The sequence below is a fragment of the Kitasatospora sp. NPDC096204 genome, from assembly GCF_044763205.1.
Lineage (GTDB): Bacteria > Actinomycetota > Actinomycetes > Streptomycetales > Streptomycetaceae > Kitasatospora.
Genome location: NZ_JBIWFT010000056.1, coordinates 1 through 49,904 on the forward strand (window position 1 = coordinate 1; position 49,904 = coordinate 49,904).

The window sequence follows — 49,904 nt, forward strand, 5'->3', positions numbered from 1 at the left end:
GGTCACTCCGCTTCGCTCCACTCCCTCCAGTGGCTGAGCTCCCATTATATTGCTGAGCTGGGATTTTGGCTGACCTCACAACAGGCTGACTAGGGGGAGGTGCGCACTGGGGGCGCGTGCGGGTCGGCTTCACTCCCCTCGGATTGGTCTAGTCCACGGTCTAGACCGGATGCCCCGGGTAGGGTGGTCGGGTGGCCGAGGCTCAGGCGTGTATCAGAGTAGCATCGTCAGGAGATCCTGCCGCAGCACGGGTGTGGGCCCGGGATAGTCGGAAATCTCAACGCTTCGGTGAATGGGTCGGAATCTGCGTTCTGATTCTATCAGTTGGACTGGCCGCGTGGCGATGGATTCGGACTTCCGGTGAAAGTGACGAGTGTTTCAGAATTGGCCTGTCCGGAATTCCTGCCGCAAGTGCGGTGCGGTCTGGGCTGTGGCGGGGCCGGGGTCGGCACCGGCGGTCGAGGGCTGACGGGCGGCCGGCTCCGGGGCGCTGACCCCGCACCACCACGCGCGGCCGGCACCAGCCGGACGCAGGAAGGAGCGGCACAGCGCAGCGCTCTGCCCGGCCTGCCAGCGCCCACCCACCATCAGGCAGGGCGCAGGTCAGGTAAGTCGGGCGGCGGGCGGCGCCCGACTTCCCGGACGGCCACCGGCCGCCCGGCCCGGCCGCCAGGCCCCAGAAGAAGAGGGCACAGCGCAGCGTCGTCGGGGCCGACGTGCGCACCCGCTCCCCACCCCACACCACCGCTTCCATCGGCAGGGTAGGGGGCGCACAGAGGTAAGTCGGCATCGGGTGGAGTGAACTAACCGGGTCTGAGCTGCGGGAATGCCACTCAGGGGGCAACAGGGGGGTGCCTCTAAACGAAACCAGAAACGAAACCAGAGAGGAAACCAGATACGCAACCAGAGACGAAACTAGATACGAAAGTGCGGCGACTGCTGGCCGTGGGAATCAACGTGCTCGCAGTCGCCGCATTTTCTGGTGTTTCTCAGCGTTTCTTTTCCTGGGCTTCTTTCGGCTTGCGTGGGCCGAATACCGTGCGGAGGAAGGATGCGTTCTCGGCGATCTGGACGCGCTCGCTGTGTTCCTTGGCGGCCTCGGTGATCTGCTGGGCCGCTTCGGCCTGCGCGGCCTGGTCGGCCTTCTGCTGGCAGAAGTGGCAGAGCTTCTCGCCGTCGGAGGAGTATCGGGGGTTCTTGTACTTGTCGGCGGTGCGGTGGCATCCGGGGCAGGCGGTGGCGAGGAGCTCGCGTTCCTGGCGGCGGCGTTCGGCGGCTTCCTGGTCGGCCTGCTGCTGGGCGCGCTGGGCTTCTTGGTGCTTGGCGTACGCCTCGGGTCCGTCGTGGTCGTCGAGGGCGGCGTGCAGGGGCTGGAGGGGGCCTCCCCGGCCGGCGCGGCGCCAGACGGCTGCGAGCGGGCCGCGTTCGATGAGCAGCTCCAGGCTGGTGAACAGGATCGGGATCGCTTCGCTGCGGTCGTAGTAGCCGTCGCCGAGGTGCCGGCCCTGCCAGTGGCGGCGGGTCATCTCGGTGAGGGCGTTCACGCGCTGGCGCAGGGCGCGCTCGCCGAGGTTGCCGAGGACGATGGCCACCGGCGGGTAGCCGGGGCGGCCGGTGTCGGGGTAGGTGCGGCGCCAGTGCGGCTCGGTCTTCTTCCACTCCAGGTAGCCGATGGTGCCGCGGGAGTGGGGGTTGGGCAGCGGGTGGCGGTGGTCGAAGAAGCCGCGGTAGTCGTCGAGCTTCTTGGCGACGATCGGGTTGGACTCGTTGTCGAGGTCGACTTCGACCAGGAGCACCGGGAGGCCGTGGTCGGGGGCGCGCAGAACGGCGTCGGCGCGGACGGTGGGCTTGTGCGGGGTGAGGTGCTGGATCTCGGTGGCCCACTGCTCGATGCGGCCGAAGCCGGGCCCGACGCCGGGGGCGGTGCGGTCGCCGTGGATGCCCTTGGGGTCGACGTTCGGGCCGGTGCCGCCGACCACGAAGCTGATGATGGTCTCGGTGACGGCCAGGGCGTGCCCGGCGGCGGAGCTGGTGCCAGCCTTGCGGGCGATGCCGCCCATGTCCCGGCCGTCGGGGAACAGCGCCTTGGCCGCCTCGCGGCCGGCGGTGGTCATGCCCCAGATGTCCCGGCCGTCCTTGCCGGTGCCGTGCTTGACGGTGATCCGCTTCTTCTCCAGATCGTTCAGCGCGGCCCTGGCGAACTTGTTCTCCAGCGCGTGGGGGCGCAGCAGTCGCCAGAGCTGGTGAGGGGTGGCGATCTTGACGACGGCGAGGGCGCGCAGGACGTCGGCGCGCAGGTCGTTGCTGGAGCCGCCGGGGTTGGCCTTGGACGCTCTGCGGGTGCGCCCTCGCGGCGTGGCGGCGGCGTCCTGGCCGTCGGGTTGGTCGGGTGTGCCCGGGGCGGGCTGACGGTCGCTCACGGCGCTCCCCCTCGCTGTCTGCGGTGCGGTGGCTGGCTGCTTTGCATACCGCACGCCGCCGACAAGTCGATCACGCCCGCATCGGCCGCCACCGACCGGCCCCGCCCGCCGCACCGGCCAGCCGCCCCCGCCCGCCGCCCCCGCCCGCAGCCCGGCCGCGGCGCGAGCACCGGGCTACGCCCCTGGGGGCCGGGGGACAGCCCGGGGGTTGGGCGAAGGGCCTGAGTGGCCCGAGCGAGACCCTGATGGAGCCGCGCCAGGCGACAGAAGGGTTGTCGGCGTTTCTGGACGGCCTGGACAAGGGGCCTGACCTATGTTGACGCCCCATCAAGGGGTGGGGTGACCGGAAGCGGTATCGGAAGCGGCACCGGAAGCGTGCTGCCGGAGTCGTCGGGGGCGGGACGGTGCGCAGCCGGGCGGGCGGGGGCGTGGGTGCGGTGCGGGCGGCGGGGAGGTACTGCGGGATGACGGCGGCCAGGCCCTCGGCGGCCTCCAGGAGGAGCGGGTCTTCGCCGGGCCGGGCGAGGAGGGCTTGGGCGAGGTGGAGCGCGGACTCGAGGACGGCGGCTGGGGTGCGGACGTGGCGCAGCGCGGCGATGGCGTCGGCGGCTTGCTCGGCGGGCCGTGGGGCGGGCTGCGGGGCGTCCGGGCGGGCTGGTGGGTCCGGGACGGCGGCCGGGGCTGCCCAGGACGGCTGTGGGCGGCCTGGGGGGCGTTGGGGGCCGAGGGCGCGGGCGGCGCCGGGGCCGAGGGCGCGCCGGGTGGACGACGGGTTGCTCACGGCGGTTCAACGAGTCCGGGGGGCGGCCCGGTGTCGGGCAGCTGCTCGCCGGGCGGTGCGTCCGGCACCGCCGGACGCACCAACACCCAACAGCCCCCGGCAGGGCGGAAGCCCCGCCGTCCGGACCGTCACCCAAACCGCACCCACCACACCACCAGCAACCGGGGAGAGGGACAGACAGAGGGGGTTGTCTGATTTTCCGGCGCGCCTGAAACCGGCTCTGAGCTGCGGAAACGCTCGTCAGTGCGCGAAGACGGCGGGGTACCTGCGGTGGTAGCTGCGGTGCTGCCTGCGGTGGTACGTGCGGTGGTAGCTGCGGTGGTACCTACGTGGCACCCGGCGCGGGGCTGGTCGACGGCCGTTGCCCGGCCCCGCAGGCCGCGGCCGGCACCGCCGGACGCGAAAAGACCAACAGCCCGCCGCAGGCACGAACCCCGAACCGACCAACCGACCACACCCACCAAGACCAGGAAGGAGAAGGGGTTGTCGGCATTTCCGGACCGCCCCACACAGGTTCTGACCTGGAGCTATACCGTGCCGGGGCGAATCGTCAGGTGCTCACAAGACACCCGGGTAGGCGCTCCACAAGGCGCCTGACAAGGTGTCCGCGAAGACGCCTCACAAGATGCATTGGCCGGTCAGCCAAGGACCGGGGCGGTGTCGGCGTCGATCAGCCCCTCCTCCAGTGCCTGGCGCGCCAGCAGGGCGGCCAGCTCGGCGGTGCCGGCGACCAGCGGGCGGCTCCGGTCGGCGGGGCCGGCGACGAAGCGGCCGTCGATCACCAGGGCCCAGCCGTCCAGGCGGGCCGCGCCGTGCTCGATCCAGGCGAGCGCCCGGCCGGCCTTGCGGACGTAGAACAGGCCCGGGGCCCGGGTCCACCCGGCCAGGTCCCAGCCCGGCTGCTGCATCAGCGTGCTGATGTTCTGGATCAGGTCGAACCGCCCGAGGCCGCGCAGGTACGGCTCCGGCGGGACGCTCGGCGGGTTGTCCGTCTGCTGGCGGGGCAGGGCAACCGGCGCGGCGGGCGGGGCAGGGGCGGCTGCGGCCGGCGCCGCGGCCGCAGGCTGCTCCTGGTCGTCGGTGTCGGTCGGGGTTTCGCCTCGCGGGGCGGAACTGTCGGGCTGGTCGTCGTCGGCCGGGGCGGTGTCGTTGTCCCAGATGTCGATCCGCTCGCGCATGCGGCGGTTGACTCGTTCGCGCTCGGTGAGGTCGGGCCAGCGGGTCTTGTCCCGGATCTCCTGGGCAGCGGAGTAGACGCGGTGGCTGTAGCCGGGCAGCCGCAGGGCCAGTTCCTTGAAGGCGGCGACCGGGTCGCCGGTCTCGGTCTCCTCCAGGAACCAGGTGAGCTTGCGGCGCAGCGCGTCGGCGAGGCCAAGGAGGTGTTGGCCGTCCTCGCCCCAGCGGTCGTCCCCGGCCGGGACGGCGGCCGCGGGTGCAGCAGGTGCAGCGCCTGCTGGTGCAGCAGGTGCAGCGTGGTCCGGTGCAGCAGCGGGGACGGGTGCAGCGGCCGGAGCGGGCAGCGGTGCAGCGGTCTCGGCTGCTGCTTCGCGGGCCTTGGCCTTGGCCCGGTCGACCTTGCTGCGGCAGGAGCGGGAGCAGTAGGTGCGTGGCCGGCCGGTGGGGCCCTTGGGCGCCGGGTTCGAGCAGCCGGGGCGGGCGCACTGCCGGGCCGGTGCCGCGCTGTCGGCCGGTTGGTCGGTGGCGGCGGTCGGCGGGGCGCTGTCCATGTCCGGGATGGTAGCCGCCGAGGTCAGCGCCCGGGTCGGGTTTCGCCCCGGCGGTCGGCGCCGGGGCGAAACCCCCCGGGCCTGGCGGGCGGGACAAGGGGGGTTCTGCAGCGCGCTCGGCCAGGTTGTCCCGGGGCGTGCTGCACTCCGGGCGGAGAGTGCAGCGGGTGCAGCACGACCTGGTGCTGCTCCCTGTCGGCGGCTCTGTCTGGGGCGCTGCACGGTGCGGCGCGGGACTGGCCGGTGCAGCACGGCGCCGGCCTTCGCCGCGGACCGCCCCGCAAGGCCAGGCTCGCCTTGGGTCTGCGCGTCCCGCAAGGACTGCTTGCGGTGCGGGTGGGCACCGTCGCGCATGCGCAACGCGGGTGCGGGACAGCTGCGCTTGCGGTGCGGGCGGTCGCCTGGCGCGGGGTGCCGGGTCCTTGGCCCTCCGGCCGGGCGATACGCGGGAGCGGGCCGGATTGCGGGTGGCTTCGCACATGCTCTGACCTGCGGTGGGGAGTTTGGGCGGGGCGAAACTCACCGCCTTGCGGGGTGCGGCGCAGCGTCGTACGAACGGCGGCCGGCGCCATGCGCAGGGTGCGGGATGCGCGTGGCGCAATGCGCAGCCGCGTACGGGCTGACCTGCGGTGGAAAGGTTGGCGGGGCGGAACTCACCGCCTTGCGGGGCGAAACCCACCGGCCTTGCGTGACCTTGACGGTGCTGGTGAGTTCTCCGGTCATGACGAACATGACCGTCCTGCCGGTGACCGCCGAGGACGAGGACCAGGAGCAGCGGGAGCAGCAGGCGGTGAACGAGGTGCTCGCCGAAGCGTCGGAGGCGGGGCGCAGGGCGGCCGAGTGGGTGCGGGAGCTCGCGGCCCGGCAGCCGGTGGCCGGGCACCGCGCGGTACTGGGGCGCGCGGCCGACGCTGTGGAGCGGGCGTCCGGGCGGGAGGTCGTTCCGGGTGGCGAGGGACAGCTGGACGAGGAGCTGGCGTACGACCTCGGCGCCGACGTCGTCGCTGGCAGCGTGGTCGCCGACGGTCTGCCCGTCTTGGTGATGGGTGAGCGGATCGCGCTGGTCGCCGTGTGCTCGGTGGCCGCGGCGATGCCCTCCTCGGTGCTGGGCGACTTCGAGAGCGAGCTGCCGGTGCTGGCCGCCGTGATGGAGGCCGCCCGCGTGCTCGGTCTGGAGGCGGCCAGCCGCGGCCCGCGCTGACTCCGTGTTCATTGGCGATCACCAGCGGGTAGGGCTGTGCCTGTCCAACGACCGGGAGGGAACGCAGTGAGCGAGAACGAGCGGCTCAAGTCGCTGATCATCAGCGCGGCGCAGGAGCTGTGGGACGACAAGGAGGCGCTGGGGAAGTTCCTCGGGGTGGTGCGGCGCGGTGACGGGTGGACGCAGCTGGCCGACGAGCTGGAGAAGAACCGGCCGGCGAACGCCACGTTCTACGGCGTGAAGAGCGCTGAGTTCCAGGCGTAGCCGTGCGGCCCGGTGGCCCGTCGCTCCCTGCCTGGGGGCGGCGGGCCACTGCTGTGACCTGCGGTGGGGAGGTTCGACGGGCGAAACTCACCGGCCCGACTGCGGCGGACTAACCGGCCGCGGTGAAGGTGAGCCCGCCGGGACCGAGCGGCCTGCGCGCACCGGCAGCGCTCTGGCGGGGGAGATCGGGCTCCGAGGACGGCGGCTCCTGGAACAGCGAGCGCTCCACCGGGAGCAGCCGTTCGCGTTCCTCGCTCGGCGGCTGGTCGGTGGAAGGCTCGGAGAAGGGCTGCCACAGGGGGCGCCGGTCGGCGGTCATGATCACCAGTCTTCCAGCTTCGTGTGCCCCCGACCATGCCGAACCCGGAGCACCGAAGGCCGCCGGCCCGGCACGATGGATACAGGCACGCGTGAGGAGACGGCGATGCGCACCGGGGACGTCGTGGTCGGCGAGACCTACATCGCGAGCATCCCCCAGCGACTCCCGGCGCCGGCGGCGGGCGCGGGCGCCGAGCAGTGGCTGGCGGACATGCAGCTGCACCTCGTCCGCGGCAAGCGCGTCACGGTGACGGTGACCGGCTTCGGCGAGGAGCCCGGCACGGTGCAGGTCAGCCGGAACGTCCCGGCCGGCAGGGTCGCGCTGCGCCTGACCGCCGAACAGGCCACCGGTCTCGACCTCGCCGAGGGCCAGGAGTACGAGATCACCGGCGTCGTCAGGGACGCGGACGGGAAGGCCATCGCGTTCCCCGGCCAGGTCGTCCACACCATCCCCGCCCGCTGGCTGCGCCCGCAGGATGAGCGGCTGGAGCTGCACCCGGACACGGCCCGCGATCTGCCGGCCGAGGCACGGGAGCGGATCGAGGCCGCCGCCGCCCAGGTCCGCAAGAGCCCGAGCGCGCAGGCTGTTCGCGCTGGAGCGCGCCCTCGCCGAGCACCTGGGCGCCAAGAAGAAGACGTTGCAGCAGCTCATCGAGCAGGCCGCCGCCACCGGCGTCATCACGGCCGACCTCGCCGACCGGCTCGACTCCGGCCGCCAGCTGCGCAACAAGCTCGCCCACGGCGAGCTGACCGGCTCCGCTCTGCCCCCGAAGTGGGCTGTGAACATGGTGCGCGCCGCCTTCGACACCGCCGAGCTGCTGTACCCGACGCCCGCCGCCGCGGCGTCCGACGCCGGAGTGGGCGAGTGATGGTCCTGTGGCTCCATACGTGAGTTGAGTTGCGACAGCACCTGTCGCCGAGCGGCGAGAGCGCTCGATGCCACGTGAGAGTGATGTCGTCGAGATTTGGTTCTGGTCCAACTTCTGTGGCGAGGTGACGGTGAGTGTTGTCGGCTGCATGTGGTTGGGTGCGCGGAGAGTTCTGCAGCCATCACCTTCGGGGGGATCGTCCATGTCGCAGTACCCTTCGCTGACCCGCGCCCTGGCGGAGGCGCTGGTGGACCTCGTCTGGTTCGTCGAGAGCGCGGACGATGATCACATGGATCAGGACGATGCGGTTAAGGCACTGGAGGGTGTCGCCGCGGTGGTGGATCGCCTGTCGGACTCCCAGCGTGGAGAGTTCCAGCAGGTGATCGAGGCAATGACCGAGGCCGAGACCGATCCCGGCCGCCGTGAATTCCTGGAAGCGTTCCCGGACGGCTTCGGACTCGTGGAGTAGCTGCCAACCGGCTCAGGTTCAGGACGCGAGGAGAACTCGCTTCCTCAGGAGCGCGAAGCCGGCGCGTCCATACATCTGCCGCTTCAGCATCTTGATCCGGTTGACGTGGCCCTCGACGACGCCCGAACTCCAGGGCAGTGTCAGGCCGGCGGTGACTGCGGCAAGGTCTCGTTCCAGGCCGTTGACGAAGGCGTGGAGACTCGGCAGGTCGTCGGCGCGGACCGCTTCGATCCACTGCGGGAGCCGGTCGCCTTGGAGCTCAGTGATCATCTTCCCGAACGCGCGGACGTGACCGGTGAGCGCGTCCAGTTCAGGGCAGTGCGCGAGCACTGATTTCAGCTTGAGTCGATCGTTCTCCGGCAGGGTGTCGGGGTGGGTCAGGATCCACCCGGCGACGGTCCGCGGCGACGGTGGTCGGGCCGCCGGTGTGGTCGGGGTGGTGCGAAAAGGCTGCAGGTAGGCACGGACGGCTCCGTAGCCGCCACGGTAGCCGTGCGTCTTGATCTCTTCCCAGAGGGTCCAGGCGTTCGTGCAGCCCTCGGCCCACCGCTCGTTCAGGTACGGCTTGAAGTCGTCAAGCTTGGTCCTGCGGTTCTGCCACTGCCCCTGGAACAGGTCTTCCGGCCTCGCGGCGTCCGCTAGGCGTTGGACGGTGCGGTAGGTCATGCCGAGCTGGCGCTGGATCGAGCGCCGGCTGTGGCCGGCGGCCAGCAGCGCGTGGACGGTGGCGTGCTTGGCGTGGGTGCGGTCGGCGAAGCGGTGCCCGGTGGGCCATGGCGAGCCGCCGGCCGCTGGCGCCGGGGCCTCTGCCTTCTCCGGGACAGAATCAGCGGTGGTCGCGCGCAGGCAGGAGCGATGACGGGAGATGCACCGCTCCGCGGCTTCGCCGAGGTTGCGCCAGAGATGGAAGCGGTCGGCGACCTGGACGGCGGTGGGTGCCCCGATACTGGCGCCCTCGGCGAAGAACGGAGCACGGTCACGGCAGACGACCTCGATCCCCGGGCGTTCGGCCAGCCAGGCCGCGACCGTACCCGCCTCGCGATCTGGCAGCAGGTCAACCGGTCGGTGGGTCTCGACGTCGACCAGGACGGTCCCGTAGACACGTCCCTTGCGCATCGCGTACTCGTCGACGCCGACCACCCGCGGGGTCCGCGGTTGGGGTTCTGGGAGCGCGTCGACCAGTCGCAGGACTGTGTTCCGGCTGACCCTCGCCCCGAAGACGTCGGCCAGGCGGGCGCCGGCGCGGCCAGCCACCGCAAGGCCGACCTCGGCCAGCGCCGACCGCATTCGCTCGGTCCGCTGGCTGTGTCGGCGGGTCAGGCCCGCGACCTGCTCGACGAACGTCCGACGCCCGCACAAGGCGTCCTCGCACGCGAACCGCCGGACACGAAGCCGCAACACCACCCGCCGTCCTGCCACGGGAAGATCGGCGGGAAACCGCAGGTAGGAGCCGTGTACCCGCCCTGACCAGCTCCCGCAGCCCGGGCAGCAAGCCTTCGCCGTCCGGGATCTGACACCGACCCGGATCACGTCGCCGTCGTCCTGCACCGACACCACCCTGATCTCCGGAGCCGACAGGAAGAGCAGCTCTTCCAGCCGGAGCAGTACCTCGCGCACAGCCCAGAACCATGAGCCCGAACGCCGTCGCCACCGGCCGTTTCCAGACGATTTCGGGGGACGTTCCGGCAAGATCAACGTCACAGGGAGTAGGCACACCACAGAAGTTGGACCAGAACCCGAGATTTGAGAGCACCTGGGTGCTTGCTTCGGGACCAGAATGGTGCATACACGACGAGGGGCCCGGGTGCTGAGGTCGATCGGATCGCCGGTGGCCGCAAGATCGAAGGGCGCGGGCTTGGCGCTGCGGCGAGCCGCTCCGACAGTCGACAGGGGCAGTCGAGGTCAACGTGGAGGTGGCGATGAGAGTCGTGTTCGTGCACGGGGCATGCGTGCGGGACGGGCCGTGGTGGTGGCACCGCACCGCCGAGCTGCTGCAGGAGCGGGGGGTGCCGAGCGTGGCCCCGGCGCTGCCGAGCTGCGGCGAGGCGGGTCTGCCCGGCGGCCTTGGCGGTCCGGGACTGCCCGAGGATGTTGCCGCGGTGCGGCAGGTGCTGCAGGCCGGCGACGAGCCGACCGTCGTGGTCGCCCACAGCTACGGCGGTGTCGTCACCGCGGAAGCCGCTGCCGGAATCGGGTCGGTACGCCACCTGCTGCTGGTCTCCAGCTACCTGCCCGAGGTCGGGCAGAGCCTGTCGGACTTCGGGGACGGCAGCCCATCCCCGGCCCTCGACATCGACTCCGACGCCGGCACGTTCGGGGTCCGCCCTGAGCTGCTCGTGGACACGTTCCTGCAGGACTGTGACCCCGAGGTCCAGGCGCAGGCGGCGGACCACCTCGCCCGGCAGAGCGTGCGGGTGACCGGGCAGCCGGTCGGGGCGGCCGCATGGCAGCGACTGCCCTCGACGTACCTCGTCTGCGCCCAGGACCGGGGCACCCCGCCGCGGCTGCAGCGCGGGTTCGCCCGTCGGGCCGGCAGCGTCGTCGAGCTCGACGCCGGCCACCACCCGTTCCTGTCCCGGCCTGCAGCGGTCCGGGACCTGCTGCTGAGCCTGTGACGACAGCCGCGGACTGCGACTCATCGGCCTCGGCGGTGTGGTCGAAGCGATCACTCATTTCGTTCTCCGAATTTCGTCGGCGTTTTCTGTTCGGGTCGCGCAAATAGAAAGTCCCGGCCGCTTGAGAGCGGCCGGGACGGTGTTTTTGGCGACACGGAGGGGGTCAGAGTTCGATGTCCATCCAGTTGAGGCTGTTGAGCTCGACCTTCGAGACGCCGCGGGCGCGGTGGCCGTTGTCCTTGAAGTAGTGCTCGCGCAGGGCGTTGGCGAGCAGCTCTTCCTGTTCGGCTTCGGTGGCTCCGGCGTCGCGCAGCTCGTAGAGGGCCTGGGCGACGCTGCCGGGCATCTTGAGGTTCTCCAGGACCCGGTCGCGGGGGTCGTCGGTGGAGCCGGCGGAGGAGGTGAAGCCGAAGGCGCCGCTGATGTGGAGGGTGAAGCCGTTCTTCTCGGCGGCCTTGCGGGTGCGGTCCTTCACCCTCGGCTGCCACTTCGCCCGGACCTGCTGCTCGACCTTCTTCGCGGCGGCGGGCTTGGGGGTGCCCTGGCCCTTGAGCCAGCGCTGCACGGTGCGCTGGCTGACGCCGAGGTCCTGGGCGAGCTGCTTGGTGGAGCCCTTGGCGCCCTTGAGGAGGAAGCGCATCCGGGCGGCGGTGGACTGCGGGATCGGGCGGGTGCGCTCGGCGCGCTCCAGGCCCTCGTCGATCTCCCCCATCGAGGTCTCCTTCCGTGGAGGGTGGCAGTGCGGTGGTGGGCGGCCTGCCCGGCGGCCAGCGCCGGGCAGGCCAAGGGTCAGCGGGTCCAGCCGATGTGGGTGAGGCGGTGGCCCTGGTCCTCGAGGTCGTGGCGGTGGACGGCCTCCTCCCGGGCGTACACCAACGGCAGCACCAGGTCGTCGCCCTGGTCGCTGGTGGACACCTGGGCCCAGACGGTGCCCTGGTCGTCCAGCAGCACCGCGGCGTGCTCGCTGCTCGGCGCGGTGGCCGGGGGCACGAGGCCGGCCTGCTCGGCCGCCTGCAGCCAGGTGCCGGCCTTCTCGGTCAGCTCAGCCCGGATCTCCGGCTTCAGGCGGATCCAGGCGGCCTGGCCCGTCCTGGTGCGGTTCCAGTAGGCGACGGCGAGCTGCTCGGCGCGCGCGTGGATGGTGTCGGCGGCCGGGGCCGGCGGCTCCCGCCTGGCGGTGGCGGCCTGGGTGAGGTCGAGCTCCAAAGTCAGGTGGTAGAAGAAGCCCTCCCGGCTCTGGACGGTAATGCCCTGCACGGGCAGCGACTCGGGCAGCGGCTCGGGCAAGCGGGGAAGGACGGGGACGTCCTCGTCGGGAAGCGCGACCACGAACGCGGGGTGGTTGAGGATCGCCGCGGCCACCGCCTCCGTCGGGATCGGCTCGGTCATGGGGGCGTCGGTGAGGGGCGAAGTGCTGTTCAGCCTGATCCGGTAGGCCGTGCCGCCGGTAGTGGTGAACAGGACGGTGTCGCCGGGTCCGGCGGTGGTGGTGGCGATGTGCGGGCTACTGCGCAAGGCGTCGGCGATGCGTTCGGCGTCGGGGTCGACGGCGAGCTGCCCGGCCTGCGGGTCCTGGTCCATGCGGTCCCTCCCTGGTGTTCCGGCCGCCGGTCGGCAGCCGCTGCTGATGGCCACGGCCGGCCGGACCTCGTGGCCCGGCCGCACGGGTGCTACTCGTCGTCGGAAACGACGCCGCCCGGCTTGATGTTGCTGGCCGGGTTCGCCCCGTCCGCGAGCAGTTCGACGATCTCCGCGATCGACCGGGAGCCCTCGAACTTCACGTGCCCGGGGCTGACGCCGAGGCGCAGCGCGGTGGTAAGGGTGCCGTCCGGGCGGGTGAGAACGTCGAGCGCGCCGGAGCCGGGGGAGGCGAAGACCGCGCAGTCGGACAGCACCGCGACCGGGCGCAGGCCCGTCTCGCTGTGCATCTTGCGCAGCTTGCGGTGCAGGTTGACGGTGGCGGTGTCGATGACCAGCGCGCGGGTCAGCGGCTCCCAGGTCGGCCGCTCCAGGGCTGCCCAGGGCTCGCCCGGCTTGTAGTTGCGCTGGCCCCTGGGGCGCTGGCGGAAGGCGCCGATGGTCGACTTCGCGGTCTGCTTGATCGCGGCCAGGACAGCCAGCTCGGCCGGGTCGCCGATGGTCTTGAGGTTGGCCATCGCGTCGAGGAACGCGGCCGGGTCGCGGTCGGCCAGGTCGAGCGGGATGCCGAGAGCAGCCATGGTGTCGACGTACGCCTGGCGCAGCCGCTTGTGCCACGGGTCGAGGTAGGGCCCGTGCTCGTGCCGCAGCCACCCCTCCAGCGGCTGGACGGTGGCGCCGAGCTCGACCGCGTACGCCACCTTCACCGTGGAGTACCAGGCGGGGCCGGTGGGCCGCTCGCCGTCCTGGGAGAACGGCGAGGGCAGCAGCGGGTCCGTCTCCACGTGGGAGAGGTCGACCAGCCAGGAGCCGGGGATCTTCTTGTCGAAGACCGGGTTGAGCTCGTGCACTGCGTCGGAAAGGGGCAGGGAGAGGCGGCCCGCCGCCGCCAGGAAGGCGGTGTTGACGTCCAGGCCCACCGCGAACGGTGCCGCGGCCTCTTCGGCGGTGAGCTCGCGGAACCAGTCCCATGCCTCGGTGACCAGCTCCCCGTCGGCCGCGCGGCCCTGGGCGAGCGGGTGGATCGAGGGCACCTCCGGCGGCGCCGGCTCCAGTGCCCGCTGCCGGGAGCCCTCCACCGGCCCGGACTTCCAGCCGGCCTCGGTGCGCACCGCCATGGTCGGCGGGCGCAGCGCGGTGACCAGCTCCAGGCCGCTGGAGGCGGTGGAGCCGCGCGGGGTGAGCACCCGCTTCGCGTAGGTGCCGAGCAGACGGGCCAGGTCAGCCGCGTCGAGGCCGTCTGGGATGCTCCAGCCGCCGGAGCCCAGGGCGTGCCAGGCCGGGATGCACAGCTGGACGCACTGGCGCTTTCCGTCCTCGGGGGTGCGGTAGATCCGCGCCCACGGGCCGAGACCGCGCTGGGTCAGCAGCCACCCCGCCTTCTCCAGGGCCTTCACGGCCTTGTGGGTCTTCGGCAGCTGGCCGAGCCGGGGGACGTACTCGGTCTTCTCGTCGCGGCCGAGCGGCGGAAGGCCGATCTCGGCCAGCGCGGCGTCGGTGAGCACGACCAGGGCGTCGCCGTCCCGGCCGTGCCGGTGCAGCCGGGGCGAGCCCAGTTTGATCTGCAGCGCCCACTCGACCACGGCGGCGAGCGTGCGTACCGCCGGCGCCGTCTCCGCCACGGTGCCGTCGGCCAGGTAGGCCAGCAGCGCCTTGCCGTCGGGGGCGACGTCCAGCACCGCGAGCGGACCTGCCGGGAACCGCGCGGCGGCCGCGGTCTCCCAGTCCGCCGGCCCGGCATCGGCGGCCGCCGTCTTCGCCGGGGCCTTGCGCGCCCGAAACGACGTCGCCGTACGGCGCGGCGCGGCGGCCGGGCCGGTCGCAGGGGCGGCCTGGCGGGGCGCAGCGACCGGAGCGACCGAGGCCGTCGGCTCCGGCGCCGCCGCGGCGGCCGGGCCGACGGGGGCGGGCTGCTGCTGGACGGCCGGGGCGGCGGAGGGGCGGCAGAACCCGCCCAGGTGCATCGGGTGGCCCTGGGCGCGGTAGACCGACGGCTGCCCGCACTGCACACACGGCGCGGGCGCCGCCATCAGCAGCGAGCCGTCCGGGTTCTGGTCCAGCATCACCGGCTGCGCGGTCGACGCGGCCGGGGCCGGCTGTTCGGCCACCGGGACGGCGGCGAACGCCTCCGGCACCACGGCCGCCACCGGCGGCTGGGGCGCGGGGAAGCGGGCGGCCAGGCCACGCAGCAGCCGAGCGTAGTCACCGCGCTGCGGCGGCCGCGGGTCGCTGCGCCCGGTCTCCCAGGCCCAGATCGTCTCCTCCCTCACCCCGACCCGCTCGGCCACCCGGCCCCGGGTCAGCTTCGCCGCCAGGCGCAGCCGCTTGCGCTCGGCCGGCGGCGGGAGCTCCTCCTCGTCGATCTCCGCGAGCAGCGCGTCGATCGGGTCCATCCCCTCGGTCATGTCGTACCTCCTGTCACCCATCGTAGTGCAGTTTCTAAGTCTGGATCTAATGTTTTGCTAACCCGCGAGGATGGTTCCGAGCCGCTCGGATTGACCAGGGGGTCTACTCACCAGCCGGACGGGGGTCTCCCCACCACGCGGACGGGGGGTCTCCCCATGAGCCGGACACCCTTAAGAGAAGTAGTGAGAGAACGCGTCGAGCCCCTCCCGGACGCCGAAGGCCACCTACAGGTGGTCGTCGCGCGCGAGGCCGACGGCGTCGTGGCCGGCTCGTTCCGGCGGCAGGGGTGGCCGCACCACGCGGACGGGGGTGGCCGCACCAGGCGGACACCATTTAAGAGAAGTGGTCAGAGAAGTAAACGCGCCCTCCCGGACGCCGAAGGCCACCTACAGGTGGTCTTCGCGCGCGACGCGCGAGCCCGGCCGCCTCGCCGCGGACCCGGCGAGGCGGCCGCCGCAGACCCCTTCGAACACCCCCGCCGAACGGAGGGGGGTGGCAGCACCGGTGCTGCCACCCTGGCAGCGTGGGTGCTGCTCTATATCCAGAACCCTGTCCAGAACCCGGTCGCTGCGCTTCTCCCGGACGGCCGTAGGCCCCTGACGGGTGGCTTCGCGCGCGAGCACGCGCGAGGCGCCCCCGCCGCCCGGGCGGCCGTTTTCGAACAGCCGTCCCGGGCGAGGCTCTAGATCGTCTCCTGGCGGCCGATCTTGGCCCCGGACGGAGCGGCGGAGCCGGGGAGGGGGTTCGGGCCGCCAGAGGGCCGTCAGGCCCCTTCCCGGGGCCATCTGGTGATCAGGCCACGTCGCGGGTCATGTCGACGAAGCGGCTGTAGTGGAGCTGCGCGGCCAGCGTGATCGTCGCGGTCGGGCCGTTGCGGTGCTTGCCGACGATCAGGTCGACCTCGCCCGCGCGGGGGTGCTCCTTCTCGTAGGCGTCGGGGCGGTGCAGCAGGATGATGATGTCGGCGTCCTGCTCCAGCGAGCCGGATTCGCGCAGGTCGGCGACCATCGGGGTCTTGTCAGTGCGCATCTCGGGGCCGCGGTTGAGCTGGGCCAGGATGATGATCGGAATGCCGAGCTCCTTGGCCAGCAGCTTGATCGAGCGGCTGATGTCGGAGACCTCCTGCTGGCGGTTGTCGTCACCGCGCCGCTTGGTGCCGGCGGTGATGAGCTGGACGTAGTCGATGATGATCAGCGACAGCGCCGGCACGCGGTGCTTGAGCCGGCGGCACTTGGCCTGGATCTCGGGCAGCGACTGGGCGGACTCGTTGATGTAGAGCGGGGCCTCGCCGTAACGCGGGGCCGCGACGGCCAGGCGCTGCCAGGCGGCGTCGTCCAGCGTTCCGGCCCGCAGGTGGTGCAGCCCGACCTTGCCCTCCGCCGACAGGGCCCGCATGTTCAGCTCGTCGACCGACATCTCCAGCGTGATGAACGCGGCCGGCAGCCCGGCGCCCTCGATCAGCTGGTCCGCCGAGTTGCGCGGCATGGTGCAGGCCCGCGCGAAATCCATGGCCACCGTCGACTTCCCGTGGCCCGGCCGTCCCGCGACGATGATCACCTGTCCGGGCTGCCAGCCCTGGGTGAGCGCGTCCAGGTCGGCGAACCCGGTCGGCACGCCGGTGATGCCCTCGCGGGTGCCGGCGGCCTCGATGTTGTCGAGGGTGGTGCCGACTGTGTCGCGCGGCAGCACGAAGTCGTCCTCCCTGCCGCGGGTCTCCACCACGGCCGCGATCTCGGCGGCAGCGCCGGCGGCAATCTCGTCGATCTCGCCCTCACCGGCGTAGCCCATGCCGACGATCCGGGTGCCGGCCTCCACCAGGCGGCGCAGCACGGCCTGCTCGCGCACGCCCTCGGCGTAGTACTCGGCGTTCGCCGCGGTGGGCACCGAGTTGACCAGGGTGTGCAGGTAGCCGGCGCCGCCGACGCGCTCCAGCTCCCCGAGCTTGCCGAGCTCGCGGGCGACGGTGATCGGGTCGGCCGGCTCCTTGCGCTTGTGCAGGTCGAGGATCGCGCGGTGGATCGTCTGGTGCGCCGGGCGGTAGTAGTCGTCCGGGCTGAGCACGTTGGAGACGTCGATGATGGCCGACGCCGCCAGCAGCATGCCGCCGAGGACGGACTGCTCCGCCACCAGGTCCTTCTCCCGGCCGCCCGGCGGCACCCGCTCGAAGCCGGTCTCGGCCTGCTCCGGCTTCGCCTTGCGACGCCGGGCCTTCGGCGACGTTTCCTCGGCCGGCGGCTCGGTGTCGGCCCAGTCGATCTCGTCCGGGGTGTGCTGGGTGGGTACGCTCGCGGTGGATTCCACGGGTTCACTCCTGGGGTTCGGACACGGCCGCCGGGGCCTGGCAAGGTTCTTCCGGCGGCCGTGTCGTGCTGTCGAGGGTCGGGCAGGGTCAGATGTTCGGCTTGCGAAGCGAGGCCAGCAGGTTGGCCACCTCGGCCGGAGCCGGGACCGGCTTGAAGTCCGGGTCCGCCTTCGGCAGCCGCGGCGGCCGGGACTCCCCACCGCTCTGCGACGGGATGCCCGACGTGCCCAGCACGATCTCCGCCAGCGGCAGGTTCGGGATCCGGTCCCGCTCCAGGATCGAGCCGTGGTTCTTGATGCCGCCCGGGTTCTTGGTCAGCTGCTCCATCAGCAGCCGCCGCGTGCGGTCGTCCAGCTCGGTCACCCTCGGCCAGCCCTGATCGGCCATCGCCTCCAGGAGCGCCGGGGCGAGGGTCTTCGCCTTCGCCCTGCCCACCGACCACGGAGACGGGAGCAGCTGGAGCAGCCGGACGGCGGCCGCGGTTTCCTCGGGGTCGAAGACCACCACCTCCTCCTCCCCCGGCGAAGCCGGCCTGAGACCGGAGGTGTCCGTGAGGGGGTTGGGGGAGGAGGTAGTTACCTCCTCCTGGAGGTGTGGAACCACGTTGGAAATCGCAGTGTCGGCCTGACCTGCACAGACGTTGGATTCCAACGCGTTGGAATCCAACGGGTGAGTCTCCGACGCGTTGGAAATCGCAGTGTTGGCCTGACCTGCACAGACGTTGGAAATCGCAGGGTGAGTACCGGGCCGCCCGGACTCATGCGTTGGATTCCGCACCATCGGGTTGACCTGGGACGATGCCTCGGCGCTCTGGGCGCCCCTGGTGACGTAGGCGGAGTTGTTCGCCGGGTTCCGGTAGACCATGAACTTCCACTTCGGGCGCCGGGCCACCTCGTCGTAGCCGTCCCGCACGTGGCTGACGTGGCCGGCCTTCTGGAGGCGACTCATCACCCCGCGCAGACGGCTCTCGCCCATCTTCCAGCCGGTCGCCTGGAACTCCGCGGCCAGCGCGGGCATGCCGGACGGCTGGCCCGGGTCCCGCAGCAACAGCCGGATCAGCACGCCGTAGTCCTCGGGCTGGAGGCCGGGCGAGTACGCCAGGGCGTAGGGGACGACAACTTCCTCGGGCGGCTCCCAGGCCCGCACGATCGAGGAGCCGGTGAACTCGGAGTCGGACATCTTCACTGGGGCACCTCCGATCCGGTGTTGATGGTGAACCTGGCCTGGGCGGCCGGGCAGGGGCGAGAGAGATTTCGGGTCACGCGCATAGAGGCCGAAGAAGCGGACTCGGTGTGACGCGGGATCGAGTGGCGTGCATCACTCGACCGGGTGGGCTGGGTGAACATGCAGCCAGTCATGACAGTGCGAGCCTGTGGACAGAGTTCGCCCGCTGCGGGCGGGAGTCTGCGGGTGGCAGGACGGCCGAGCGACTGGGAGGAACGGGAGGGGCGGGCCGGGGAGACACGGTTCCGCCGCAGGGTGACGGGGTGGAGCAACGGGGGGCGCTACCTCTCTAAGGGGCGCCGCCACCGGCCGGACTCCAGGGGTAGCCCGAGCGGGCGAGAGACGGGTGTCTCTCGCCGGATCCCGGGTACACCTGGTACCGTCGGCAACGACTGAGTAGACAGCTGAGCAGCCCCACAGACGCCAATCTTGGGCTGCTTTTGCTGTTTCTGGACTTCGGTGGCGCCCAGTGCAGGCGCCTGGATCAGCCTATTCGTCTCCCTGATTCCTCGGACCGTTCGGGTTCCGCGTGTCGGCTGGACGACTCAGCCTCCACACGGAGTAGTTCGTCCAGTGCCTGGTCGGCCGACAGCTTGGTGTCCTTGGCGTCGGCCCACTGGCTGAGCGTGGATGCGGCCGCGCGGAGCAAGCCGTTCGGAAGGCCGGCGGCGGCCATCGTGTCCGCTGCTTCCTCCAGCTCGGGGCCCCACCGCCACGCTCGGGCAGCCGTTTTGCCGATGTAGTCCGTCTCCGTCAGGTACGAGCCGGCCCGTTGGCCGGCGACATCGAGCAGCGCCTGGTCGACGCCGTGCTCCCGGGCGAGGCCGTAGGACAGCGCGGCCAACATTCGGGACGCCTTCTGAAAAGCCGCGTAGGACACCTTCAGCGCGCTGGCCTGCCCGATCTCCTCGCCCAGCATGTGGGTCGACACCGTGGTGCCGGAGAAGAGCCGCTCGACCAACCTGACCTCGTCCACCGGCCCGGAGAGGTACAGCCGGGGCCGCTTCGTACCGACCGGCGGCGAGCCGACCACCGCGCCGTCGACCACCGCGCGGGCCGTCTCGCCGAGCAACTGCGCGATCCGCGCCGCCCGCTGCGGACTGATCGCGTTCGCTTCCACGTACAGGCCGGTGAAGTTGAGCTCTGCCACCTCTCGCGCGACATCCTCCGCCGCGGCCGGCGGGCACAGGCTCAGCACCACGTCCGCCCGTCCCACCAGGTCGTCGAGCGAGGGTACCGCCGTTAGCCCGAACTGCTCCGCCCTGGCCGCCGTCGCGGAGCTACGCCCCTGCGGGCACCACAGCACCTGGCCGCTGTTCACGAGGGCGCGCGCCGCGACGGCCGCGCCCATACTGCCGGGGTGCAGGATGCCGACCGTGATCTGCCGATCCATCACCGGGTGCCTCCGCGGATGTGGTCCAGGGCGTCCGGGACGTCCCGTGCGATGTAGTCGGGCTCCTCGCCCCCGGGCCACGACCGGCCGTGGGAGACCCAGACGGTGCGCAGACCGGCCGCGCGGCCGCCGAGGACGTCCAACTCGGCGTTGTCCCCGATCATCCACCCACCTTGGGCAAGGTCCCGGCCGACGCTGGCCGCCGCGGCCTCGAAGATCCGGGCTTGCGGCTTCCGGGCACCGACCTCCTCGGAGATGCACACGGCATCGACCACACCGGCGATGCCGGACGCGGCCAGTTTCGCGTGCTGGATCTGGGCGCCGCCGTTGGTGACGACGACGACCTGGTGGCCGGCCTCCCGTACGGCGGCCAGGGCCTCGAACACACCGGGAAACGGCGTCACCGCCGCTGCGAGCTCCGGTTCGTACCGCGACCAGAGTTCGCCGGCCGACTCCGGGAGGCCGAGCTTGGCGCACAGACCCTCGATCACGTCCAGGTCCGCCCGGATCCGCATGGCATCGAGCATCCGCTGCTCGACCCCCGGACCCAGGCCGTGCCCCACGCAGTACCTGGTCACCCAGGCCGTCACCGCGGCGAGCCGGTCGATCAGCGTGTCGTCGAAGTCCACGAGCACCAGCTCGCTGGACAGCGCTTGACGGATCTGCGCGGCCGCTGCCTCGGGCGCGACCTCGTCCGTATGGATGGTTAGGTCGAACTGGAAGTGCGGGTTGGCCGTGAGGTCAGTCTCGGTAGCGTCCCATGCAGCCAGCCGCGCGGGGGTGTCGATGTCGCCCCGGCTGGCCGACCGGGCTGCGGTCGTCTCCCGCGGGCACCACAGCAGGACGGTCAGCCAGCGTCCCGGGTAGCCGTCGAGCACGGCCCGCACCCCGTCGACCTGGCCCAGGTGCATCACCGGCACGCCGGCCGCGAACGCAGCATCCAGACCGGGTCGGTCCGTTACGTACGTGCTGCCGTACCGGCTGTTCTCGTAGACCACTGCGCCTGGTGTCGCCCGCAGCTGGGCCAGCTGTTCGGGGGTGCCCATCCGGTAGCCGGCGGACCGGCCGGGCCCGACTTTCACCCGAGGGAACAGAGTGAACGTGGGATCGAGCGCGGCCAAGGCGCGCGTGACAGTGTCCTTGCCGGAGGCTGGCGGCCCGTAGAGGATCACTCCTTGGGGGCTCATGAGCGTGCCGCCCCGAGCGCCAGCCGCGCCCGGTCTGCCATCGCCACCGCGGCGCCGTACCGGTTGTCCACTACCAGGTGGTCGACGACTGGCCGGAGCTCCACGTTTAGGCCGGCGACGTACTCCGCCCAGTTGTCCAACTTCCAGGTGTCGCGAGCGGCCGATCGGTAGCTGATGTAGTCCCTCATCGAATCGACGTCGCATCGCACCCACACCGGTGCCACCGTCACTCCGCGGGCTTCGCAGCGGCTTTCAAGGCGCCTCATCCAGCCCTCGTCGCTGAGTTCGGCGATGAGAGGCGCGGTGACGATCGACGAGATCCCACAGTCGATGTTCGCGTTGACCGCCGCCATCAGCGATTCGTATTCCAGCGGCCGGACCTTCGAACGGTAGGTCTCGGTGTGCCGGTCGTTGCGGTTCGATCCGAGAGCGACCAGAAGCGACTCCACCAACGGGCGGCACATCGGGTCCTTATCCAAGAGCGGCCACCCGCTGATCTCGGAGAGAAAGCGGGCGAGCTCGGTCTTCCCCGATCCCGCGTAGCCGCCGACCAGGACCAACGTGGGCTTGTGCGGGTCTCCACCAGTGTGGCGGCGTCGCCAGGCATCCATGATCCGCTGCGAGATGTCGAAGTGATTGGCGCTGTCTGTGCCGGGCGCGATCTGGAGAAGAGCGCGTTCAACGGCGAGGACGTGTGCCCCCGTGTGCTGGTCGCTCGACGGTGTCAGCCCGAGCTTGCTCGGCTCTTCGCCGGGCAGAGGGCTGCGGAACCCCAGCTCCCAGTCCGTGGCGCCGTAGAGCAAGCAGTACGCCCGTTGGTAGGCCACGCCCGGGTAGACCTCGCCCTGCTCGTGCTGCCACAGGGTCTGCGGATGTGCGGCCGGCACGTCCTTCAACCGTGCGGTGTTGGCGACCTTGCGCAGCTTGTCGCCAGCCTGCTCAAGCGTCAGGCCATGGGCTTCACGCTGCTCTCGCAGCCTGTCAGGGCGCCACCCCGGACGTGCCTTTGCCATGGCCTCTACCTCGGCTTTCGTCATATTCGGGAGCCTATGGTTCAAGCTCCGGAACCCATGTGTACAGGGATGTTGAAAACGTGTTGATAGATCTGAGTACGGATCTCACTACGGAGATGTGATGGTCTATCACCACAGGGTCGGATTTGATCTGGGTATCGAAATCCGGCCCGAGGAGTACCTGTGGATCACGTTCCGAAGAGCGCCTTCTCGACTCGTTCAAGACGGGCGGTCAACGCGCTGATCTGCGCCTGCAGCTCCTTGAACTCGGGCGATGTCGAGGGCCTGCTCGGCGACACCTGCCGCACGAAGCTTCCCTTGCCCTGATGCGAGTAGATCACTTCAGCTGCCCTCAGCTCGGCTAGTGCCCTCTGCACGGTCCCGGGGGCTACGCCGTAGTAATCGGCCAGTTCTCTAGTGGTGCCCAGCTTGTCGCCCGGCTTGAGCCGGCCTAGCCGGAGTTGATCGAACACGTCCTGAACGATCCGCTGGTAGGGCTGGGCGTGTGGATCAGTCATGGGCCACATCGTACAGCTTCACTAGCTTAGTTGACACAGGAGCAATTGTGTCAGTTAAGCTAGCTAAGCCAACGCGGAAGTGCTCGTGAAAACGGTGAGGCCCCGGTGCGCCTGGACAGCAACCACCGGGGCCTCCACGGACCAAGGGAGATCCGTAGTGAACAGCATGAACGACTTCAGCGGGAGCGGGAACACCGCCTCCTCCATCGGCCAGCGCAGCGCCCTCCAGGAGCAGTACGAGGACCAGGTCGTGGCCCTCGTGATCCGGGACCTGACGTCCGTCGACCCGGCCGCCACGGTGGGGGCCGTGGACGAGGTTGTCGCCGAGGTCTGGGAGCAGGCCGCGGAGCACGTCCGGCGGGCCGGCATCACCTGGACCCGGTTCGTCGGCGGCGCGCAGCCGCAGATGGCGGGGTGCTGACGATGTCGCAGCCCGACGCGGCGCAGGCCGCCGCCCTGGACGCGGTGATCGCGGGCCGTCTGAGTTCCGCGCAGGAGTCCCTGGCGGCCGCGGAGCAGGCCCGCCAGGAGGCGGACCGGCTGCGCGAGCAGGCGCCGCCGCCCGCGCCGGTGGCCCAGCCGCAGCAGGCAGGGGGCCGGTGATGGGTCTCCGTTCCCTCCTGGGCCTCGGCTCCAGCAGCTCCTCCGGCGAGTCCGGTTCCGGGACGTCGACCCGCACGAGCGGGATGTCCGCCGGCTGGCACCGCACCGACGCGAAGACCGCCCTCCGTCACCACCGTGAGGCCCAGATCCCGGCCGTCGAGGCGGGCTCGGACCGGCACGGGCGCAGGGTGATGTCGGCGGACCCGTACAGCCGGCCCGACAGCGACACCCGTCGCAACTTCGGCCGGCCGTACCGGCAGGACGACGGAGGTGTGCAGTGACCGCTCCCCTCTGCCGCGCCTTCGCCAACGGCACCGGCAAGCCCCCCGCGGCCCCGAAGGCCCCGCCCGCCCCGACGGGCGGTGGCCGGTGATCCTCTCCAACTCCCAGGCCGACGAGGCCCTGCGCCGGGCGAAGGAAGCCCAGAAGCAGATCGACGCCCGCAAGCCCGGCAAGTAGCCGCCTCTCCCCCCTTCCTTCTCCTCTTCTCTGCAGTTCGGTTTCCCGCCGCCTGCCACCGGAACCGCTCTGGCATGCCCATGCCGGAGCGGCGCCGGGAGTGGTGCGGCGGGCCCGCCAGGGCCCACCACCAACCCCGTTCCCCACCCCGTTCGATCCAGGAGGCACCCGCATGTCCCGCACACTGACCGGCCGCCGCCAGGCCGCCACCGTCGCCCAGCTCACCGGCGCGACGTCGACCTGGGCCTGGGTCGCCGAAGCGTCCGGCCGGGAGCGCACCCGCCGCGCCACCGCCCGCCGCATCGCCCGCCTCACCGGCACCGAGCCCATCCGCTGGGACGGCGAGATCAGCGACGAGGACTGGCAGACCATCCTCACGGCCGGCGCCGACGCGCTGCTCGCCCACGCCGCCGACGAGGAGACCGCCTTCACGTTCGACCTGGTCGCCGCCGCCCAGGAGATCACCACCGAGGCCGCGAGCGGAACCGCCGCCGCGACCGACACCGAGCTGGAGCGCACCACCGTCCTGCCCACCAGCCCGGACCCCGTGCCCGGCCGGATCGTCACCGAGGCCGCCGACCACCCGGAGCGCACCCCCGCGGAGCAGGCCGAGGTCGAGCGCTGGTCGCCCTGGCGCAGCGGTCCCCGCTGGAGCGAGACCGCGCGGGCCCTGTCCGGCCCGCGCCACCCCGCCGACGACTAGCCCCGGACTTCGCACATGGGCTTGAAGATCGATAGCCGACTGGCGATGGCATCGGAATCTCACGATGCGGACGTCGGGGCGAGGTCCGATTCTACGTCGAACCCTGCCAATTCAGGCTTTCGATCTTCACTCTCTCGAGTGACGTGCGAAGTCCGGGACTAGCCGCCCGACGTACGGCCGGCACGCCCGGCCCAGCGGCGCCCGCCGCACCACCGCCCCAGACCCCACACGGAGGTCGTCATGGACCAGTTTTTCTTCAGCTTCTTCGCCGTCTCCGCCATCACCAGCCTCCTGCTGCTCGTCGCCGAGGCCGCCCAGCACGTCTCCACCCCGCAGACCGAGGAGGACTCCTCCGATGGCTGACCAGCCGATCGAGCCGACACGCGTCGAGCTCTCCGGCGAGCGCGGCGGCGCCACGCCGCCCCCGCCGCCGTCCGAGCCGCCCACGGTCGGCGCCCCGGACGGGTCGGTGCCGCCGCCCCGGCGCGGCGACCCGCCGCCGTCCGGCCCGCCGCCGGGGGCCGGGGGGTTGCCGGAGCCGGGCGAGTGGTGGCGCAGGCCCGGCGGCGGGCGCGGCGGTGGGGTGGCGACGGCTCCGGCCCCGGTGTTCGCGCCGCCGGCCGAGGTCCACCATCACCACTACTACCCGGCCGCCCCGGCGCCGGCCGCGCCCGCCGGGCCCCGCTTCGACGTCCGGCGGATCCGCCCGGTCGCCAACGGCCTCGCGGCCGCGACCGGGGTCCTCCTGGCCAAGGGCCCGGTGAACGAGTTCTTCCACCTCTTCACCGACCCGATGGGCCTGCCGCTGCTCGGCCTGGCCGTCTCGGCCGTCCTGGAGTGGCGCTGGCACCGCTACCAGGTCTGGTGGCCGGTGCGGGTCTTCACCTTCTCGATGATCTCCTCGCTGGCGATCACCCCTGCCGGGCAGCAGCTCATCGGCTACGTGATGACGGGGGCCACCGGATGACCACCGCTCAGCTCTCCCTCGGCGGGCTGGCCCTGGCCGTCGCCATCCTCGTCGCCACCGCCGTCCGGTGGTGGCGACGAGGATGTGAGATGCCCGGCGCCGCCGTCCTGACCGGCGGCCTGCTGATGGGCCTGCTCAGCGCCCTGTGCACGGGTGGCCTGCTCGGCTTCGCCGCCCACTACCTCGTCCGCGAAGCCACCAACCCGCTCGGCAACAAGCTCTCGGGCACCGGCGCCGAGCAACTTCTCCCCCAAGCCGCCCCGGCCGGAATGAACGCCGGCGGCGGCGTCGCCACCACCCTGCTCCTGGCCGTCGTCGTGCTCGCCTGGCGCTGCTGCGACTACCAACTGCGCCGCCAGCTCACCGCCGGGATCGTCTCCGGCTCCGCACTCGGCCTCGCCGGCGGCATCTCCGGCCTGGCCGCCGCCACCCTCATCCCCGCCGTCAACAGCATCGGCGACCAGATCCTCGCCGCCTTCCACTGATCGTCAGGAGACCACCCCAGTGGACCTGCCCCTGCCCTTGCTGTCCCTCACCCCCGTACCGGCCGGCGTGCTTCTCGCCGGCCTCGCCGCCCCCTACCTGACCAACATGGCCCGGATCGTCACCCGGCGCCCGCAGCCCGCCGACCGCGGCGCCCGCCTGCTGAACAACGCCCCCGGCCTCGGCCTGGTCGTCGGCGCCGCCACCATCTGGTACCCGTACCTGGCCGACGACGTCCCCGTCCCGTCCGGGCCCGCCGCCTTCGCTGCCCTCTACGTGCTGGCCGTCTGCGCCGGCTCCTGGCAGATGCCGTCACAGCCCAGCCCGGCCCGCCGGGCGGTGTACCACCGGCTCGTCACCCCGCACGCCTGGATGGTCGTCGGCACCGGCCTGCTCACCGCCTCCTACCTGGCCACCCGCCTGATCACGGCCCTGGGGGTGTGAACGTGATGGACCACCTCTACCACCTGCCCGTGATGACCGCCGCCGGCGCCGGGTACGGCGCCTTCCTCTACCACCTCGCCACGAACCGCGCCCGCAAGACCCGCTTCGGCTGGCTGCGCCCGGTCCTGTGGGGCGCGGGCCTCGGGACGGTCGGCGGCGTCGCGATGTGCATGCCGGTCCTGCGGTGCTTTGCGTGGGTCGTCCTGGTCGACCACTCCGGGTGGATCGACGTCGTCGTCTTCGCGATCGGGGTGGCGGTCCTGCCCGGCCTGGTCGTCCAGATCCGGCGCTGGGAGCGTGACCACCCCGAGCGCACCCGCCGGCCCTGATCCCCCGGCCGCCCGACGGCGGCCGCGCCTTTCCCTCTCTTCTCTTCTCTGGAGGTCACCACCGTGTTCGTCCCCGCCACCACGTTGACCATTGGCGGTCTTTTCGTCGGCATGGCGCTGCCGCTGTGGCACGTCAGCAGGGTCACCATCGGCAGCATCAAGGGCAGCGCCGCCGCCACGAAGGGCGCACTCGACCTGCTGCCCCTGGCCGCCGGCATGCTCTACGGCGGCATCGCCACCGCCAGCACCAGCGGCCTGATCGGCTTCAGCACGGGCGCCATCACCTGGTTCGGCAACGCCGCCGGCAGCCTGACGATGTGGGGCGCCGCCGGCGGCGAGACCACCCTCGCCGCCCGCGCCACCCAGGCCGAGCTGTCCGGCATGGGCAACCTGGTCCTGTTGCTGCTCACCGTCGTGATCCTCGGCGCGTGGAAGGCGATCCCGAAGAAGGCCAAGCCGAGGATGCGCCTCGGCATCATCTCCGGGATCCTCCTCGGCCTGTCCGCGACCCTCGGCGGCCTGGTCATGGCCACCGTCATCCCGTTGGTCAACTCGGCCGGCGCCGCCCTCGTCGGCACCATCGCCTGACCCGGCCCGGACGCCACCGGTCGCCCACGCCCCGCCCGCGCCCCTTTCGGCGCGGCCGCGGAGCGCGGACGGCCGCAACCGCCCGGACCGACCCCGCCCTGGAGACGCACCATGACGACCTATCCGCCCGAACGCGTCATCATCGACCTCGCCGACGAGGGCGAGTTCCTCGACGCCGACTCCCCGGCCCCCGACACCAGCACCAGCCCGGCCTCCGACGGCGGGCCCACCCAGCAGACCGGCCCCCGCCCGGCCGCCCGCCTCGCCAAGGCCCTCGCCACCGCCGCCACCGCGCAGGCCCGCAGCGAGTACACCGCCCTGCGCACCGGCCTGACCGTCCTCAAGACGGAGACCGGCGCCTGGGCGGCCGCCTCCGAAGAGACACCCGCCCACCTGCGCGCCGCCCTGCTCAACCGCCGCTACAACCGGTGGCGCTCCCAGCAGACCGCGGAGATCGAGCGGCTGGAGGAAAAGGCCAGCGACCTGGAGAAGCAGGCCCGCCGCGCCGCGGCCGCCGGGCAGGGCGACGACGCCACCGCCGCCGACCACAAGCAGGCCGGCGCCGCCGCCGCCACGCTGCGCGAGGAGGCCGCGGCCTGGCGCCAGCGGGTCCGCGAGATCCACCAGCAGCCCTACACCGGCCACATCGACCCCAGCGACGACGAACTGGAACACCACCGCCGCCGCACCGCCAACAAGCGCCGGGCCGCGCTCGCCGCCCTCACCCTGGCCGTCGGCGGACTCGAACTCGCCGTCGGCAGCCTGCTCCTCCCGGCGCTCACCGCCACCGGCCTCGCCCTCACGGCCTGGGCCAAGGGCCGGATCCCCGGCTGGCGCCGCGCACTGCCGGACGTCCCCACGCTCGCGTACGAGATCGAGACCGGCAAGCCCGCCAAGGAGAAGAAGAAGGACACGGACAAGGCGAAGACCGACTCCCCGGCCCCGACCCCGGCGGCCGCGACCGTCGGCGGTGGTGGCGGTGGCGTCGCGCCGTTCGCGATCCGTCAGGCCGCCAACGCGGACGAAGCCGGCGCGGCCCTTCTGCAGGCACTGCTCGGCGAGGGCCTGGCCGTCGGTGCCGTCACCGACGTCACCCGCGAGAAGTGGGGCTGGAAGGCCACCGCCCACCTCACCAAGGGCAAGCCCGCCAACCTCGTCCTGCGCCTGCCCGAACTCGACGTCGCGCTCGGCGTGCGCGCCGGCGGGGTGATGGCCCAGCCCCAGGCCTCGGCGGCCGGCGCCGTCGTGCTGCGCGTGCTGCTCGGCGACCCCTTCGACCCGATGCCGGCCCACCCGGTCTACCCGCCCCGCTCCAACAGCATCCTCAAGCCGGTCACCCTCGGCCCGTCCATGGACGGCGGCCCCACCCAGGTCGTCCTCGCCGGGCAGAACGTCATGGTGATCGCGGTCTCCGGCGGCGGCAAAAGCCAGATCGTCCGCAACCTCGTCGACTACATCACCAGCTGCACCGACGCCATCGCCCTCGACATCGACCCCACCGGCCGCGGCTTCGGCCCGCTGCGCCGCCTTGCCGCGATGCGCGCCTACGACGAGGAGCGGATCGACGAGGTCCTGGACTGGGCGATCCGCGAGGCGGAGATCCGCACCGAGCGGATGGGCGACGACGTCGACAACTGGCAGATCAGCGACGACGCCCCGGCGGTCTTCGCGGTCGTGGACGAGCATCCGCAGCTGACGAAGGAGCAGAAGGCCAAGGTGATCAAGCTGAGCCGGATCGGCCGCAAGGCCCGCGTCACGGTGGTCCTGCTGTCCCAGGACGCCACCAGCGACGTCGTCGGCGACGCCATCGCCGACACCTTCGGCATCCGGATCATGCTGCCGTCCCGCAAGGCGGACGTGCCGCTCGTGGTCGGCTCCGACACCGCGGTCTCCGAGGGCTGGATGCCGCACCGCCTCACCCCCAGCCCCGGCGACTGGGACCCCGCCGACGCCGGCTGCTTCTACATCTGCGCCCCCGGCCTGCGTGACCCGATCCTGCGCAAGGCCACCCACCTCGACGCCGCGACCGCCACGCTCCGTACACAGGAGCGGCTCGCCGCGGGCACCGTCACCATCACGCCGGAGCCCGCCGAGAAGGGCGACGGTGAGGAACTGCCGCCGGTGCTGATGGCGATCCGGGCCGCGTTCGAGAAGCACGGCGACCCGGAGTTCCTCCTGACCGACCAGGTGCTGGAGCACCTCGCCACCACCGGGCCCGAGTGGCGTAAGTGGGACGGCCAGGAGGCGGCCGACCGCCGCCGCGAGGCCGTCAAGGCGATCGGCCGGGAGCTCAAGAAGGCCGGCTTCCCGTCTCTCAAGACGGACCGCCGGACCGATCTCAACAAGGACAACCCGCCCTCCGGGTACTGGCTGCGCGACGTCGAAGCCGCCTTCGGCGGCCAGCCGGAGTGACACCCAGCGTCACCGTCGGCGGCGTCCCGCGATCCGTCACCTGATCTGTCCGTGATCTGTCGCCGATCCGTCCCGATCCGTCTCCGGGACAGATCAGCGACGGATCGGCGACAGATCAGGAAACGGATCGTGACCTGCGAAAACAGATCAGACGGATCAGATCCGCGCACCCCCCGGAAACGGCCCCGACACCCCCCATCGGGGCCGTTTCCATGCCCCGGCCGCCTCCGCGTGCCGCGACCCCTTCCCGGCCACCCAGGCCGCCACGCAACGTCACCACGAGAGACAGGAGTCTCCCGCCATGACCCCGGCCCGCACCACCACCTCGCGCCGCACCCGCGCCGCCAAGAAGACCGCCGCCAAGTCCCCCGCGGCCCGCCCGGCCACCCTGGCCGACGTCCAGCCGAACGCCCCGGCTGAGCCTCCCGCGACCTTCACCGTCCGGCCGGCCGCCGACCCGGTCCTGGCGGATGCCGCCGACCGCGCGGCCGACGTCCTGGCCCTGGCGGAGGACCAGGCGCTCGCCGTCCTGGAGCGCGCTGCCGAGCAGGCCGGCCGCGAGCTGGCCACCGCCGGGCAGTGGGCCGAGGAGGCCGAGCAGCTGCGCGCGGACGCCGCCGCCGAAGCCGAGGTGGTCACGCAGCGTGCCGATCAGACGGTCCGGCAGATCCTCGACATGGCCAACGACCAGGCCGACCTGATCCTCCAGTACGCCCGGGAGCAGCGCGAGGAGGCCGACGCCGACGCCCACGCGGCGGCCGACCGGCTGCTGGAGGAGGCCACCGAGCGGGCAGCGGCGCTGCTGGCCGACGCCGAGCAGCGCGCCGCCGATGTCCGCGCCCAGGCTGAGCAGGAGGCGGAGCGGATCGTCGCCGACGCCGAGGAGCAGGCCCAGGCCGTGGCGGCCGGCATCACCGCCACCGCCGAGGAGCAGGCCGCGAAGGTGCTCGGCGAGGCCGACCGCGAGGCGGAGGCGACGCTGCGCCGGGCCGCCGGCGACCTCGCCGACGTCCAGGAGCAGGTCGACGACGCCCGCCACCAGCTGGAGCGCACCCGGGAGAAGGCCGCCGCCGACCGGGCCCAGGCCGAGCAGGACCTGACCGGCGCGCGGGAGCTGGCGGCCACGGTGCAGCGGGATGCGGCCGCGGCGGCCGACCGGACCCTGACCGAGGCCGCCACCGAGGCGGAGGCGATCCGCACCCGGGCCGCCGAGACCGCCCGTCAGATCATCGCGGCGGCCGAGGAGCAGGCCGAGGAGACCCGCCAGGAGGCCGAAGCGACGGCCGCGCGAGTCACCGAGGCCGCCCGTACGGACGCCGACACGGTTCGCGAGGACGCCGACGCCGAGGCTCGCCGGCTGCGGGAGGAGGCCGAGGCCGACGCGCAGGAGCTTCGCGAGGAGGGCGCCCGCCAGGCCGCCGACCTGCGCGAGCGCGGTCAGGAGGCCGTCCAGCGCCTGCGCGAGGACGCCCAGGCTGCCATCGACGAGGCCAAGGCGGCCACTGGCGAGGAGCTGCGCCAGGCCAGCTCGAAGCGCGGCAAGGCCGACGCCGACGCCGAGCGGATCCGCAACACCGCCCGGCGCGACGCGGACAAGGTCGTCGCCGAGGCCCTGGCGCAGGTCGCCGAGGCCGAGGCCCGGGTCACGGAACTGACCGAGGAGCAGCAGCGCCTGGAGGCGGCGATGGCCGCCCGCCACCACCGCTGGTACCGGCGGGCCCACCGCTGGTACCTCGGCCGCATCCCCTGGCTGCTCACCCGCGCCGTCCTGTGGGCGGGCATCATCTTCACCAGCACGCGCGAGCACCAGCTCGCGGTGGTGGCCGGCATGGACACCAGCCTGGCGTGGTTCCTCGCCGTCTGCCTGGACGGCTGGGTGATCGCCGCGACCCGCAGCAAGATGCACAAGGAGACCCGCATCGCGCTCGGCGTGATGATGCTGTGCCAGATCGCCGCGATCCTCACCGACCTCCACCTGCTCGGCGTCGCCCAGGACGCTCACGGAGAGTGGAAGATCCAGTGGGGCCTGGCGATCCCGCTCGCCATGGTCGTGCCCATCGCGATCTGGCGCGTCCATGAGCTCATCGACCACGGCAAGGACGCTCACGGCGAGCAGGCCGCGCCCGCTCCGGCTCCGGCCGCGCCCACCGCCGCCCCGCTCGGCGCTCACGAGGTCCCCGCCCCGCGCCCGCCGCACGGCGGCCAGTCGCTGCCCGTCGCTCACGGCACGGCCGCCTTCGGACCGGACGCTCACGGCGAGCGCTCACGTGAGCGCGAGATCGTCGCAGGTGGCGGGACCAGTGGCGCTCAGCGCGCGCTCCCGCCCGGCGCCCCGCAGGGCGGCGACGCTCACCAGGGAACGCCGATGAGCGACGCCGCGCTCATGTACGCCCGCAAGGCGACCACCCGCGCGCTGTTCGACGCTCTCGGCCGCCGCCCGCGCGCAGCCGAGATCCACGCCGCGCTCACCGAGCGCGGACTGCTCACCGGCACGCCCGAGCAGACGCGCAGCACCTGCCAGCGGGTGCGCGACGCGGTCGAGGCCGACGAGCCCACGCTCAAGCCCGCCGCTCGCGCTGCGTAACCGAGCGCTCAACGCGAGCGGCCTCCGGGATGAACGAAGCACCCCGGAGGCCAAAGCGCCCGAGAGCGCCGGCGGGCCGGTCTCGCCACCGGCCCGCCCCCATCCTCCCGCACCACCAACCCGCTCACCGAACCGATCCCGGAAGGGGACACCGCCCTGTTCGCCATAGACCGTGACGCCCACATCGCCGCCCACCGCGAGCTCCTCCACGAGCGCAGCCAGACCCTCGCCAACGTCCCCGCCGGCTCCCGCGCCCATGCCCGGACCCTCGCCGAGTGCGAGGCGATCAGCGACGAGATCGAGCGGCTCAAGGGCTGCATCGACATCCCGCGCTCCGTCGCCATGGCCGTGCCCGTGCTCCTCTTCGTCCTGGTCCTCGCGCTCATCAGCTGACCCGGCCGCCGGTCTCGCCCCCGGACCGCACCGCCCGCCCGGCACCCAGCCTGGCGGGCGGCGCGCATCCGGGGACGGGATCGGCCGCCCGGCCGGCACCGACCCGACGAAGGGGACACCGCGATGCAGCCCACCACCCAGCCCCAGACCACCCAGGCCCCGGACAAGCCGCTCCCCGGCACCTACGTGCTCTTCCGCGACGCCGACCGCTACCTCGCCGGCCACCCCGACCACACCCAGGTCTGCAAGGTCCTGTGCGACAGCCACTACCTCAAGGACAAGGCCACCGTGCAGGTCCTGGCCACCGACGAGGTCATCCGGTACGCGCCGGTCGTCTTCATGCGCCCGCTCGACCCGGCCGAGCTGATGCACGACATCGACACCGCCCCGCTGGACGCCCTCGGCGACGGCCGGCTGATGACCGCGGCCGGGGCCTGGCTCGCCCTCCAGCACCGCCAGGCCGCCACCGAGCCGACCGCCAAGGCACTCCCGCCCGGCCGCAGCTGACACCCCGCCCGGCTGCTGCGCCGAACCGCTTCGGCGTAGCAGCCGGCCCTGCCCCGCTACCCCCGAACCGAAAGGCACCCGCTCGTGAACCTCACCTTCACCCCCGGCTCCGTCGTCGTCCTGGTCGGCGGTTCCGGGGCCGGTAAGACCACGTTCGCCCTCCGCCGCTGGCCGGCCACCTGGCGCCTGAGCCTGGACGACTACCGGGCGATGGCGACCGACGACATGGCCGACCAGTCCGCGACCCCGGTCGCCGACCAGGTCCAGACGCTGCTGCTGGACGCCCGGCTCTCCCGCTCCCTCACGACCGTGATCGACTCGACAGCCCTCCTGCCCCACGTCAGGGCCGGCCTTCTCGCGCGAGCCCGCTACTGGCAGCGCCCCTGCGTTGCGGTCCTGTTCGACGTCTCCTTGGACCGCCGCCGCGCCCAGAACGCCGGCCGCGAGCGCGTCGTCCCGGACCACGTCCTGGTGGACCAAGAGCGCCTGGTGCCCACCGCCGAGCAGCTGCTCGCCGAGGGATTCCTCCACGTCGACCGCGTCCGGGCCACCGGCCCGGCCTACCTCGAACCGGCCCGCATCCGCTGACCCCCGGAGGAGCCCGTGCGCGCGATCGACCTCGACCCGACCGGCGAGCACCACGGCGGCCTGCCCACCTACCCCTGGCGCTGGTCCCCCTCCCCCGACCTGATGACCCGCCGCCAGCTGCGCGCCGTCGGCCTGCGGCCCGGCGGACAGGAGCCGGCCGCTCAGGTCGTCTGCCGCGGCGGCCTTCGCTACGGATACCTGTACCGCCGCTCCCTCGCCCTGCCGGTCCGCCCGATGACCCCGGCCCGTTGGCAGGCCCACCAGCGCATGATGCTCGCCCGCCGCACCTGCCCGCTGTGCCGCGCCGTCGCCGAGCACTGCATCCCGACCTCGCTCGGCTGCTGCCTCGAGTGCGCAGACGGCCTCGCCCTGGCCGAGCTCGAACAGCTCCTGGCCCTCGCCCGCGCCGCCGTCCCGGCCTGACCCGCCGAGCGGACCGCCGCCGCCGGCCCCGGACCCCGACCGCACCCAGCGGCCGACACCGCCGGGACCGGCGCGGCTGCCCCGACTGCCGCTCCCCGATCCAGGGCGGCCCGCTCGGACTGCGCGCCCACCGCCGCACCGCCCACCGACCCGACCCGAACGACCGGCGCATCCCGATCACCATCCGACTCGACCACTGAGGAGAACCCGCGCGTGACCGTCATCCCCCTCAACCCCGACTCCCCCGCCTCGCACGCCGTGGGCGTGGACTTCGATCTCACCGTTGTGCGCCATGACAAGGGCTGGCAGGACGGGCGCATCTACGGCGCCCCGATCCCCGGCGCCCTCGAAGCCCTGCGCACCCTCCAGGCCGTCAGGTCGGTCTTCATCGTCACGGCCCGCCACCGTCGCTACCACCCCGCCATCGCGGCCTGGCTGATCAGCCACGGATTCGACGCCATCGTGGACGAGGACCCCGACCGCGCCTACTGGCTCGGCGCCTCCCTGCTGGTGACCAACAAGAAGCTCGGCGGAGCGATCTACATCGACGACCGCGGCATGTGCTTCGAAGGCGACTGGGACACCGCCCTCCCCGAGGCGCTGCGCCGCATCGGCGAGCTGTCCGGACCGGTGGCGCAGCCCGCCGCCGACGTCCCCGCGCTGACGATCCGCCAGCCCTGGCTGGCCGCGATCCTCGCCGGCGACAAGGCGATCGAGAACCGCAGCTGGCCGACCCGGCACCGTGGCCCGGTCGTCCTGCACGCCGCTCGCGCGCTCGCCCGTGACGGCCAGGCTGACCCACTCGTCCGGGCCGTTCTCGCCCGCCCCGGCGCCCCCGCGCTGACGACCGGCGCCCTGGTTGCCACCGCCCGCGTCACCGACTGCCACCGCGACACCGGCTGTTGCCGCCCCTGGGGCCTGCCCGGCCTGTGGCACTGGAGGTTGGCCGACGTCCAGGCCCTCGCCGAACCCATCCCCGCCGCCGGCCGCCTCGGCCTCTGGCGGCTCGACCCCGGCCAGCACGCCATGCTCCACCGCCGCCAGGCCACTGCCCTGCCCGCCCTCGCGCACCGCTGATCCGCCCCGCCGCTGACGCCCGGGCACTGACGCCGCGCACCACCACACCCACCATCCGAGCCCGCCAGGCCCGGACGGTGGCGCGCGGTGGTGCGCAGCGCGGCCGTCCGGCCGACACCCGACCCCGCACCAGGGAGAACACTTCATGGCCACCACCCGCACCCTCACCGCCGCCACCACCGGCGCGACCACCGTCGACCTGTCCCTGCTCGGCGCCGTCGGCCAGGTCGACGTCCAGGCCGTCCCCGGCCTCCCCACCGCCGAGATCACCATCAGCACCACCGACGACACCGGCGAGGCCGCCGACGCCGTCACCAACGCCGACCTGCGCTGGGACCCGCGCGGCGCTCTCGTCGCCCACGTCCAGGGCCAGGGCACCGGCGGCGGCACGACCACCATCGTCACCCGCTCCGGACGCACCATCACGATGCAGGGCGTCGGCACCGTGTACGGCTCGGTGACCGGCATGGTCATCGACGGCGACCTGACCATCGTGGGCGGCCGGGTCGCCGGCGGACGCGGCGCCACCCTGGTCCAGGGCCCCGCCCCCGCCCTCCCGCAGCGGCCGCGGCACCGCGCTCCTCTACCGGCGCGAAACGCTTGGCCGACGCATCGCCTGGAACACCGACTACACCGACACCGAGATGCACCACGGCTTCGGCGTCGCCGGCTTCGTCCTCCCCGGCCTGCCCGCCCCGCTCGCCGTCGCCAGCGTGCACCTCACCCCGTACAGCGCGGACAAGGCCATCGCCGAGGCCGACTTCGCCGCCAGCCGCGCCTACCGGCACGGCCCCTACTGCGTCCTCGGCGGCGACATCAACTACCCGCCCGTCGCCGGACCCGACCCGGCCTGGGAGCGGATGCGCCCCTACAACCGCGGCTCCCGCACCCTCCTCACCGACCCGGCCCTCCACCAGCAGACCGCCCCGCTCCCGGACCGCCGGATCGCCTGGAAGCTCGCCGCCAACGGCCTCACCGACACCGCCTGGCACCTCCACCAGCAGACCGGCGACAACGACCTGCTGCGCCGCACCGGCAACGACGACCGGATCGATCAGGTGTGGGTGTCCGCCCCGCTGGCCCCGGCCATCGACTCCTACACCCTGCTCGACGACCCGATTGGCGCGAGCGACCACCACGGCCTGGCCGTCGTCCTCGACACCGACCGAATCGACACCAGCCAGCCCTGGACGTACCGCTGACCAGCTCGACGCGCTGATCGAACCCAGTCCTAAACCGCCGGCCCGGCCGCACACGCGGCCGGGCCGGACCATGCCCGCAGGAGGACTCCACCCCGATGCCCACCCAACAGCCGCCCGGCCTCGACGCCGACCGCACCGAGCGGAACCTCGACGAGGGGCTGAACCACGTGATCAGCGAGATCGCCCGTACCGACAGCAAAGCCGGCCTACTCCTGGCCCTTGACGGCGTCCTCGCCGCGGCCGTCGCGATCCTCGCCCAGGCGCAGGACGTCAGCCTGCCCGTTATCACCCCGGTCGCCGGCCTTCTCCTCGCCGCCACCCTCCTCGCCGTCCTCGTCGTCCGCCCCCACATCCTCGGTGGCGACCGCAGCGACCGCGCCTTCTACGCCCGCTGGGCGGCCTGCTCCCCCACCGAGCTGCGCGCCGAACTCATCACCGACCGCCGCTTGGACCGGCTGCGCGTCCTGTCCGCCCTCTGCCACCGCAAGATGATCCTGCTCCGCTGGGCGTCGGACCTCACGATCGCCGCCCTGACCGCCCTCGCTGCGGCCGCCCTCATCATCGCCGCCTAAGCCCCGTTGACAACGCCAAAGGCCCGTACCCCAGGTGCTGGGGTACGGGCCTTTGGCGTTTACGAACTAGAAGGTGTTCATGCTCTGCGCTGGCTCCAAGTCATCGATCAGGAGGCCTGCGAGGGTGGTGCGCTGTTCAGCCGGCATGTGGTCCCGGAGCAGCTTGTAGACCGATGCCGGGTCGTCCCACGCGACACTCGGCACCGCCGGGGACGGGGGCGCAGCTGCGGCTGGACCGTTAACGGCGTTAACGGTGGAGTGTTCCGCTCGTCCAGGCTCATCGCCTGCCGAAGGGGTATTAACGGCGTTAACGGGCGGAGTCGGCTCCCGTTTGGCGAGCTCTCGCCGAGGGGCCCGCTGCCGGGGGGTCTTAACGGCGTTAATAGCCTCTGCTGCGGCCGACGCCTGCTGCTCCTTGGGCATCCGGCCGATACGGCGGGCCGGCTCCACCTTCAGTTCCCCGGCCTCCACCTTCTCCTGTAGGTCGGGTGTGAGCTCCAGGAGCGCGAGGCGCTGGGAGACCCAGGCGGGCGTCTTGCCCAGGCGCTTCGCTACCTTCCCCTGCGAGCCATGGACCGCCACGAGGTCCTGGATGGCCTTCGCCTGGTCCAGCGGGGGGACGTCCACCCGGTGAACGTTGGCGATCAGCGCGGTCTCCAGCAGATCCGCAGCGCTCGTGGCGAGGTCGTCGTTGACGTCGATCCGCAGCTCCGCGAGCTTCGCAAGGTGGGCCGCAGCCAAGCGGCGATTGCCGTCGATGACGACGTACTCGGCCTTGCCCAGCTTCTCCTCAAGCCCCGGGAACACGGCCAGGAACACAGCCCTGCGGACCACGGCGACGGGCTGGATCTGTCCCTTGATCCGCAACGACTCGGCGGTCTCTTCAAGTTCGGTGAGCTCGTCGCGCGGATTGAAGGGGTTGTGGGCAAGCAGGCGCAGCTCGACCGACGTCGGAGGGCGCCGGCCTTCGCCGCTCATGATCTGCTGGCGAGTCCGGACGCGACGGGGCCCCGGGGCATCGTCCTCACCACCGTCGCCGATGTTGAATCCGCGAGTGACCCGCCGAGTAGGGGACGTCATACCGCAAGCTCCTTCGCCAAGTCGCGCATGACCTGCGCGTGTTCGCTGTCCGGCGCGTACTCCAGCAGCGGGATCTCGCCGTCCGCGGCTTCGCGGCCTTCCTTCAGGTCACCGATGACAGCCAGGACCGCAGGCGAACTGCTCTTCTCCCACTGGTCCTTGTTCTCCTTCACGAGCTTGCCGCGACGGCTGTCGTACGCGTTGATGATCAGCCCGAGGTAGTCGACCTGGATGCGGCCCTTGCGGCACAGGTCGTCCATCTGGGACTTGAGCAGACGGAACGCGCGGTGGGAGGCCTTGTTCGCCCAGACCGGGGTGATGACACCGGACCGGTCGGCGAGCTCGCCCTCGCGGCGGCGTACGTAGTAGAGCGCGGTGTCCATGTTGAGCCCGAGGCTGGGCGGCCCGTCGATAATGATGACGTCGTAGTCCGCTTCCAGTGGTTCCAGAGCACGCTCCAGCGCGGCCTCGCTGAAGCTGACCTTCGACAGCGCGATGTCTCGCAGGAACGCGTCGTCCGACGCGGGCAGCAAGTGCAGCCGCTCGCCGAAACGGGCACCGTCAAGGGACACCAACAGCTCGTGGATGTCTCCTCGGGCCGTCCCGTCCATGTGCATCATCAGCGTCTCGACGCCGTCCTCGTACATGAGATCCTCGAAGCCGAGCTCGGCCGTGAGGTGCCCCTGCGGGTCGTAGTCGACCAGGAGAACGCGATGGCCGGCCTCTGCCAGCGCCTGAGCGATGCCGGACGAGATGAAGGTCTTGCCCACCCCGCCCTTTTGGTTCGCCACTATGACGCGAACGACGGGCTGGGCGACCAGCGGCGCGGATGGCGACGGATGCTTCTTCAACCACAGCGTCAACGCCTGGGCCAGTCCCTGCACGTAGGTGATCTCGCGGTCGTTGCACGCGCCCTTGAACCGGTCGGCTTCGCCTGCGGGCAGGAACGTTCCCCACGTCTTGGCGCCGTCGGTGTTCACCTCCGGGAGGTCCGAAGCCTCGTACCAATCGCGGATTGCGTACTCAGCTGCGTCCTGAATGTCCAGACCATGCTCAAATGCGCGGATTTTCAACTGGCGTCTCAACTGCGGCGGAAGAGAAGTAATTAGCTTCTCTCGCTTCAAACTGGCCGAAGGGCTGCTCATAAGACCAAACATTACTAGGTCATTTCGTCGGGCCCATCCCGCCACTCCGGATCGCGTGGATCGCCCACTGCCTGGTCGGCATGCTCGCCCTCCCCGGCGGGCATGCCGCACGCGGACCCATCAGGGGAAGGAGACCAGCACGGTGTCGTGGCGGGATGCGGTACAGCCGGCGTTGAGGGTGATGCTGCAGGGGGAGGCCTACCCGGACCCCTACCTGGAGCTGCTGCGCGTCGGGGTGGAACACCGGGAGGTCGCCGAAGACGTCGTCGTGACGCTGGCGGTCGACGGGGCGCTCGTCACAGGGGCCGCGATCTCGGCTTCGGCGTGGGAGGACCTGTACGTCCGTCAGGTGGGGAGGCCGATTACTACGGGATGCGGAAGGTCGTGCGGGAGGTGCTCGGGCACCTGGACCAGGCCGCCGAGGATGGGCGTCGCCGCCGGGCGCCCGACCCGCGCTTCCTGCACCTGAAGGACGTCACCGTCCGCTCCGGCCGTACCGCCCGGAGGCTGCCGGCCTGGCGTGGGTCGCTCGCGGCGGTCAGCGGCTGGAGCCTGGGCGAGCCGGAAGACCGTTGACGGTACGTCGCCCGCACAGCAGCCAGGGGAAGGACACTGGGCCGGGGCCAATGGACACCATCCACCTCGGAGCAGCTCCAGGAACTACCTGGGCGCTCTCGCCGCAGGTCGCAGGGGACCACCTTCGCGCCCGCTTCCCCGACCTGCGGGCCTGGAGCTGCCCCGGATCCTGCCCGGCGACCCGGCGTGGATCCGGCGCGCCGCCTACCTCTCGGAGGTCCTCGGCCTGGTCGCCAGCGCGGCTCGCGTCCGCCCGCACGCCTATCCCCTCCCCGCCCTGACCCTGGAAACGGCGGGAGAGGCCATCGGGGACATCGACGCCGCCCTCACCGCCGCCGCAGCGGACGTCCCGCCCAGGTCGTCCTCTACGCCCTCCCCGCCTGGGTCCTGAAGGCCGTGCAGGACGTCCTCGCGGCACTGCGTGCCGCAGCCGTGGACGGTCCGGCGGACGAGTTCGGGCTGCCGTCGATGCTGGTGTCGCTGGGGGAGAGCCTGGACTACCCGAGGGTCCGGACGCCGGCCGAGATGGCGGCGGACCTGGAGTCGGTGGTCGCGGTGCTGGAGCTCGACGGCCGGGCGGTACGGGCGGCGGCACCGACCTGGCCCTGGGGTGCCGGCAGGCCGGCACCGGGGCGGCGCTCGCCGAGGTCTTCGCGCGGTGGGTCCTCATCGGCGTTCCGCTGTAGTCCGATCGGGCACCCGGTGCCCACCTCGTGGCGTCCTCCCGGGGCGGCGAGCGCCAGGGGAAGATCGGGGCTGCCGCCGCCACCTGGCGGCCCCGATCTTCCAGGAGCTTTATCAGCCTTCTAGTAGGAGGTGGGCATGACGCTCCAACAGAACGGGTCGCTCTGCCCCAGGTAGTCGGCGTAGAGCTCGGTGCCGGTCAGGGGGCCGACGACGCCGTCCTGGTCGTAGCCGAGGGAGCGCTGGAAGTCCTTGACCGCCCGGAGCGTGTCATCGCCGAAGATGCCGTCCACGTCGACTTCGAGCGCAACCAGGTGCTTGTAGCCGTAGTACTTGTTGACGGCTATCTGAACGCACGTCACGGGGGCGCCCCTGTCGCCGTACCGGATGTAGCGCAGGCCCGGCTGTGCGCTCGCCGACGTGGTGCACACGGTGGTCAGCAGCAGGGCCCCGCACGCGGCGACCGTTCCCCTGCGAAGTGCCGACTTCATCCTCAGCTTCATCTAGGTTCCTCCCGATACATTCCGGTTAAGCGCCGAACTCCGCGAGGTCGTCCGGCCGACAGAACTGTAGGGCGCCGCGCACGCGTGGGTCGCCGTCTCAGGGCGGGCGTGCGCGTCCCACCGGTGTCCCACCTCTCTGACCTGCTCATCGGAGCGCAGCGCTCCACAGAAGTGGAGACGTCCCAACGGGGCCCGGCCTGCCTCCGCGTACCCCCGTAGGACCGCAGGGGCGCGGGGCACCTGCCACAACCAACCTCTACAGCTCCGCCCACTTGCAGGCCCCGGCTGCGGAGCAGGTGCCGGGCCGCGGGGTCAACGCCGCGCAGCTTGCCGCAGCGGCGGCCGGGGCGGTGGGGGGTCAGGGCGAGGACGGTGACAAGGTCGGCCACCGCGGGCTCAGGCGACACGGCGCGGCCGAGCCGGGAGTCCATCGGGGGACCGGGGTCGGCCGTCGGCACTGGTCGGGTGCCGTTTCGAGGAAAGGAAGGCGAGCCTACCCATCCTTGGGTCGTTCGACACCTCCCGTGCACTTGCAGTGAACGTGATGTGCATCACTCTGCATCGGAATCATCCCAGGTCAGGGGACTCTAAGTCATCCGGTGATCACGTTCCGCTAAATATCATGCCCTGATCCGGTGACGATCGCCTTCCTCCGAACGGTGGAAGGGGTGGAACGCAAGTTCCGCCCGGTTCGAACAACGGGCCCCTGTATCTGTACCTGTTCATCGGAAGGAGCGCCTTGTGGGGCACCACAGGCCCTGGCTCCCGCTGGCAATAGCCGCCGGACCCAGGATGACCGCGAGCACCCGCGCCGCGCGCACAACCGCTCGCACCGCCTCGCAGGCCACGACGGGCCGACCGCCCGTTCGCCGCGTCCCCGCGGAGCCTGACGTGCACGACTCGCAGCCGCACGGCACTGAGCCCTCGACCCCGGAGCCCGCGCGGCCGGCTCCCCACACCTCCGCGGAGACCTGGTGAACGACCCCTGGGACCAGCAGATCGGACCCGACCCGGTCGAGGCCCTCCCGCGGGACTTCGAGGCCTTCTTCATCGCCTGGCAGAAGAAGTTCCTCAAGTACGCCGACTCCCGGCTGCGCTCCCGGGAGGACGCCGAGGACGTCGTCCTCCGCGCGGCCGAGATCATCCACCGCAAGTGGGACCGGATCCTCACCCACAAGAACCCCATCGCCTTCGCCTTCTACATCCTCCAACGCCTGATCATCGACTACTGGCGCGACCAGACCCGCCAGGCCAAGGCCGAGCACGCGGCCCGCCTCATCGCCCGCGACAGCCCGGTCCACCACCCCAGCGCCGACCTCGCCCAGTTCCACCGCCTCGCCGAATACGAACAGCTCGACCAGGCCCTCGACGAACTCGACGAACACTCCCCCGTCCAGGCCGCCTGCATCCGGCTGCGCCACCTGGTGGGCATGTCCCACGACGAGATCGCCATCCTGCTCGACATCACCTCCAGCAAAGCCAAGAACGAGACCTGGATGGGGATGCGCTTCCTCAAAGACAGGCTCGACCGCCCCGCCGGGGCGAAGGGAGAACACCACCGTGACGACCTTCGAGGGAACCCTCGCGGCTGAAGCCGACCGCCTCGAACAGAAGTACGCGGACCATGACATCGACGCCTTCACCCGCCGTCTCGCCCGACGGATCGCGGAAGAGAGCGCCATGCCCCCCACCGAGCCCGAACCGGACTGGACGACACCCGTCGACCCGTCCGCCGCCACCAGGCCTACCCCGCTGCGCCCGCCCCGTCCGCCCCGTCCGCCGCGGCCCACCCGCCGCAGCATGCGCCGGCGCAGGGCGATCCTGCGGGGAACGGTGTACACAGCCGCACTGCCCGGCCGCCCCCGAGCCAGCACGAACCTGGCCGGCGAGCTGACCCGCCTGTGCGAGGACGTCCTGAAGTCCGACCAGATCCTCACCCTGGCCGACTTCGTAGAGGACTACGACGACGTCGGCGCGCGCACCTTCGCCTGCCTGCTCTACGCCCTCGGCAAGATCGACAGCGCGCTGTACTGGTGGAAGTTCGCCGCAGGGGCGGGCGACGGCCTGGCAGCCCACTGCCTGGCCGTACACCACGCCGCCCTCGGCACCCCGACCGACGCGCGGGTCTGGCGCACCTTCGCCAGGCTGGTCGGATTCAACCCCCTCCACCACCTTCCCCGGCCGGTGCGCGCTGGGACGGAACCCGCCCGCAATCTTGCTGCCACCGTCACCCACAACTCTCAACTCGAACAGTTCCTTGCTCAGCCCGCAGGACTGCCCCAGGAGCTGGTCGTCAGGTAGCGCCAGTCGGTGGTGTCGCCCGCCGGGCGACACCACCGACCACAGGCAGGCAGGCCTTGTCCCAGCCGGCGCTGAACTGCCGCCGGCAGGCCGCAGCTCGCGGACTGCTTTCCCCGTTTTCCTGTCCAAGATCAACAACGACCTGATCCCCTGCAGCCCGCCTCTGGTCTGCTGCATCCCGCGGCCGCAGCCGCAACCCCATACCGGAAGAGACCGATGCCGACCGTCCTCCAGCACGCCGCCCTCATCACCGCGGCGAGCGCCACCTGGTACGCCCTCGCCGTCTCGATCGTCGCCATCACCGCCGTCGCCGCCCGCAGCGAAGACCGCCGCCGTGACGCCCGCGAGGTCCTCAAGGTCCTCGTGCGCCGCAGCAGCGGCTGAGACCTTTCGCCGTCCGGCCCGCCAGGCCGCGGAGCGCTTGGCCCGCAGTCCCGCAGGCGAGGGCGGCCGCGGACGGCGGGTCGGGTATTTGATGGGAACGAGTGTTCGATTTACGATCGGGGTGTGACCAGCGCAGTCCCGTTCTCCCTCTCTCACAACCCCGGCCACCCGGAGTACCAGCCCGGTGACGCCGAGCGGGCGCCGCGCGCCCTGATGTCCGGCCCGGGGCGATGCTGGACGGTGGAGCCGCGCTGGCGCTGGGTGGAGATCCGCCTGGGCGGCCGGTGGAGGCCGGGTCAGCTGGAGCTGTGGCGTCTGCACCAGGGGTCGACCCGCTGGGTCGCCCTGGTGCGCTGGAGTCCCGAAGTCGACGACTGGGGCTGGTACCTCCACCACTGGGACACGATCCGCCGGACCCCGCAGCCCACCGACCCCGACGGCCCGGTGAGCTGGTGAACACCGGCACCGACACCAGGGCTGCCGCCACCGACCTCGCCGACGCCCTGGAGACGTTCGCCGACCACGCCGTCGCCCCCGGCACCGCCACCGAAGACGATGTCTGTGTGGCCATCGGCACCCCGTACGGAATCGAACAGCGCACCGTCCGCCTCCCCATCAACGTTGCCGACTGGATCACCGAGCTCCTCCGCGACGAGACCCGGACACTGGAGGCCGGCCCCGACGAGGACGGCGGCGGCCAGGACGCCGGGGTCGAACCGGCCTGGTGGTGACCACGGCACCTCCCGGAAACGCCCGCGCGGTGTCGGTGCCGGCTGGGAGGCTGGACAGTATGGACGACGACGCACTGCTGCGGGGCCGGGTCTACGGAGCCGATCACGACGACCCGCGCCCCGGCCCCAGGCCGGGCCACGACTACCCCGAGCTCGTCGGTGGCCCGCTCGACGGTCTGCTCCTGGACGTCACGGGTTGGGACGCCGACCAGCTGGCCGACGGCGCGGCGCTGTCCACTGAGATCGGCCACTACGGCGCCGGCGGTCGCGCCCACTACGAACCCCGACCCGCCGACCCGGCCCGCTGGGACTGGGCTGGCGACACTCCCTGACGGGCCGGGGCCTTCCTACCGCAGAGTCCCCGGTGGGGGCGGAGTTTCGGCGGAACCGCCCGCCAGACATCACCGGGTCGGGAGACTCGGCACCGTGACGACGAAATTCTCGGCGGGCCTGGAGCTGCCCCGGATCCTGCCCGGCGACCCGGCGTGGATCCGGCGCGCGGCCTACCTCTCGGAGGTCCTCGGCCTGGTCGCCAGCGCGGCCGATGTCCGCCCGCACGCCTACCCCCTCCCCGCCCTGACCCTGGAGGCGGCAGGCGAGGTCATCGGGAAGATCGACGCCGCCCTCACCGCCGCAGCAGCAGACGTCCCGCCCCAGGTCGTCCTCTACGCCCTCCCCGCCTGGGTCCTGAAGGCCTTGCAAGACGTCCTCGGAGCGCTGCGCACCGCAGCTGCGGACGGGCTGGCGAGCGAAGACGAGTTCGGGCTGCGGTCGATGCTGGTCTCACTGGGGGAGAGCCTGGACTACCCGAGGGTCCGGACGCCGGCCGAGATGGTGGCGGACCTGGAGCCGGTGGTGGCGGTGCTGGCCCTCGATGGCCCGGCGGTGCGGGCGGCGGCCACCGACCTGGCCCTGGGGCGGTGGCAGGTCGGCATCACTGGGGCGGCGCTCACTGAGGTCTTCGCGCAGTGGGTCCTCCTCGGCATTCCGCTGTAGCCGAGCGGTACCCGACGCCCCGTCGGACGGCCACCCTGACTGCCGAGCACAGGGGAAGGGCCCGCTACCTGCGCTCGTACCGCCGCCGGTGTCGATGTCGGTGCGCTGCGGCATGATGGACGGTCGGACGCGCGCGCGTCCGCTGAGACAACGGATCAGGCGAGGCGGGGCGTGGCAGAGAAAGTTGTTCTGGGCCAGGTGTGGGAGCTCGGCGCCCAGATCGGGGAGGGCGGGTTCGGTAAGGTCTTCGAGGCCCGCTCCGAGGACGGCCAACAGGCCGCGGTGAAGCTGATTGACAAGGAGCCCGGTCACGAGCGGGAGCTCCAGTTCCCGGGGAAGGGCGCCCGCAACGTCGTCCCGGTCATCGATCACGGCGAACACGATGGCCAGTGGGCGATCGTCATGCGGAGGGCGGACAAGCCGCTCAAGCAGCACCTGGCCGAGGCCGGCGGTACGCTCCCTCTCGACGAAGCTGTCCAGGTTCTCCGCGATGTCGCGATGGCCTTGGCGGACCTGGACGGCAACGTCGTGCACCGGGACCTCAAGCCCGGCAACATCCTGCTGCTCGACGGCGCGTGGTGCCTCGCGGACTTCGGGATGGCCCGGGTCGCCGACGCCACCACGGCCACCAACACCTGGAAGTTCGGCGGTACCCGGCCCTACATGGCCCCGGAGCGCTGGCGGCAGGAACGGGCGACCATCGCCTCCGACATCTACTCCCTGGGCATCATCGCCCACGAGCTGATCACGGGCACCCTGCCGTTCACCGGCCCGGACTTCCGAGACCAGCACCTGCACGCCGACCCGCCCGCGCTGCTCGGCGTCCCGATCGCGATGGCGGCCCTGATCGAGGAATGCCTCAACAAGGCGCCGCAGGCCCGTCCGGCTCCCGGCAACCTGCTGGTCCGCCTGGACAAGATCCAGCAGGCCCCGCGCACCGGCGGTCTCGCCGCGCTGGCGGCCGCCAACCGGGACGAGACCGCCCGCCACGCCGAGGCCGCCCGCCGGGAGTCCCAGCACCGGACCGAGCTCGAGAGCCGAAGGGACCTGTTTCGGGCGGCAACGAACGCCATGACCCGGATCTCTGAGACCGTTCTGGACACCATCATGGAGACCGCGCCCTCGGCCCAGGTCAAACGGGGCTCGCGGGGAGGGTGGATGGTGACCCTGAACCGCGGCCGGCTCAAGATGTCCGCCGTGCAGGAGACCGATCTCGGGATGTGGCAGAGGGGTACGACGCCGCGTTTCGACGTCGTCGCCCACGCCACCATCGCCCTGGAATGTGACGCCACCAACTGGGGCTACCACGGCCGCAACCACTCCCTCTGGTACTGCGACGCCCAGACCGAAGGCGAGTACCACTGGTACGAGACGGCGTTCATGACGAGCCCGCTCCTGGCCCGTACGGCGCCGACGATCGAGCCGTTCGCCCTTCTCCCGGGCCCGGAAGCCCGCGCCGCCCTGGAGTCGGGCCTGGACGTGCGTCAGGTGGCCTGGCCCTTCACTGAGGTGGACATCACCGACCTCGACGCCTTCATCGACAGGTGGACCCGGGTGCTGGCCGACGCAGCCGACGGCCAGCTGACCCACCCCAGCACCATGCCAGAGCGCCCAACGACGGGGACTTGGCGATAGCCGCGAAGCACAAGCCAGGCCCGCGCTCAGTCGAGAAGGCCTTTACAGACCCAGGCCGCCACCCCGCAGGGTGGCGGCCTGGGTCTGCTCGGGGCCTCGGTGGTGTACCGCCCGGCCAGCGACACCCGCCGCTCGGTCCCGGCCCGGGCACGGTCTACCAGCCAACCCCGAGGGCCTCCAGCTGCCCGAGCTGCTCCACGGTCAGCTTGTCCCGCCGGGCGCGCTGGTTGTTCAACCAGGTCCCCAGTGAGACCCCGTTCTCCTTGTGGGTGCGCGGTACCTTTGCGTGCCCTTCGCGTTCGACGAAGGCGGCGAGCGCCGCCAGGCCGGCGCCGAACCGGTCGGCCCGTGAGGTCCTCGGCTTCGCCGCGGCCGCCGCGCGCGCGGCGGCGAGCTCCTGATCCTCCTCGATGCCGATCGCCGTCAGCAGGTCCCGCTGGTCCTCCTCTAGGCCGGGCCAGCCGGCCCGCTGCGCCTGGACCCAGCGGCCGAGCTGCTCGCCCTCGTACACCGTGTCCAGGGGCAGGGAGGTCCAGTCGACCAGGCCGTCGGTGTCGAGCCACCACATGCGGGCGGTCGCGTAGGTGCGCTGCCAGGTGATCGGCCAGGCCGGGCACCAGAAGGGGTCGATCTCCTCCAGCGCCCGCCGGCGCTCCGGCGCCAGTGCCCCCGGCTCCCCGGCCGGGACCTGCGCCGCGGCCCGCAGCTCCGAGAGCCACGTGCCGATCGCGTAGCCGCCGACCGAGGCCCGCGCCGGAGCGGCCAAAGAGCCGCCATGACCCTTCGCCCACACGCGGGCCCAGTCCAGCCCGGCCTCGAACCTGGCATCCGAGACGGACCAGATCATCCCCAGCGCGTCGAGCATGTCGACCCGGTGGCGCGCCAATTCACCAGCGGCGTGCTCGCTGCGCCGATCGGAAAGCCATTTCCCGAGCGGGAAATTCCCTTCCTCACCGACCATCGCGGAGTACGGGACATCGAGTCCGCCGGTCTCCTCGCTCCACCGGCGGGCGTGGTTGATGCCTTCCCGCCAGAACTGGTTCTCACCGGTCAGGACCCGGGAGGCGATGAACAAGGCGAGCACGTTCTCGTCCACCGGCGTCTGGAACCGCACCGGCAGCGTGAACGCCCCCGCACCACCCGCCCCGCCCCCACCAATCATGCTCTCACCAGGCCCGACAGCGGCCTCGGCGCTGCGCCCCTTGGTCCGCTTGCCGGACTTCTGCGGGACCGCGAGGGCCTCGACGACCTTGGCGTCGTGGCTGCGCAGCGCGGTGAGGATCTTGACCAGCGGGCCGTAGGAGTCGGATTCCAGAATGTCTCCGGGGTCCTCTCCGGGCTTGAGGAAGACCGGCACGATTAGGCTGGCGGTCTTTCCCTCGCCGGGCTGCATGCGCAGGGCCCGGCCGATGGCCTGGACGATATCCACCATGCTGCCCCGGCCCTGTAGCAGAACCGAGTCCGCATTCGGCATGTCGACGCCCTCGCCCAGGACCTTGCAGTTACTGAAGATCCGAAGCTTGAGGCCGTCGTCGTCCTCGCCTTTTCCGAAGTCGCCGATGAGTTCCTTGCGGTAGTCGACCTCGTGCTCGCCGGAGAGCCACTGCGCCCAGACTTCCGCAGGGTATTTCTGCGGGTTCTGGAAGTGCAGCTTCTCGGCGGTCTGGTTCAGCGTCTCGGAGAAGTAGCGGGCCTCGATCGTGCGGTTGTGGAACGTGATGCAGCGCTCCAGCCCGCGCTCGGCGGCGGTCTTGAGGAGGCCGGCCTGCATGGCGGCGATCCGCTCGGCCGGCACCTCGTCCTCGCTGCCGTCCTCGGCCTCCCCGACCCCCGGACCCCACGGCACGCCCTGCCGCTCTGCGCCCTGGCGGTCGCCGAGCGGTTCGCGCAGCTCCAGGACCACGATCTCGAACGGGGCCAGCAGCTTCCTGTCGATGGCCTCCGCCAAGCCCAGGGAGAAGACGTGCGGGCCGTAGATCCGCTGGTCGTCCATGGACACCGCCAGCTCCTCCGGGAGCGGCTGGTAGGCCTCCTCGCGCCGCCGCATGGTCTTGCTGGGCGGCGCCCAGATTCGCGGGGTCGCGGTCATGTACAGCCGACGGTCGGCCGGAATCGCTGCCTGATGGTGAACTACCGTCCACGTCTTCTCGGTGCTCCCGGACGACCGGTGCGCCTCGTCGCAGACCATCAGGCCCAGCGGGGGCAGAACCCCACCCTCCTCACCCTCACGCTTCGCCCAGTAGGTGTAGGCGTCGGCGACCGCGCGGACCGAGGTGTAGGTGGCGAACAGGGTGGTCGGCCGGCGATGCCTTGCGGCGTGGGCCAGCCACATGCCAATCATCAGCGGGCTGGTGCTCGCCCTCACGCCGTAGGGCAGCTCGGAGTCAACCAGGGAGCACACCGCGTGCATGTCCCCGGAGCGGCCAGCCGCCCGCCACGAGCCGATCATCTGCACCAGCAGGTCCAGGGTCGGCACCACGACCAGGACCACGCCCCTCGGCGCGAGCTTCTGCCCGGCTGCGGCCCCTACGTACGACTTGCCCGACCCGGTCGCCATCTGCACGGTCACCCGCAGCCCGTTGGAGGGCACCGGGTGCCCCGGACGGGGCGTCAGGCCCCGCACGATCGCCTCCAGAGCCTCCTCCTGGTGCCCGCGCAGCGAGATGCCGGCGGCAGACTGAGCGGCCATCAGGCCCGGCTTTACGACGTTCACGAAGACGCGTCTCCCCTCACCCATTCCCGGGCCCACACCAGGGACCACGCGGGAAATTCCGACAGTGCCTTACTGATACATTCGACGGACCGAGACAGAAATCCAGTGGTCCGGAATACGAGCCCGATCAAAGCGACTATCCGGCAGGATATCAGAACCCGGTTACAAATTTCGGCGAATACCTGAAACGCTGGGGTGAGCACCCTGGTTCCGGCGGGATCACCTGACAGGTGAAGACTGATACACTGGGGATCGTTGCTGACCCTGTCAGGGTAGCGCATCCCGACCCGCCGCGAGGCCGAAACGGCGGTCTAGATCGTGGACTAGACCAATCCGAGAGGAGTGAAGCCGACCCGCACGCGCCTCCTCAGCGCCCCCCTCTCCCTAGTCAGCCTGTTGTGAGGTCAGCCAAAATCCCAGCTCAGCAATATAATGGGAGCTCAGCCACTGGAGGGAGTGGAGCGAAGCGGAGTGACC

General features: G+C 71.8%; 49 protein-coding genes. 32 read left to right on the forward strand and 17 right to left on the reverse strand.

Going from position 1 to position 49,904, the window contains the following annotated elements; genetic code table 11:
- Positions 1-989: 989 nt before the first annotated feature.
- A complete protein-coding gene (locus ACIQ87_RS37135; protein WP_402415970.1) occupies positions 990-2,420 on the reverse strand; it encodes a replication-relaxation family protein in 1,431 nt (476 codons plus the stop codon).
- A 1,419-nt stretch (positions 2,421-3,839) separates the two neighbouring features.
- Entirely contained in the window at positions 3,840-4,928 is a 1,089-nt protein-coding gene (locus ACIQ87_RS37140; protein ID WP_402415973.1) for a hypothetical protein, read from the reverse strand.
- 721 nt (positions 4,929-5,649) lie between these two features.
- Between ACIQ87_RS37140 and ACIQ87_RS37145 the strand changes: the two genes are divergently transcribed.
- Together ACIQ87_RS37145 and ACIQ87_RS37150 are read left to right on the forward strand one after the other, a co-directional pair.
- Positions 5,650-6,129 (forward strand): hypothetical protein, encoded by a 480-nt coding sequence (locus tag ACIQ87_RS37145; RefSeq protein WP_402415976.1) that lies wholly within the window; start codon positions 5,650-5,652, stop codon positions 6,127-6,129.
- Between the two features lie 66 nt (positions 6,130-6,195).
- A complete protein-coding gene (locus ACIQ87_RS37150; protein WP_043478193.1) occupies positions 6,196-6,393 on the forward strand; it encodes a hypothetical protein in 198 nt (65 codons plus the stop codon).
- Between the two features lie 109 nt (positions 6,394-6,502).
- Here the strand turns inward: ACIQ87_RS37150 and ACIQ87_RS37155 are convergent, their stop codons facing one another.
- Positions 6,503-7,156: a hypothetical protein gene (locus tag ACIQ87_RS37155; RefSeq protein WP_402415979.1), complete on the reverse strand. Its 654-nt coding sequence runs from the start codon at positions 7,154-7,156 to the stop codon at positions 6,503-6,505.
- Between the two features lie 31 nt (positions 7,157-7,187).
- Here ACIQ87_RS37155 and ACIQ87_RS37160 point away from each other — a divergent pair, with 31 nt between their 5' ends.
- Together ACIQ87_RS37160 and ACIQ87_RS37165 are read left to right on the forward strand one after the other, a co-directional pair.
- Positions 7,188-7,580 carry a DUF4145 domain-containing protein gene (locus ACIQ87_RS37160; RefSeq protein WP_402415981.1) on the forward strand — a complete coding sequence of 131 codons (393 nt, stop codon included), beginning with the start codon at positions 7,188-7,190 and terminating at the stop codon, positions 7,578-7,580.
- Between the two features lie 202 nt (positions 7,581-7,782).
- Positions 7,783-8,049: a hypothetical protein gene (locus ACIQ87_RS37165; RefSeq protein ID WP_360207744.1), complete on the forward strand. Its 267-nt coding sequence runs from the start codon at positions 7,783-7,785 to the stop codon at positions 8,047-8,049.
- 18 nt (positions 8,050-8,067) lie between these two features.
- Here the strand turns inward: ACIQ87_RS37165 and ACIQ87_RS37170 are convergent, their stop codons facing one another.
- The gene (locus ACIQ87_RS37170; protein ID WP_402415984.1) at positions 8,068-9,666 is read right to left on the reverse strand and encodes an ISL3 family transposase; all 1,599 of its coding nucleotides are present in this window, start codon (positions 9,664-9,666) and stop codon (positions 8,068-8,070) included.
- A gap of 302 nt (positions 9,667-9,968) precedes the next feature.
- Between ACIQ87_RS37170 and ACIQ87_RS37175 the strand changes: the two genes are divergently transcribed.
- Complete coding sequence (locus tag ACIQ87_RS37175; protein ID WP_402415987.1) at positions 9,969-10,664, forward strand: alpha/beta hydrolase; 696 nt, start codon at positions 9,969-9,971, stop codon at positions 10,662-10,664.
- A 163-nt stretch (positions 10,665-10,827) separates the two neighbouring features.
- On the opposite strand, the gene tpg is transcribed toward ACIQ87_RS37175, so the two are convergent.
- The 9 genes from tpg to ACIQ87_RS37220 form a co-directional block, all read right to left on the reverse strand.
- On the reverse strand, positions 10,828-11,376 hold the full coding sequence (gene tpg / locus ACIQ87_RS37180; RefSeq protein ID WP_402415990.1) for a telomere-protecting terminal protein Tpg: 549 nt from the start codon (positions 11,374-11,376) through the stop codon (positions 10,828-10,830).
- Between the two features lie 77 nt (positions 11,377-11,453).
- Positions 11,454-12,245 carry a hypothetical protein gene (locus ACIQ87_RS37185; RefSeq protein WP_402415992.1) on the reverse strand — a complete coding sequence of 264 codons (792 nt, stop codon included), beginning with the start codon at positions 12,243-12,245 and terminating at the stop codon, positions 11,454-11,456.
- Positions 12,246-12,334: 89 nt separating this feature from the next.
- Entirely contained in the window at positions 12,335-14,707 is a 2,373-nt protein-coding gene (tap, locus tag ACIQ87_RS37190; protein ID WP_402415995.1) for a telomere-associated protein Tap, read from the reverse strand.
- Positions 14,708-15,500: 793 nt separating this feature from the next.
- A complete protein-coding gene (gene dnaB, locus ACIQ87_RS37195) occupies positions 15,501-17,009 on the reverse strand; it encodes a replicative DNA helicase (protein ID WP_402415998.1) in 1,509 nt (502 codons plus the stop codon).
- An 88-nt stretch (positions 17,010-17,097) separates the two neighbouring features.
- Positions 17,098-18,189, reverse strand: coding sequence for a hypothetical protein (locus ACIQ87_RS37200; protein WP_402416000.1), 1,092 nt, complete (start codon positions 18,187-18,189; stop codon positions 17,098-17,100).
- Positions 18,190-18,718: 529 nt separating this feature from the next.
- Positions 18,719-19,627, reverse strand: a complete 909-nt coding sequence (locus tag ACIQ87_RS37205; RefSeq protein WP_402416002.1) for a DUF1932 domain-containing protein — start codon at positions 19,625-19,627, stop codon at positions 18,719-18,721.
- Positions 19,627-20,709: an HAD family hydrolase gene (locus tag ACIQ87_RS37210; protein ID WP_402416005.1), complete on the reverse strand. Its 1,083-nt coding sequence runs from the start codon at positions 20,707-20,709 to the stop codon at positions 19,627-19,629. The genes ACIQ87_RS37205 and ACIQ87_RS37210 overlap by 1 nt, the downstream gene beginning before the upstream one ends.
- A gap of 101 nt (positions 20,710-20,810) precedes the next feature.
- Positions 20,811-21,851 (reverse strand): AAA family ATPase, encoded by a 1,041-nt coding sequence (locus ACIQ87_RS37215; RefSeq protein WP_402416008.1) that lies wholly within the window; start codon positions 21,849-21,851, stop codon positions 20,811-20,813.
- A 164-nt stretch (positions 21,852-22,015) separates the two neighbouring features.
- A complete protein-coding gene (locus ACIQ87_RS37220; RefSeq protein ID WP_402416009.1) occupies positions 22,016-22,345 on the reverse strand; it encodes a GntR family transcriptional regulator in 330 nt (109 codons plus the stop codon).
- Between the two features lie 157 nt (positions 22,346-22,502).
- Here ACIQ87_RS37220 and ACIQ87_RS37225 point away from each other — a divergent pair, with 157 nt between their 5' ends.
- The 18 genes from ACIQ87_RS37225 (at position 22,503) to ACIQ87_RS37310 (ending at position 36,679) form a co-directional block, all read left to right on the forward strand.
- Positions 22,503-22,766 carry a hypothetical protein gene (locus ACIQ87_RS37225; protein ID WP_402416012.1) on the forward strand — a complete coding sequence of 88 codons (264 nt, stop codon included), beginning with the start codon at positions 22,503-22,505 and terminating at the stop codon, positions 22,764-22,766.
- Positions 22,767-22,768: 2 nt separating this feature from the next.
- Positions 22,769-22,948: a hypothetical protein gene (locus tag ACIQ87_RS37230; protein ID WP_402416015.1), complete on the forward strand. Its 180-nt coding sequence runs from the start codon at positions 22,769-22,771 to the stop codon at positions 22,946-22,948.
- Positions 22,948-23,229, forward strand: a complete 282-nt coding sequence (locus ACIQ87_RS37235) for a hypothetical protein (protein WP_402416017.1) — start codon at positions 22,948-22,950, stop codon at positions 23,227-23,229. Before ACIQ87_RS37230 ends, ACIQ87_RS37235 begins: the two co-directional genes overlap by 1 nt.
- A gap of 350 nt (positions 23,230-23,579) precedes the next feature.
- Positions 23,580-24,110 (forward strand): hypothetical protein, encoded by a 531-nt coding sequence (locus ACIQ87_RS37240; protein WP_402416018.1) that lies wholly within the window; start codon positions 23,580-23,582, stop codon positions 24,108-24,110.
- Positions 24,111-24,350: 240 nt separating this feature from the next.
- Positions 24,351-24,473 (forward strand): hypothetical protein, encoded by a 123-nt coding sequence (locus tag ACIQ87_RS37245; RefSeq protein WP_402416020.1) that lies wholly within the window; start codon positions 24,351-24,353, stop codon positions 24,471-24,473.
- Positions 24,466-25,077: a hypothetical protein gene (locus tag ACIQ87_RS37250; RefSeq protein ID WP_402416022.1), complete on the forward strand. Its 612-nt coding sequence runs from the start codon at positions 24,466-24,468 to the stop codon at positions 25,075-25,077. The genes ACIQ87_RS37245 and ACIQ87_RS37250 overlap by 8 nt, the downstream gene beginning before the upstream one ends.
- Entirely contained in the window at positions 25,074-25,562 is a 489-nt protein-coding gene (locus ACIQ87_RS37255; RefSeq protein WP_402416024.1) for a hypothetical protein, read from the forward strand. Before ACIQ87_RS37250 ends, ACIQ87_RS37255 begins: the two co-directional genes overlap by 4 nt.
- A 19-nt stretch (positions 25,563-25,581) precedes the next feature.
- Positions 25,582-26,004: a hypothetical protein gene (locus tag ACIQ87_RS37260; protein ID WP_402416025.1), complete on the forward strand. Its 423-nt coding sequence runs from the start codon at positions 25,582-25,584 to the stop codon at positions 26,002-26,004.
- 5 nt (positions 26,005-26,009) lie between these two features.
- Positions 26,010-26,333: a hypothetical protein gene (locus ACIQ87_RS37265; protein WP_402416028.1), complete on the forward strand. Its 324-nt coding sequence runs from the start codon at positions 26,010-26,012 to the stop codon at positions 26,331-26,333.
- Positions 26,334-26,444: 111 nt separating this feature from the next.
- Positions 26,445-26,921, forward strand: a complete 477-nt coding sequence (locus ACIQ87_RS37270; protein ID WP_402416030.1) for a hypothetical protein — start codon at positions 26,445-26,447, stop codon at positions 26,919-26,921.
- 111 nt (positions 26,922-27,032) lie between these two features.
- The gene (locus tag ACIQ87_RS37275; RefSeq protein WP_402416033.1) at positions 27,033-29,333 is read left to right on the forward strand and encodes a hypothetical protein; all 2,301 of its coding nucleotides are present in this window, start codon (positions 27,033-27,035) and stop codon (positions 29,331-29,333) included.
- Positions 29,334-29,634: 301 nt separating this feature from the next.
- A complete protein-coding gene (locus tag ACIQ87_RS37280) occupies positions 29,635-31,917 on the forward strand; it encodes a hypothetical protein (protein WP_402416034.1) in 2,283 nt (760 codons plus the stop codon).
- Between the two features lie 516 nt (positions 31,918-32,433).
- Positions 32,434-32,817, forward strand: a complete 384-nt coding sequence (locus tag ACIQ87_RS37285; protein WP_375944314.1) for a hypothetical protein — start codon at positions 32,434-32,436, stop codon at positions 32,815-32,817.
- 84 nt (positions 32,818-32,901) lie between these two features.
- Entirely contained in the window at positions 32,902-33,405 is a 504-nt protein-coding gene (locus ACIQ87_RS37290) for an AAA family ATPase (RefSeq protein WP_402416037.1), read from the forward strand.
- A 15-nt stretch (positions 33,406-33,420) separates the two neighbouring features.
- Positions 33,421-33,828 carry an RRQRL motif-containing zinc-binding protein gene (locus ACIQ87_RS37295; protein ID WP_402416039.1) on the forward strand — a complete coding sequence of 136 codons (408 nt, stop codon included), beginning with the start codon at positions 33,421-33,423 and terminating at the stop codon, positions 33,826-33,828.
- Between the two features lie 213 nt (positions 33,829-34,041).
- Complete coding sequence (locus ACIQ87_RS37300; protein WP_402416042.1) at positions 34,042-34,905, forward strand: hypothetical protein; 864 nt, start codon at positions 34,042-34,044, stop codon at positions 34,903-34,905.
- 644 nt (positions 34,906-35,549) lie between these two features.
- Complete coding sequence (locus ACIQ87_RS37305; protein WP_402416044.1) at positions 35,550-36,107, forward strand: hypothetical protein; 558 nt, start codon at positions 35,550-35,552, stop codon at positions 36,105-36,107.
- Positions 36,108-36,202: 95 nt separating this feature from the next.
- Positions 36,203-36,679, forward strand: a complete 477-nt coding sequence (locus ACIQ87_RS37310; protein ID WP_402416047.1) for a Pycsar system effector family protein — start codon at positions 36,203-36,205, stop codon at positions 36,677-36,679.
- 66 nt (positions 36,680-36,745) lie between these two features.
- Here the strand turns inward: ACIQ87_RS37310 and ACIQ87_RS37315 are convergent, their stop codons facing one another.
- Positions 36,746-37,657 (reverse strand): ParB/RepB/Spo0J family partition protein, encoded by a 912-nt coding sequence (locus ACIQ87_RS37315; protein ID WP_402416050.1) that lies wholly within the window; start codon positions 37,655-37,657, stop codon positions 36,746-36,748.
- A 98-nt stretch (positions 37,658-37,755) separates the two neighbouring features.
- Entirely contained in the window at positions 37,756-38,904 is a 1,149-nt protein-coding gene (locus tag ACIQ87_RS37320; RefSeq protein ID WP_402416053.1) for a ParA family protein, read from the reverse strand.
- 372 nt (positions 38,905-39,276) lie between these two features.
- Between ACIQ87_RS37320 and ACIQ87_RS37325 the strand changes: the two genes are divergently transcribed.
- Complete coding sequence (locus tag ACIQ87_RS37325; protein ID WP_402416055.1) at positions 39,277-39,480, forward strand: hypothetical protein; 204 nt, start codon at positions 39,277-39,279, stop codon at positions 39,478-39,480.
- An 806-nt stretch (positions 39,481-40,286) separates the two neighbouring features.
- On the opposite strand, the gene ACIQ87_RS37330 is transcribed toward ACIQ87_RS37325, so the two are convergent.
- Complete coding sequence (locus tag ACIQ87_RS37330; protein WP_402416058.1) at positions 40,287-40,667, reverse strand: peptidoglycan-binding protein; 381 nt, start codon at positions 40,665-40,667, stop codon at positions 40,287-40,289.
- 974 nt (positions 40,668-41,641) lie between these two features.
- Here ACIQ87_RS37330 and ACIQ87_RS37335 point away from each other — a divergent pair.
- The 8 genes from ACIQ87_RS37335 (at position 41,642) to ACIQ87_RS37370 (ending at position 46,714) form a co-directional block, all read left to right on the forward strand.
- The gene (locus ACIQ87_RS37335) at positions 41,642-42,259 is read left to right on the forward strand and encodes an RNA polymerase sigma factor (RefSeq protein ID WP_402416061.1); all 618 of its coding nucleotides are present in this window, start codon (positions 41,642-41,644) and stop codon (positions 42,257-42,259) included.
- On the forward strand, positions 42,228-42,968 hold the full coding sequence (locus ACIQ87_RS37340) for a hypothetical protein (RefSeq protein WP_402416064.1): 741 nt from the start codon (positions 42,228-42,230) through the stop codon (positions 42,966-42,968). The genes ACIQ87_RS37335 and ACIQ87_RS37340 overlap by 32 nt, the downstream gene beginning before the upstream one ends.
- Positions 42,969-43,184: 216 nt before the next feature.
- Positions 43,185-43,352, forward strand: a complete 168-nt coding sequence (locus tag ACIQ87_RS37345) for a hypothetical protein (RefSeq protein ID WP_402416066.1) — start codon at positions 43,185-43,187, stop codon at positions 43,350-43,352.
- Between the two features lie 123 nt (positions 43,353-43,475).
- Complete coding sequence (locus tag ACIQ87_RS37350) at positions 43,476-43,808, forward strand: hypothetical protein (RefSeq protein ID WP_402416068.1); 333 nt, start codon at positions 43,476-43,478, stop codon at positions 43,806-43,808.
- Positions 43,805-44,083 (forward strand): hypothetical protein, encoded by a 279-nt coding sequence (locus ACIQ87_RS37355; protein ID WP_402416071.1) that lies wholly within the window; start codon positions 43,805-43,807, stop codon positions 44,081-44,083. The genes ACIQ87_RS37350 and ACIQ87_RS37355 overlap by 4 nt, the downstream gene beginning before the upstream one ends.
- 59 nt (positions 44,084-44,142) lie before the next feature.
- Positions 44,143-44,415, forward strand: coding sequence for a hypothetical protein (locus ACIQ87_RS37360; protein ID WP_402416074.1), 273 nt, complete (start codon positions 44,143-44,145; stop codon positions 44,413-44,415).
- A gap of 94 nt (positions 44,416-44,509) precedes the next feature.
- Positions 44,510-45,079, forward strand: coding sequence for a hypothetical protein (locus ACIQ87_RS37365; RefSeq protein ID WP_402416077.1), 570 nt, complete (start codon positions 44,510-44,512; stop codon positions 45,077-45,079).
- Between the two features lie 171 nt (positions 45,080-45,250).
- Positions 45,251-46,714, forward strand: a complete 1,464-nt coding sequence (locus tag ACIQ87_RS37370; protein ID WP_402416080.1) for a serine/threonine-protein kinase — start codon at positions 45,251-45,253, stop codon at positions 46,712-46,714.
- A 154-nt stretch (positions 46,715-46,868) separates the two neighbouring features.
- Here the strand turns inward: ACIQ87_RS37370 and ACIQ87_RS37375 are convergent, their stop codons facing one another.
- On the reverse strand, positions 46,869-49,403 hold the full coding sequence (locus tag ACIQ87_RS37375) for a Helicase associated domain protein (RefSeq protein ID WP_402416084.1): 2,535 nt from the start codon (positions 49,401-49,403) through the stop codon (positions 46,869-46,871).
- Positions 49,404-49,904: the final 501 nt, after the last annotated feature.

Coding starts and splice junctions, on each gene's coding strand:
- ACIQ87_RS37185 (WP_402415992.1), bottom strand. CDS start 12,245: ATGGACCAGGACCCGCAGGCCGGGCAGCTCGCCGTCGACCCCGACGCC.
- ACIQ87_RS37285 (WP_375944314.1), top strand. CDS start 32,434: ATGCAGCCCACCACCCAGCCCCAGACCACCCAGGCCCCGGACAAGCCG.
- ACIQ87_RS37235 (WP_402416017.1), top strand. CDS start 22,948: ATGGGTCTCCGTTCCCTCCTGGGCCTCGGCTCCAGCAGCTCCTCCGGC.
- ACIQ87_RS37280 (WP_402416034.1), top strand. CDS start 29,635: ATGACCCCGGCCCGCACCACCACCTCGCGCCGCACCCGCGCCGCCAAG.
- ACIQ87_RS37245 (WP_402416020.1), top strand. CDS start 24,351: ATGGACCAGTTTTTCTTCAGCTTCTTCGCCGTCTCCGCCATCACCAGC.
- ACIQ87_RS37140 (WP_402415973.1), bottom strand. CDS start 4,928: ATGGACAGCGCCCCGCCGACCGCCGCCACCGACCAACCGGCCGACAGC.
- ACIQ87_RS37250 (WP_402416022.1), top strand. CDS start 24,466: ATGGCTGACCAGCCGATCGAGCCGACACGCGTCGAGCTCTCCGGCGAG.
- ACIQ87_RS37265 (WP_402416028.1), top strand. CDS start 26,010: ATGGACCACCTCTACCACCTGCCCGTGATGACCGCCGCCGGCGCCGGG.
- ACIQ87_RS37275 (WP_402416033.1), top strand. CDS start 27,033: ATGACGACCTATCCGCCCGAACGCGTCATCATCGACCTCGCCGACGAG.
- ACIQ87_RS37220 (WP_402416009.1), bottom strand. CDS start 22,345: ATGACTGATCCACACGCCCAGCCCTACCAGCGGATCGTTCAGGACGTG.
- ACIQ87_RS37230 (WP_402416015.1), top strand. CDS start 22,769: ATGTCGCAGCCCGACGCGGCGCAGGCCGCCGCCCTGGACGCGGTGATC.
- ACIQ87_RS37240 (WP_402416018.1), top strand. CDS start 23,580: ATGTCCCGCACACTGACCGGCCGCCGCCAGGCCGCCACCGTCGCCCAG.
- tap (WP_402415995.1), bottom strand. CDS start 14,707: ATGACCGAGGGGATGGACCCGATCGACGCGCTGCTCGCGGAGATCGAC.
- ACIQ87_RS37200 (WP_402416000.1), bottom strand. CDS start 18,189: ATGTCCGACTCCGAGTTCACCGGCTCCTCGATCGTGCGGGCCTGGGAG.
- ACIQ87_RS37175 (WP_402415987.1), top strand. CDS start 9,969: ATGAGAGTCGTGTTCGTGCACGGGGCATGCGTGCGGGACGGGCCGTGG.
- ACIQ87_RS37310 (WP_402416047.1), top strand. CDS start 36,203: ATGCCCACCCAACAGCCGCCCGGCCTCGACGCCGACCGCACCGAGCGG.
- ACIQ87_RS37325 (WP_402416055.1), top strand. CDS start 39,277: ATGCGGAAGGTCGTGCGGGAGGTGCTCGGGCACCTGGACCAGGCCGCC.
- ACIQ87_RS37345 (WP_402416066.1), top strand. CDS start 43,185: ATGCCGACCGTCCTCCAGCACGCCGCCCTCATCACCGCGGCGAGCGCC.
- ACIQ87_RS37360 (WP_402416074.1), top strand. CDS start 44,143: ATGGACGACGACGCACTGCTGCGGGGCCGGGTCTACGGAGCCGATCAC.
- ACIQ87_RS37205 (WP_402416002.1), bottom strand. CDS start 19,627: ATGGATCGGCAGATCACGGTCGGCATCCTGCACCCCGGCAGTATGGGC.
- ACIQ87_RS37215 (WP_402416008.1), bottom strand. CDS start 21,851: ATGACGAAAGCCGAGGTAGAGGCCATGGCAAAGGCACGTCCGGGGTGG.
- ACIQ87_RS37315 (WP_402416050.1), bottom strand. CDS start 37,657: ATGAGCGGCGAAGGCCGGCGCCCTCCGACGTCGGTCGAGCTGCGCCTG.
- ACIQ87_RS37145 (WP_402415976.1), top strand. CDS start 5,650: ATGACGAACATGACCGTCCTGCCGGTGACCGCCGAGGACGAGGACCAG.
- ACIQ87_RS37305 (WP_402416044.1), top strand. CDS start 35,550: ATGCACCACGGCTTCGGCGTCGCCGGCTTCGTCCTCCCCGGCCTGCCC.
- tpg (WP_402415990.1), bottom strand. CDS start 11,376: ATGGGGGAGATCGACGAGGGCCTGGAGCGCGCCGAGCGCACCCGCCCG.
- ACIQ87_RS37255 (WP_402416024.1), top strand. CDS start 25,074: ATGACCACCGCTCAGCTCTCCCTCGGCGGGCTGGCCCTGGCCGTCGCC.
- ACIQ87_RS37330 (WP_402416058.1), bottom strand. CDS start 40,667: ATGAAGCTGAGGATGAAGTCGGCACTTCGCAGGGGAACGGTCGCCGCG.
- ACIQ87_RS37160 (WP_402415981.1), top strand. CDS start 7,188: ATGAGCGGCTGGAGCTGCACCCGGACACGGCCCGCGATCTGCCGGCCG.
- ACIQ87_RS37270 (WP_402416030.1), top strand. CDS start 26,445: ATGGCGCTGCCGCTGTGGCACGTCAGCAGGGTCACCATCGGCAGCATC.
- ACIQ87_RS37165 (WP_360207744.1), top strand. CDS start 7,783: ATGTCGCAGTACCCTTCGCTGACCCGCGCCCTGGCGGAGGCGCTGGTG.
- ACIQ87_RS37375 (WP_402416084.1), bottom strand. CDS start 49,403: ATGGCCGCTCAGTCTGCCGCCGGCATCTCGCTGCGCGGGCACCAGGAG.
- ACIQ87_RS37320 (WP_402416053.1), bottom strand. CDS start 38,904: ATGAGCAGCCCTTCGGCCAGTTTGAAGCGAGAGAAGCTAATTACTTCT.